Raw genomic sequence first — 57,671 nt, forward strand, 5'->3', positions numbered from 1 at the left:
ATAAAAACAGAATCTTTTTTAATTTCAAGATTAACTTGGGAAAGCATTAAAGAGCCATTATTATCTCATAAAATAAATCAATTTATACCGTTATATGAAAGGCTTCGTTTTGAATCAATTGATAAATTAATTAACTTAGTTAAATAGTAATAGATTTTTTTAAGATAAATATTTTTATATTTTTTGAAAAATTTGAATGTATTTTTAATAAATATTTTAATAAAATAAAAATGAATTATGAGAAGATAACTTTAAATCATTTTGCCATGATATTATCCAAGTATCTTTTTTATTGTCTTTTATATTAACAACGAAAACGCCTAAAGCACTAATAAAATCATTATTATAAAATAGTAGAGGAATTTGATTCCTTAACCAAGGAGGAATTTTTTTTTCTTGCCAAATTTTTTTTATTTTTCTTTTTTTGTTTCTTCCTAATATAAGAACATTCCCCTCATGTTGAAAGCGAATATTAATCAATTGATTGTTTCTAGGTGCTGGTAGAACCATACCTGCATGGTTTTGTATTAAACTCCCTAAATTATTGGGTAGTATTAGTTTCATGTTTTTTTTATGCCAGAATAAAATAGTATTTTTAAGATTAGGTTGGGTTTTTATGAAAAAAAGTGATTCCTTGTAGCGTCTTATTTCATGATCTTTTAAAGTTACTTTAGGATTCGCGTCTATTTTACTAGAAATCATTTGATGATAAATACAGTGAATGTTTTTATATGATGGCATTTTTATTTTTTTTAACGAAATCCAATATCTAATTAATGCTATACACATTTCTTTTTTAATATTTTTGAAATTTTTAATATTTAAAGAACCATCGAACTGTATAAAATCATGAATTTTTTCATAAAGAAAATTATTAATAAGTACTTTTTCTTTTTGACAAATATACGCAGTACGAAAACAGTTTTTTACGAAAGAAGGCCATCTTTTTTCGAAAATAGGAATAATTTCGTGTCTTATAAAATTACGATCATAATTAATATTTAAATTACTAAAATCTTCAATCCATTTTAAATTATTATGATATGCATATAATTCTAATTCTTTTTTTGTTTTTTTTAAAAAAGGACGAACTATTTTTTTATTACCAAATTTAGTTTCAAAAGACATACTGGACAGTCCATTAGGACCACTTCCTCTCTTTAAAGATAAAATAAGGGTTTCACATTGATCGTTCATATGATGCCCGGTAAGTAGTATTTCATCTACAAGCAAATGATTGTAAATAATATTATATCGTTTGATTCTTAATTTTTCTTCGATGTTATTTGTATTTTTATCAAGATGAATGTTTTCAATAATTAACGATATATTATATATATTACAAAATTTTTCACAATGCTCTGTCCATTTTTTTGAATCTAAAGCAAGATTATGATTAATATGAATGGCACGTATTTTGATATAAGGTATTTTTTTTTTTATTTTGAGGAGTTGATAAAGCAGTACTGTAGAATCTAATCCGCCGCTATAAGCTATTAAAAATGATTTATTTTTATATTGACTAATAGTTTTTTGTAGCAAATATAAATTACCTATTCTAAAAGTTATATGTTTTTTGATACGTCCGAGTGGACTTGAACCACCAACTTCTACCATGTCATGGTAGCGCTCTAACCAATTGAGCTACGAACGTAAATATAAAAAATATTATTTATCTTTATTCTTTATAATTTAAATTATATATTATTATTGAGGTAAGATACAAATATTTTTATTCTAAAAGACGATAAATTTATGTAAAATATTTTTAAATAAATACAATTATACTTTTTTTAAGGAAAAATTATGTTTACAGGTATTGTAAATGGAATTGCTACTGTTGTTTCTATAGAAAAGAAAAAAAAAATTAATAGTTATACGGTGAAACTCCCTTCTATTTTATCTAAAACTTTAACATTGGGTTCTTCAGTAGCACACAACGGGTGTTGTTTAACTGTAAAAATGATTGAAAAGTCTTATATAACATGTGATGTTGTAGAAGAAACTTTAAAAAATACTAATTTAAGTATATTGAAAGTTGGAGATAACATCAACGTTGAACGATCAGCAAAATATGGAGATGAAATTGGTGGTCATATAATATCTGGTCATGTTATGAATACAGTAGAGATTTCTCGAATATTACAATCAGATAATAATTATACTATCTGGTTAAAAGTGAGGAATTCATTTTTAATGAAATATATTTTTTATAAAGGTTTTATTTGTCTTGATGGAATTAGTCTTACTATCGGAGATATCATTAATAATGAATTTTGTGTACATTTGATACCCCAAACTTTATTAACTACTACAATAAGAAATAAAAAAAAAGGTAGTATAATAAATATGGAAATTGATTTTTGTACTCAAACCATTGTAGATACAACAGAACGATTAATTAACAAAAATTGTTAAATATATTTAGTTTTTGGAACTATTAATGAAACATTATATTTTATTTTTTATTTTTAATATATTAATCGAAAATTTCATTTTAGTACAATTTCTTGGTCTGTGTCCCTTTTTAGGAGCATCTAGTAAAATAGAAAATGCTATTGGAATGAGTTTTGCAACTACTTTTGTTATTCTTACATCATCAGTATTATTATGGTGTATTAATTTTTTTATTTTATTACCTCTTGACTTGGTATACTTAAGAGTCATAGTGTATATGTTAATTATTTCAGTGAGTGTTCAATTTTTAGAAACAATATTACGTAATACTAGTCCTGTTTTATATCGTTTACTTGGAATTTTTCTTCCTTTAATTACAACTAATTGTGCAGTATTGGCAATTCCATTGTTTAGTTTATATTTTAATCATACATTTATAGAGTGTATATTATATGCGATAAGTTCATCATTTGGATTTACTTTAGTCATGATTGTTTTTTCTTGTATTCGTGAGCGTATATTGTTATCTGATATTCCCGTACCATTTCAAGGTGCACCAATTGTTTTAATTACTGTAAGTTTAATGTCTATTATATTTATGGGTTTTAAAGGTTTAATAAAAATTTAATTATGTTAATAATTTTTATTTTTGGTTTTTTATCTTTTTTATTGGGAATAATACTAGGTTTTGCAACTTATAAAGTTCAATCAAAAAAAGATCCAGTTATAGAAATCATAAATGAATTGTTACCTCAAAGTCAGTGTGCTCAATGTGGATATCCCGGATGTTATCCTTATGCAGAGGCAATAGTTCAAAGTGCTGAGAAATTTGATAAATGTATTCCTGGAGGTATCGATCTTATACTAGAAATTTCTAATGTATTAAGCGTGGATGTTTCTGAGGAAAATTTAATAATTAAAAATAAAAAAAAGAAACACACTACTGTGTTAATTGATGAAAAAAACTGTGTTGGATGTGCGAAATGTGCTATTTTTTGTCCAGTAGATGCAATAATTGGTGCTCCTAATTTTATACATACAGTTTTGCAGGAATTTTGTACTGGTTGTGATATTTGTATTGCTCATTGTCCAACTAATTGTATTAAAGTAAAAAAAGAGACTTATAAATAAAATGAAAAAATTTTTTAAAGAGTTTTTTTCTATAAAATCTTTAATATATACTATATTAAATATTTTTAATATAAAAAAAAATACGATTTTAAGGGCGGTTTAAAATGTTTTACTACAAAAAATAAATCTAGTGATTTACTATTAAAATCTTCACCTCTTCCTAAAAAATTTTTTATTTTTATAACTAGTGATATTTATAAAAAAAAATTACGTGTAAAAATACACGATAAAGTATTACGCGGACAGCCTTTAATTTTTGGTAGTGATATTAATATTCCCGTTCACGCACCTACTTCTGGTTGGATAGAAGACATTTCTTTTGATTTACATCCGATCAATAAACACAAAACAAACATAAAAATTATAATTTCACCTGATTATTTAGATCAATGGATCAAATTAAAACCAATTCAAAATTACAAAGATTATTCTTCTGAAAAACTTATTAAAATAATTCATCAAGCAGGTATTGTCGGACTAGGAGGGGGTGAATTTTCATCAGCAAAAAAATTAATATTAAGTATTCATAAAATCAATACTTTAATTGTAAATGCAGTAGAAAGTGAACCCGATATAACATCAGATGATTGTTTAATAAATAATTATATGCATGAAATTTTGACGGGATGTAAAATCATTTCTTGGATATCTAAAATTAACATAGTTTTAATCGCTATTCAGGAAGATAGAATACAAACTATTTCAAAAATTTATAGTTTAATTAAAAATAATTCATTATTCAAAATTTGTATTCTTAAAAAAAAATATCCTGGAGGTAGTAGTAAAGTACTTATTAAATCTTTGACAGGAAAAGAAATTCCTTATGGTAAACATTCTATAGATATAGGATATCTCGTTTTTAATGTTGCTACAATATATGCTATTAAAAGAGCAATTATCAATGGAGAACCACTCACTCAGCGTATTGTTAGTTGTTTGGGTGATAAGAATTTATTATCTGGTAATTTTTGGATTAGGATTGGGACTCCAATAAAATATTTTGTAAGCGATAAAACGCCAGAGAAATTTTCTAATATATCTATACGTTTAGGAGGTTTATTTATGGGAAAAAAAATTTATAATTTAAATTATTCTGTATTAAAAAAAACTAATTGCATTTCAATCAAATCTAAAAAAGAAAAAGATCAAAATATTATTGAATATACTTGTATTCGATGTAGTTTTTGTTCTCATGTTTGTCCAATTGATTTATTACCTCAACAACTTTATTGGTACAGTAAAAATCATAATCACACACAAACAAAAAAACATCATATGCTAGACTGTATTGAATGTAAGGCATGTGAAAAAGTATGTCCAAGCAATATACCATTAGTAAGATATTTTAAAAAAGAAAAACAGATTTTAAAGAATATAAATTTAGAAAATGATCGTAAAAAATTATTTTTTATGCGCTTTCAAATAAAACAAAAAAGATTATTAAATGAAAAAAATGCAATTAATAACTATGATATTAATAACAAAAAGTTGTCTATAGTAAGTGGTAAAGATTTAAATATTTTTCAAAAAAAAGACATATTAATAAATAATACAGAAAAAAATATAAGAAAAAAAATTCTTCAAGAAGCAATAAACCGCATAAAAGCTAAAAAATAAATTATTTTAACAAAATATTTCACATTGACGAAAAAAGTAATAAAAAATGAATATTCCTCTGATGTATCATAATTATAGTGTTAGAAAAATAATGTTTTTAGTTATTATTGCTTGTATTCCAGGAATTTTTACTAAATGTTATTTTTTTGGTAGTGGTACCTTAATACAAATTTTATTATTTATAATAATATCTTTAATATTAGAAACTATTATTTTAAAAATTAGACGTAAAAAAATTAAAATTAATTTGCAAGACAATTCATCAGTACTAACTTCAGTTTTATTGGGAGTTAGTGTACCTTCATCATTGCCGTGGTGGATAATAATTATTGCCGTTTTTTTTTCTATTATTGTTGCCAAACATTTATACGGTGGAATTGGTCAAAATATATTTAATCCGGCGATGGTTGGCTATGCAGTATTGCTTGTATCTTTTCCAATTCAGATGAATTATTGGCATGAAAGAGATTTTTCTTTGTCTTTTTTAAATGATGTTAAAAAATCTATACATATTATTTTTTCTAAAAATTATATGTATAAGAATGATTTAAATTCTTGTCCCGATGCTTTTACAGAAGCGACTCCATTAAATAATTTTAAGATTAAATCGCATTTTAAGAATAATGATATAGTATCAAGAGATAATGTCTTTACAAACAAAGAAATTAACCTTCAATCTAGTTGGATATATATAAATATAAGTTTTTTTTTAGGTGGTTTGTTGTTATTTTTGAAAAAAATAATTTGTTGGCGTATTCCAATAAGTTTTTTAATTTCTTTAGGATTTTTTTCAACTATAACTTATTTTTATTCACAAGAATTATTCATGTCTCCATTAATTCATTTGTTTTCTGGAGGAACTATGATATGTGCTTTCTTTATTGCTACAGATCCGGTAACTACTTCTTGTACTAATATAGGTAAAATAATTTTTGGTATTATAATCGGTTTTTTAGTTTGGATTATTCGTAATTATACTGATTATCCTGATTCTATTGCTTTTTCTGTTTTATTTGCAAATATGACTGTTCCATTAATAGATTATTATATAAAAACATCTGGATATGGTCATAATAATACATGAAAAAATATCACGAAATCTTTAAAAATGCTTTTTTAATCAGTTTTTTTTATACTATATCTATAACAAGCATAGTATATATAAATAATATAACAAAAAATCAAATTGTTTTTCAAAAAGAAAAAGAAAAAAAAATTTTATTAGAACAAGTGATTCCTTCTAAAATATATAATACTTTTAAAAAAGAGTTATATATTATAAAAAATAAATATTTAGGAGATTATAAAACGCATAATTTATGGGTATTATTTAAAAATAAAAAAGCCAAAGCGGCAATTGTTGAAACTATAGCTCCTGATGGCTATTCTGGATCTATTAATATGTTAGTAGCAGCATATTTTAATGGAAAAATTATTGGAGTAAGAGTTTTATCTCATAAAGAAACTCCAGGAATTGGAGATAAAATTGAATTATCTGTCTCTAATTGGATTACTAAATTTTCTAATATGAGTGTATCTTCTCTAGAAGATAAACATTTTGCACTAAAAAAATATGGAGGGGAAATTGAACAGTTTACTGGGGCGACAATAACACCACAATCAGTAACAAATGCTATTAAAAAAACAGTAGTTTTTATTAAAACTATACCTTCAATTTTAAATCTACTAAATAAGGATGTTTGTGAATATTAAAGATTTTTTAAAGATTAGATTATGGAAAAAGAATTCTTCTTTAGTACAATTGCTAGGATTATGTCCAGTTTTAGCAATGACAACGAATGCAATTAATGCAATAGGTTTAGGAATTACAACTACTTTAGTATTAACTATTACAAATACTATTATTTCTATTTTAAAAAAATTTATACCTAAATATGTTAGAATCCCAATTTACATGATAATAATTTCTTCTATTGTTACATCGATAGAAATATTAATGCATGCTTATCAATTTCATTTATATCAATCATTGGGTATTTTTATTCCATTAATAGTAACTAATTGTATTATTTTAGGACGTGCAGATCTTATTGCTTATAAGAGTTCTATAAAAGTCTCTTTTTTTGATGGTATTTTTATAGGTTTAGGTTCAACTTTTTCTATGTTTATCATAGGTTCTATAAGAGAAATATTAGGCAATGGAACTCTTTTTTTTGGTGCAAATAAAATTATATCTTCTATAGATAGTTCTTTTTTTATTCAGCTATTAGACAAAGATTCTACTATAATTCTAGCCATTCTTCCGCCAGGTGGTTTTTTTGTATTAGGCTGTATAATTGCGGTTAAAAACTTTATAGATTTATATTATAATAAGAAAATTCTTTTAAAAAATACAAAATGTTCTTGCCTTAATACAATAAAAAAATAATTCTCATATGAATAAAGAAAAACGTTACAAAATTTTATCACTTTTTGATAGTAAAAATCCTAATCCTAATACAGAATTAGTTTTTTCTTCTAATTTTGAATTTCTATTATGTGTTATACTTTCAGCTAAATCTACTGATGTAATCGTTAATAAAACTACTAAAATATTATTTAAAATAGCAAATACTCCAGAAAGTATTTTATTATTAGGATTAGAACGTCTTAAAAATTATATTAAACATATTGGTTTATATAATACTAAAGCATTGAATATTATTCGTACATCTTTTTTGATACTAAATAAGTATCAAGGAAATATTCCAAATAATCGTTTTGAATTAGAGTCTTTGCCGGGTGTGGGAAGAAAAACATCTAATGTTATTCTGAATGTATTATTTAAAAAAAAAACTATTGCTGTAGACACGCATGTGTTTAGGGTTTCTAACCGTACTAATTTCGCCAAAGGAATAAATACAGAAGAAGTTGAAAAAAAACTAATTAAAGTAGTTCCAAATATTTTTAAATTGAAAATTCATTCTTGGTTTGTTTTGCATGGTCGATATGTTTGTACTGCGCGTACATTGAAATGCAATATATGTTTCATATATTCATTATGTGAATTCGATAAAAAAGTTTTTTAATATATTTTATATGGACATATAAGTGATTATTGTAAAAGTAATTTTACCTTTACCTATTAGGAAATATTTTAAATATTTTATGTCTGATCTAATGTATCCAATTGTTGGAGGACGAATAGTAGTTCCTTTTCATTCGAAAGACATAATAGGTATAGTTGTTTCATTTTATAAAGCAACTAATGTAAGTCAATTAAATTTTAAATATGTTAAATCATTAATTGATACTAAATCAATTTACACTGATGTTGTTTTAGAGCTTTTAATGTGGATTGGTAAAAATTACCAATATCCCATTGGAAATTTGTTTTTTTCTGTTTTACCTAAGCTATTATGTAATGGTTATGTTATAAAAAATAAAGATGTTTATCGATGGAGTATAACTAAAAAAGGTCAAGAATTAGATTCTGACCAGTTAAAAAAAAGAAAAAAACAATTATATACATTATTACTTTTAAAAAAAAATAGTGTGTTAAGTACTGAACTAAAAAAATATAATTTATCTAAATGTATTTTAAAAAAATTGGAAATACAGAAATTATGTACAATAGATGTTAATTGTCAATCTTTTATGAAAAATAAATATATTAGTAATACTAAAAAAAATTTTTTTTTAAATAAAAAAATATTAATTAATATTAATAATATTTTAATCAAAAAATCTTTTTCATCTTGGTTGTTAACTAAAATCAATTTATATATAAAAGTTAAATTTTATTTAGGTTTAATTAAAGAAATTTTATATAAAGATGTACAAATTTTAATTCTAGTTCCTCATGTTAAATATATCAATATGATTTTGATTTTTTTAGAAAAAAATTTCAATATTTCTATTGATATAATGCATTCACAATTAACTAATACTAAATATTTAAAGAATTGGATTAGAACAAAAAATGGTGAAAATTCTATTGTAATTGGAACAAAAAATAGTATTTTTTTGCCTTTTTTAAAACTAGGAATGATTATTCTTCTGGAAGAACACAACTTAAATTATAAAAATATCAATCAATACAGATATAATGCTAGAGATATAGCCATACTGAGAGCATATAAAGAAAACATACCTATAATTTTAGACTCAGAAACTCCTTCGCTAAAAACATTGCATAATATTTTATCTAAAAAATGTTTATATATCAAACTAAATAAAGATAATTATATTGATAAATTAAATAGTAGTATTATTGATTTAAAAAAAGAAAAAATAAGATATGGTTTATCTTTGACTTTAATAAATGAAATTTATAACAATTTTAAAAAAAAGCAAGTATTATTGATTTTTAATACATTTAGTTTGTTTTTTTTTGTATTAAGTTGTCACTCATGTGGTTGGATATTTAAATGTACTAATTGTCATGATTATTTTGAATTCAATGAATATTATCATGTGTTATTATGTAAGTTTTGTTTAATAAAAATAAAAAAACCAAAATTTTGCTATCGTTGTGGTTGTGTGTCTTTGATTGTATGTAATATTGGTATAGAGAATATTAAAAATAATATACAAAATATTTTTCCAAAAATACCAGTATTTTTTTTATTACATAAAAAAAATTTTGGAAAAAACTTATTTAATAAAAAATTTTTTGAATTTTCTACTTCAGATTCTTGTATTATTATTACTACAGAAAAAATTGTTCAAAACTATTTTTTTCCACACGTAAAATTAATTAGTTTAATTTGCGTCGATAATCATTTTCTTTCTTTTCAATTTCGTAATATAGAATATTTCGCACAATTTTATATTAATTTAGCTCAATTAACTAATAATGGAAAAAAATTAGTAAAAATATTAATACAAACTTCGTTTTCTCATAATTCTCATTTAAAAGAATTATGCGAAAATGGATATCTTTCTTTAGCGAATAAAATACTAGAAATCCGAAAAAATTTTTTATTACCTCCTTGGAGTTTTCAAAGTATGATTTATGCGGAAAGTTTACATAGTGAAAATAATGTTATTTTCTTGAATTTAATGCGTAAATTATTGAAAATTAAATCTAAGAAACATAATTGTTTTTTATGGTTAGTAGGTCCTAATCGCGTTTTTTCATTACGATATAAGAAAAAATGTTTTCATAAATTATTAATTCAGTGTTCTTCACGTATAGTCTTAAATAATGTATTAAATGAATCTATTCATATAATAAACTTATTTTCTATTTCAAAAAAAATAAAATGGTTTGTAGATATTGATCCCAATTAAAATTCAAAAAAAATACATAGTTGAAAGAATTAAATATTTTGATATTTTACTCGTTGAAGTTCTACTGAAATTAGCATAAAATAATTTTAAATAAAATTTAAAAATTAGAAAAATATTTTTTTTTATTTAAAAAATTAATATTTAAAATGAGGCCATTAATGAGTGAATTTAATTTAATTCAAACATTGCGCAATAGAGGTTTGATATCTTATATTACAAACGAAGATAATTTAAATAAACTTATTGAAAGCAACTCAATTTCTCTTTATTGTGGATTTGATCCTACAGATGAAAGTTTACATATAGGTCATCTTTTACCTTTGATAATCTTAAAAAGATTTCAAATGGCAGGTCATAAACCTATAATTTTAATAGGAGGAGCTACGAGTTTGATTGGAGATCCTAGTTTTAAAAAAGAAGAACGTTTTTTAAATACCATTGATAATATTAATCAATGGACAGAAAAAATTAGCAAACAAATTTCCCATTTTTTGGATTTTACTTGTATTAAGAATAGTGCATTATTATTAAATAATAATATATGGTTTGATAAAATCAATATTTTATCATTCCTAAGAGATGTTGGAAAATATTTTTCAATTAACAAAATGATTAATCGAGCAGCAATTAAAAAACGTATTATTAGACCAGATCGAGGGATTTCATTTACAGAATTTTCCTATAATTTATTACAAGCATATGATTTTTTTATTTTAAATCAAGAGTATCAAGTCAATCTTCAAATTGGAGGGGCGGATCAATGGGGTAATATTGCTTCGGGAATGCATTTGATAAATAAAAAATCTAAAAAAGAAGTATATGGTTTAACAGTACCCCTTCTTATTCAGTCAAATGGAATGAAATTTGGTAAAACTGAATCGGGAACTATTTGGTTAGATGCGAATAAAACTAGTCCTTATAAATTCTATCAGTTTTGGATGAATATAGAAGATTCCAATGTTTATGATTTTTTAAAAATGTTTACTTTTATAAAAGTATCAGAAATTAACATAAGAGAACAAAAGAAATTTACTAACAATCAAATTGTACACGATAAAAGTGTTCTTGCAAAACATATTACTCTTTTGGTGCACGGAAAGAAACAATTATTAGCAGCGGAAAGAATTACAGAATTTCTTTTTTCTAAAAAGATTATTGATATTCAAGAATCTGATTTACAACAATTAAGACAAGATGGTATACCTTCCATTCAAGTAAATAATATAAAAGATTTACAAGAAGCATTAGTACTATCTTCATTAGCAAAATCTCGAACTCAAGCTAAAAATATGATAATGTCAAATTCTATATCTATTAATACTCAAAGAATAAGCAAAAATCATATTTTTAATAATCACGATAAATTATTTGGAAAATTTACTCTATTATCTAGAGGGAAAAAACACCATTTTTTATTATGTTGGTAATTTAATTTGAATTAATTGAAAAACTTTCGCCACAACCGCAAAAATTTTCTAATTTAGAATTGTAAAATTTAAAAACTTGATTAATATTATCTTTTACAAAATCTATTCTTACTCCTTCTAAAAACGGTATTTCTTTAGAAGAAATATATATAAGAATATTTTTATAAAAAAATACTATTTCCTTTTCATCGTTTGCTTGTGTTAATTCTGAAGTTTTTACTAACTTCATAGTATAACGAAAACCTGCACATCCTGATTTTTTTATTCCTAATCTTATTCCTTTATTATCAGAATTTAAATTAATTAAAAAAGAAATTTGTTTTAGAGCATCTTGACTTATTAAAACACCTTTCCATTGATTTTTTTTAGGGGCATAAGTATTGATTTTATCTGTATTCATAGTATTCTCTTGGTTTTAATGTTTTATAGAAATAAAAAGTAATTTTATTTAAAATATAGTGTTATTTTAATGAATTATTTATGTTTTTAATAATATTATTTTTTATTAATTATTTTATAAATTTTAATGTTATAATTAATTTATATTTCTAAAAGAAATAAAATTTTTTATAAAACTAGATTAATTCTTTACAAGAAATTATTTACAATATAAAAATATTGAGGTGAAACAATCATATGCAAAATCCAAAGGAAGAAATGGATTTATCGCAGTTTATTTTATCACTGATATTTATTATTTCTATGGGTGTGATGAGTTTTTTAATCATCCATCCATTTATATTAGGATTTTCTTGGGCTAGTATGATTGTTATTGCTACTTGGCCCCTTATGTTGAAGATACAAAAATTTTTAGGGGGTAAGCGTTCTCTTGCAGTAATAATAATGATAATAATTTTGTTATTGTTATTTATTATCCCAGTATTTTTTTTAGTAAACAGTTTGATAGCAACAAGTATACCTCTTATTCATTGGTTTAGCTCTAATACTCTAGAATTTCCAGAATTAGCATGGCTTCAAGATATTCCTCTTATTGGAAAAAAAATATTTATTAGCTATCAAGAGCTACTAGAAGGCGATGGAGGAGAATTAATTCGCGAAGTAAGACCCTACATGGGACGTACGACTGAATTTTTTATCATTCAAACTAAAAATTGTGGACTTTTTTTTATTCATTTAATACTAATGTTACTATTTAGTACTTTACTTTATTGGAACGGTGAGAAGATTAGTAGTTCTATTCGTTACTTTGCTTTTCGACTTAGTAAAAAAAATGGAGAAGCCATTGTTTTGTTGGCAGTTCAAGCTATTAGAGCTGTCGCTTTAGGCGTAGCTGTAACAGCATTAATTCAAGCTGCTTTGTCTGGTATAGGATTGTTAATTTCTGGTGTTCCTTATTGGGCATTATTAATGATAATAATTTTTTTTTCTTGCCTAATACAATTAGGACCATTACCTATTTTAATTCCATCAATTATATGGCTTTATTGGAATAATAATGCTACTTGGGGTACAATATTATTAATATGGAGTACTCTTGTCTTTATACTTGATCATATACTGAGACCATTTTTTATACGTATAGGAGCAGATTTACCTATTTTGTTGATTTTATCTGGAGTTATTGGTGGTTTATTAGTTTTTGGAATAATTGGTTTGTTTGTTGGTCCAGTGGTATTAATAATATTTTATCGTTTAATAATATCATGGATGTACGGCATTTCTATTGGATCTTTTTTAAAAAATACGCCATTAAAATAACAGTTTAATTATTACTAATATAATAGATAAAATAAATAGTTTTAATAAAATATAATTTAAAATTATGATAATATATAAAAAATTAGTTATATCAAAAAAAGACTAAACAATTATTGTATTATATAAAAATATTTTTTAAAACTTGAACTTCATCTTATTTCCTGTGTGAAACTTCTGTTATATTATTTAACGTATACTAATAAAAATTATTCTCCCTAATATTACATTTTTTTATAAAGTATTTTAAAAAACTATTAGAGATAAGATTATGACTGGCTAGTTTTTCGTGATTGTTATCACATCTTGCTATTCTTTCCAGAATAAAAATTCATTTAGAGAACAAAATGAAAAAAACAGATGAACTACGTACAATACGAATTGATCCATTAATAACTCCATCTGAATTGGCACAGAAATATGCTATTACTTCAGATATTATGGACACTGTTATTACAACAAGACAAAATATTGCTCGTATTATGACCGGAGAAGATTTGCGATTACTTGTCGTAATAGGTCCATGTTCAGTTCATGATCCTATTGCTGCAGTAGAATATGCACAGAGATTGTATGAATTAAGAGTAAAGTATAAAGATCGTCTTGAAATTATCATGCGTACATATTTTGAAAAACCAAGAACAGTAGTAGGATGGAAAGGATTAATTTCAGATCCAGATTTAGATGGTAGTTTTCGAGTGAATCATGGATTAGCTCTAGCTCGCAAATTATTATTAGATATAAATGCATTGGGAATGCCTGCTGCAACAGAATTTCTAGATATAGTTATAGGGCAATTTATTGCAGATTTAATTAGTTGGGGTGCTATTGGAGCCAGAACAACTGAAAGTCAAATTCACAGAGAAATGGCTTCTGCTCTTTCTTGTCCAGTAGGTTTTAAAAATGGTACTGATGGAAATATAAGAATCGCCATTGATGCCATTCGTGCTGCAAAAGTACGACATTTGTTTTTCGCTCCTAATAAAAATGGACAAATGACAATTAACCATACTAGCGGTAATCCATATGGTCATATAATTATGAGAGGTGGTCGTGCTCCTAATTATCATGCTGATGATATTAATTTAGCGGTCAAATATTTACGTGAATTTAATTTATTAGAATATTTAATGATAGATTTTAGTCATGGTAATTGTTTAAAAGAACATCTTCGTCAAAAAAATGTTTCTAAATCAGTTTCAAATCAAATTGCTAATGGTTCTAAAGCTATTTTTGGTGTTATGATTGAAAGCTTTTTAGAAGAAGGTTTCCAGAAAGTAGTGAACAATCAATCATTAATATATGGAAAATCAATTACTGATGCGTGTTTAAATTGGAAAGATAGTACTTTAATTATAAAACAATTAGCAGATGCCGTAGATAGTCGTTTTTAACTTATATGCTAGTCAAAAAATTTTGACTAGCATCTTTTGAGATTTAAAAAATATTTGTTCATATAAGAATATATACTACATGAACTATTAATATTTTCAATTAAGGATTTAAGAATGCCTGTAATAAGATTTTGTGATGGAAGTCAGCAGGTGTACGAACGTTCTGTTTCATTAATAGAAGTTATTAAAAATAAAAAACCTAGTATAATAAAATCTATTCTTGCGATTTCTGTTAATAGTCGTTTTTCAAATTTTAATACTTTAATCACAGAAGATTCTTTTATAAAGTTTATCCAAAGACAAGATCATGAAGCGTTAAATATTATTCGATATTCTTGTGCTCAACTTTTAAGTTACGCTGTACAAAATATATGGCCTATGGCACAAATTGCTGAAAGTAACATTACAAATAATGGTTTTTACTGCGATATAGATTTAAAAAATAAAATTTCAGAGGCAGATCTTTTTTTATTAGAAAAAAATATGAAAATTCTTATAAAAAAAGAATATGATATATTACATAAGTTAGTTTCTTATTCTCAAGCGATTGAGATATTTCAAAAACGTTTTGCAAAATATAAAATATTCTTACTTAATAAAAATATTAATTATACAAAGACAATTCCTTTGTATTATCATGAAAGTTATGTAGATATTGATATAGGTATGCAAGTATATAACATAAAGTTTTGTAAATATTTTAAAATACAAAAAATTGGAGGTGCTTATTGGGAAGGAAATAATAAAAATAAGATGTTACAGCGGATTTATGGTACTGCATGGTCTAATCAAAATGAATTAAATAAACATATAAATTATTTACATGAAATAGAAAAAAGAGATCATAGAAAACTTGGAACTTTTCTTGATCTATATCATGTGCAAGAAGAATCTCCAGGGATGATTTTTTGGCATAATAAAGGTTGGATTATTTTTCATGAATTAGAAAATTTTGTTAGAGAAAAATTAAAAGAATATAGATATAAAGAAGTTAAAACACCATTATTAATAGATAAATTAATATGGGAAAAAAGTGGACATTGGGATAATTATAAAAATGCAATTTTTACTACATTATCAGAACATCGAGAATACTGCATTAAACCTATGAATTGCCCTGGACATGTTCAAATTTTTAATAGCAAATTGAAATCTTATCGAGATTTACCTATTCGAATGGCAGAATTTGGTAGTTGTCATCGTAATGAACCTTCAGGTTCATTACATGGTCTTATGAGAGTACGTAATTTCACTCAAGATGATGCTCATATTTTTTGTACGAAAGAACAAGTGCGCACTGAAATTAACAATTGTATTAAAATGATATATGATTTATATAGTATATTTAATTTTAAAAAAATCTTAGTCAAACTTTCTACTCGTCCAGAAAAAAGAATTGGTACTGATTCTTTGTGGGATCAATCAGAAAAAGATTTATCTGATATGTTAATAGAAAATCATTTATCATTTGAATATCAATTGGGAGAAGGTGCTTTTTATGGACCTAAAATTGAATTTATTTTACAGGATTCTTTAGACCGGAACTGGCAATGTGGAACAATTCAACTGGATTTTTACTTACCTTTACGTTTAAATTCATTTTATATTAATGAAAATAATGAACGTAAAGTGCCTGTGATTATTCACCGAGCTATATTAGGTTCAATTGAGCGTTTTATTGGTATATTAATTGAAGAATGTTCAGGAAATTTGCCAACATGGTTATCTCCAGTACAAGTAGTAATACTTAGTATTAATAATATTGGTTTGGATTATATTAAAAAATTAGTTAAAAATTTTTCTGATCTAAATATCCGTATAGAATCTGATCTCAGAAATGAAAAAATCGGTTTTAAAATTCGCGAACATATACTTCATAAAATTCCTTATATATTAATTTGTGGAGAAAAAGAAATTAGTGCTAACAAGATATCTGTTCGAGACAGAAATGGTAATCATTTTACAATGATCGATATTGATATTTTTATTAAAAAGTTACAAAAAGAAATTATTACTCGTAACTTTTATCAAATGGAGGAATAAAGTATTAAAGGTGGAAAAAGAATTCAACTAACACGTCCTAATCGAATAAATAGTGAAATACGTGCTATTAAAGTTCGCCTTACAGGTGTCGAAGGTAATCAAATGGGTATAGTTCATTTGCGTGAAGCCTTAGAAAAATCTGAGGAATTAGGATTAGATTTAGTAGAAATTAGTCCAAATGCTGAGCCTCCTGTTTGTCGAATCATGGATTATGGGAAGTTTCTTTACGAAAAAAGCAAATCTTCTAAGGAACAGAAAAAAAAACAAAAAGTTGTTCAGATAAAAGAAATTAAATTTCGTCCAGGAACAGATGAAGGCGATTATCGAGTTAAATTGCGTAATTTGATGCGTTTTTTAGAAGATGGAGATAAAGTTAAGATTACTTTGCGATTTAGAGGTCGTGAAATGGCACATCAAAAGATTGGTGTTGATGTTTTAAATAGAGTTAAAAACGATTTAATTGAGTTAGCAACAGTTGAATCATTTCCATCTAAAATTGAAGGTCGTCAAATGATAATGATTTTAGCACCAAAGAAAAAATAGTCATTTTTAAATATATATCTTTAGAAATCAATGTATAATTTTTTAGAATAATTTCTTATATTTTTATAATTTAAAAAGAAATATTTCATGCCAAAAATTAAAACTTTAAAAAGTGCAGCTAAACGTTTTAAAAAAACTGCATCTGGTAAATTTAAACGCAAACAAGCAAATTTACGTCATATTTTAACAAAAAAAACAACAACTAAAAAACGTCATCTTCGTCCTAAGATTTTAGTATCTAAAGGAGATATAGATAGAGTTAAATCTTTTTTACCATATGCGTAAATTCATTTATCTTATTAAGATTTTACGAATAGGAGAGCATACATGGCTCGTGTAAAACGTGGTGTAATCGCTCACGCCCGTCATAAAAAAATCTTAAAACAAGCCAAAGGTTATTACGGAGCTCGTTCTCGTATTTATAGAGTTGCGTATCAAGCAGTAATTAAAGCCGGTCAATATGCTTATCGTGATCGAAGACAGCGAAAAAGACAATTTCGTCAATTGTGGATTTCCCGTATTAATGCTGCTGTGCGTCAAAGTCAAATGTCTTATAGTAATTTTATTTTTGGTTTAAAAAAAGCATCAATTAATATTGATCGAAAAGTATTGTCTGATATTGCTGTATTTGATATGTTTTCATTTAATGCATTAGTTAAAAAAGCAAAAGAAGCTTTATTATAAAGAATATATTACAATACATAAGAGGGGAAAGTTAATCTCCCCTCCAATATACTAAACTAGTAATATTAAGTATAATATTTATTATATTTCATATTTAAAATTATTGGCTTAAAAATAAGCTTCCTTTATGGAAGCTTTTTAGTATTTTAACATTATATTTGAAAGTACATAAATTAAAAAAGAACATAAAATGTTAACTTTAAATGAATTATTTAAAAGTATCAAAAAAGATATAAAAAATTCAAAAAAAATAGAAGAATTAAATGAAATTCGTATTAAATATTTAGGAAAAAAAGGTATTTTTACTTCTTATATCAGGAATTTAAAAAATTTTTCTTTTGAAGAAAAAAAAAAATATAGTATGATTATTAATCAAATAAAACAAGAAATTATCAGTAAAATTAATCATAAAAATCAAGAATTAACTGCTTTTATTTTAGAAAAACGCATTAAAAAAGAACATATTGATATATCTCTTCCTGGACGTCGTACTGAAAATGGTTTTTTGCATCCTATAACATATACTATTAATTATATAAAAAACTTTTTTTATAAATTAGGTTTTCAATCAATCAATAGTCCCGAAATAGAAGATGAATATCATAATTTTGATGCTTTAAATATTCCTAAAAATCATCCAGCTAGAGATAGTCAAGATACTTTTTGGTTAGATGATAATCGATTATTGCGAACTCAGACTTCAAGTATGCAAATTCGAATTATGAAAGAAGAAAAACCTCCTATTCGATTAATTTTTCCTGGTAAAGTATATCGGAACGATTATGATACTACACATACACCTATGTTTCATCAGATAGAGGGTTTGATAGTTGATAAAAATATTAATTTTTCCAATTTAAAATGGATTATATATAATTTTTTATATGATTTTTTTGGTAAAGATGTTTCTATTAAATTTCGTCCATCTTATTTTCCTTTTACTGTACCTTCTGCAGAAGTAGATATTATCAATAATCATGGAAAATCTTTAGAAATATTAGGATGTGGGATGGTTCATCCTAATGTTTTAAAGAATGTTAATATTGATTCCGGTATTTATTCAGCTTGTGCTTTTGGTATAGGAATTGAACGAATTACAATGTTGCGTTACGGAATTTCTGATCTTCGATCTTTTTTTGAAAACGATATAAGATTTTTAAAACAATTTAAATATAATTAGTGAGAAAAAATGAAATTCAGTGAAAAATGGCTGCGTGAATGGATAAATCCAAAAGTTAATAGTAGCATCTTACATGAACAAATTTCTAATTCTGGTATTGAAGTCGAATATGTAAAGAAATTTGAGCCCATTATTCGTGGTGTTTTTGTTGGTAAAATCGTTCAATGTACTTTACATAATCAATCAAATAAGTTGAAAGTAGTTAAAGTAGATATAGGTAGAAAACAATTATTAAACATCGTATGTGGAGCGATGAATTGTCGTCATGGTATTAAAGTTTTAGTGGCTACTATTGGTGCTGTTTTGCCTAATAATGTAAAAATTGAAATGGTATTGTTGAAAGGACAATTTTCTGAAGGAATGCTTTGTTCCTATTTTGATTTAGGTATGTTTTATAGTAATAAAATTATCGAATGCTCTCTAGAAACACCCATAGGTACCAATATTAATAATTATTTATCATTAAAAGATAATATTATTGAGGTGTCTGTTACATCTAATCGTCCAGATGGTTTAAGTATTTTAGGATTATCACGTAATATAGCAGCTGTTAATGATTTAAAAATATCACCTTTCATAAGTAAAAGTGTTCCTGTAGTAATTGAAAAAAAAATTAATATTGATATTACAGCTAAAAAAGAATGTCTAAATTATTTTGGAAGAATTATAGAAAATGTCGATATTAATGTTGACACTCCTATTTGGATGAAAAAAAAATTATTTTTCTCTGATATGCTATCGGAAAATGTTATTACAGATATTATTAATTATGTATTAATTGAACTTGGACAACCATTAAATGTATTAAACTCAGATTGTATCAATAATACTATTATAGTACGAATGGCAAAAAATGATGAAAAGATAGTTTTAAAAAATAAGATTCAAATAATTTTAAATCAAGAAATATTAGTCTTTTCTGATATAAACAAAATATTGTGTATCCCTGGAAATATTAATTCTAATGATGTTGATATAGATAAAAATACTAAAAATATATTTTTAAGTGCATGTTTGATTAAAAAACAAGCCATTGCTTATATTAAAAAAAAAATATTTTCTAATAAAATATTAGAATATTATAATTATGGAATTGATCCGTTTATTCAAAATCAAGCGATTGAATATGCTACTGATTTAATTGTAAAAATATGTGGTGGCATGCCCGGTCCAATTAGTAATAAAAAAAATAATTCTTCCCTAAATGCCAAGAAAACAATAAGATTACATCACAAATTATTAAATAATATAACGGGTAGTTTTATTCATGAAAATATTGTTTCAAATATTTTATATAATCTTGATTATAAATCGCATTTTCACAAAACATTTTGGGATGTTGTTCCGCCTAATTGGCGGTTTGACATATTAATTGAAGAAGATGTTATCAGTGATATACTCCGGATATATGGGTATAACAATATTTGTTTAAATCCATTACAAGAAAATTTAAACTATAAAAAAAATAATGAATCAACAGATTTTTTGCTCAATAAATCTGCTATTATATTAATTAACAAAGGTTACTATGAAGCTATAAATTATGGTTTTATTGATCCAAAAATACAAAATATAATTTTCCCAAATAAAAAAAAAATATTGTTATCTAATCCTATTTCTCAAGATATGTCGTGTATGCGTTTATCTTTATGGCCTGGTTTACTTAAAAATATTTCTTATAACAAAAATCGACAACAACACAGTATTCGTTTTTTTGAAAGTGGATTTTGTTTTTCAGTAGATAAAGAAAAAGATTTAGGTGTTAGACAGGAAATGTTTTTAGCGGCAGTAATTAGTGGAAATCATCTTAAAGAAAACTGGTATGATAAATCAAGAAAATTAGACTTTTATGATTTAAAAGGTGATTTAGAATCTATATTAGAATCAATATGTGAATTAAATGATGTAGAATTTCGACATGAAATCATAATCGGATTGCATCCCGAACAAAGCGCAGCTATATATCTAAGCAATAATTTTATTGGTAATATCGGTACTATTGATCCAAGATTAATAAAAGAGCTAAATATTAGTAGTTCTACATTTTTATTTGAAATATCATTAAGTAGTTTTTCAGATATGAAACCATCACAAATTCAAGAAATTTCAAAGTTTCCTACTACTCGACGAGATATTGCAATATTAATATCAGAAAATATTCCGGTTTATAATGTAATCAAGACCTGTAGAAATTTTTTTATTGATAAAAAAGTAGAAATTAATCTATTTGACGTATATTCTTGTAAAGAATTTTCTAATCAACAAAAAAGTTTAGGTATTAGTTTTATTTTTCAGGACGAAAAAAAAACTTTACAAGATAATGAAATTAATTTAATGATGAATGATTGCATAGGAGTATTAAAGGAAAAATTTCAAGTTATCTTAAGGAAATAAACTTATGGTGCTTACAAAAGCTGAAATTTCAGAAAATTTATTTGAAAAATTACAATTAACTAAAAAAGAATCAAAAAAATTTGTAGATTTTTTTTTCGAAGAAGTTAGAAAATCTCTAGAAAAAGGAGAAGATGTTAAATTATCTGGATTTGGAAATTTTCAAATAAAAAACAAAAAAGCTCGTCCCGGTCGAAATCCTCGAACAGGGGAAAGTGTTATTATAACAGCACGACGAGTCGTCACTTTTAAAGCAGGTCAAAAGCTCAAAGGTACAATTGACTATTATTTAAAAAAAAATAAATAAATAATATTTAATTCTATCAGAATTTTTTATAATTTTTAAAAGAAGCAAAGTATGCAACTTTCTGATTTTTCTTTTAATTTACCAAAATCACTTATATCTTTTTACCCTTGTCTTATTCGAAGTAAATGTCGTTTGATGGTCGTTAATGGAAATACCGGAATAATGTCTCATAAATATTTTTTCAATATTATTGATGAAATTAATTCTGGCGATTTACTTATTTTAAATAATACTCAAGTTATTCCTGCTCGATGTTTTGGATGTAAATCAAGTGGAGGTAAAGTTGAAATTTTAGTAGAACGAATATTGGATTCTAATAAAATATTAGCAACAATCAAAAATTCTAAAAATATTCATATTGGGACCAATATTTTTTTTGGATATCAAAATCAAATTAAAAGTTCTGTAATTAGTCATAAAAGTTCTTTTTTTGAAATTATTTTTCACAGTAAAATTCATTCAGCTACTGATATTATTAATTATATTGGAGAAACCCCTTTACCTCCGTATATTAAAAGATTAGAAAATAAATTAGATAAAGATCTATATCAAACTGTTTATAAAAAAAAAATAGGTTCTATTGCAGCACCTACCGCTGGATTGCATTTTGATTTTCCTTTGTTAGATAATTTATATAATAAAGGTGTAGATATAGAATACATTACTCTTCATATAGGTTCTGGAACCTTTCAACCTATTAGAACAGTTAACATTAAAGAACATATTATGCATTCTGAATCAGTTGAAGTATCTTCTGGTTTAATAAAAAAAATTCAATCTTGCAAAAAAAAAGGAGGTCGTATTATTGCAGTTGGCACCAGTACACTTCGTGCTTTAGAAAGTGCATATAATTCAAATGCATGGAATAACAATAAAAATTTTATAAGCGATACTAATATTTTTATATATCCTGGTTATAAACATACTATTGTGGACGCATTAATTACTAATTTTCATTTCCCTCAATCAACATTAATTATGTTAGTAGCTTCTTTTATGGGTTATAAAAATACAATCAATGCTTATCATGAAGCAATAAAATATAAATATCGTTTTTTTAGTTATGGAGATGCAATGTATATCACTTATAATAAATTAGCTCCATCTGAAAAAGTTATTAATTAATATTTTTGAATAAAATTTTTGAAAGAATTTTATAAAGATTATGGAGAAGAAATGAATTTTCAAGTTTTACATCAAGATGGAAATGCTAGACATGGTGTATTTAATTTTAATCAAGAAACAATAGAAACGCCTATTTTTATGCCAGTAGGAACTTATGGTGCTGTAAGGAGCATTAGTACAGAAGAAATTAAAAATACAGGGAGTAAAATAATTTTAGCAAATTCATTTCATTTGTATTTACGACCTGGAGAAGAAATAATTAAATTGCATGGAAATTTACATAATTTTATGAATTGGTCAGGACCTATTCTCACTGATTCCGGGGGGTTTCAAGTTTTTAGTCTTTCAAATTTTTGTAACATTAAAGAAGAAGGAGTTCTTTTCAAGAATCATATTAATGGCGAAAATTTTTTTCTAACTCCCAAGATTTCTATAAAAATTCAATCAGTTTTAGGTTCTAATATTGTCATGATTTTTGATCAATGTATTGCATATACTAATAATTGGGAAGAAACAAAAAATGCTATGGAAAGATCAATTTATTGGGCAAAAAAAAGTCGTTTATATTTTGATTTATATAAAAATACAAATTTATTATTTGGTATTATTCATGGAGGAATATATCGATCTTTACGTGATATATCACTTAAAGAGTTAATAAAAATAGATTTTGATGGATATGCATTAGGTGGTTTAGCTGTTGGTGAATCAAAAAAAGACATGTATAGATTGTTAGAACATATTTGTCCTCAAATACCGAAAAATAAACCTCGATATTTAATGGGTGTAGGTAAACCAGAAGACTTAATAGAAGGAGTGATTAGAGGAATAGATATGTTTGATTGTGTTATTCCGACTCGCAATGCTAGAAATGGTTATTTATTTGTTACAAATGGTATAATTAAAATTAGAAATAAAAAATACAAAAAAGATTTATCTGTTTTAGATAATACTTGTACTTGTTATACTTGTCGGCATTATACTCGATCTTATTTACACCATCTGCATTCTTGTAATGAAATATTAGGTGCTCGTTTAAATACAATACATAATTTACATTATTATCAAACATTAATGTTTAATATAAGATTATCGATAAAAAATAAAACATTCGATCAATTTGTTTTAAATTTTTATCAGCAAAAAAATAAAATTAATTTTTAAAAAATTCTTTTAAGGAAAAATAAAAATGAGTTTTTTTATTCATTATGCTAATGCTGCAATTAATACATCTCCAGAAAGTAGTAATTCATATTCTTTAATATTTATGCTAATAATATTTTTGTTAGTTTTTTATTTTATGCTTTTCCGTCCCCAACAAAAAAAAGATAAAGAACATAAAAACCTTATAAATTCTCTTGTTCAAGGGGATGAAGTTATAACGACTAGTGGGTTATTAGGCCGAATTAAAAAAATTACAAAAAATGGATATATTGTACTTCAATTGAATGATACAACTGAAGTATTTATAAAGCAAGATTTTATAGCATCATCTTTGCCTAAAGGCACTTTAAAATCTTTATGATTTTTACGAGATTTATAAAAATTTTAAATGTATCTCATGTTTATGATTGTATTTTTAATACAAGTAAGAAAAATTTATTATTTTAAAAAAAATGTCTTTTAATTTTTGTAATAAAATTAAGCGATTTAAACGTATTTCATAATTAGAATGATATATTTTAACTTTATTAAAAAAATTATATATTGGTATGTCAAAATCTGTCATTTTAAGTAGAATTTCTTTATATTTCTTTTCTATGAATAAATCTTTTGTATCATTATGAAATTTTTTAAGTTGATTAAATAATATGATTTCTTCTGCTTCTTTTATTAGTTTAATATTGATACATCCATTTATTTTTTTGTTTTCTTTCTCTAAAATATTGGATATTCTTTTGATAGACAGTATTATTGATTTTGAGATTTCTGTTTTTTGAAAATAGGATATTGCTTGTATTTTTTCATTAATGTCTTTTAAATTTGTAGATTTGTATGATAATACTGATTTAATAATTTTTATACAATATCCTGTTTCTTGATACCAATTAAACACTCTAGCCATAAAAAATTTTATAATATCATCAGATATTATTGAATAATTAATATTTTTTTTATTATGTAGTTCAAGACTTTTATCAACTAAATCTTTTAAATCTAATGGTATATTTTTTATTATAATAATACGAATAATTCCTATAGCTAAACGTCTTAATGCAAATGGATCTTTATCTGCACTGGGAATGTTTCCAACATAAAACATTCCTGATAAAGTATCTATTTTATCAGAAATAGATAATGAACAACCTATAGGAGTACATGGAAGTTTATCACCCGAAAAAGATGGTAAGTATTGCTCTTTTAAAGCAATAGAAATATCTTTTTTTTCTTGATCTTCTAAAGCATAGTACATACCTATAATACCCTGTAATTCTGGAAATGCACATACTACATTAGTGACAAGGTCGCATTTTGATAGAAGTGCCGCTCTAATTGAATCTTCTACATTACTACAGCTGTATTTAGCAATCCATTTTATAAGTAATTTAAGGCGTAATGTTTTTTCATATAATGAACCAAGATTTTTTTGAAATAAAACTTTTTTTAAAGATAAAAGATTTTCTTTTAATTTTGTTTTTCTATCATCTTTAAAAAAGAATTCTGCATCTGAAAGTCGTGCATGCATTACTTTTTCATTTCCAATAATAATTTTCTTTGAACATTTTGAATTAATATTAGAAATAAATATAAAATATGGAAGTATATTTTTTTTTGAATTATATATGGGGAAGCATTTTTGTTGTTTTTCTATAGTATAGACTAATATTTTCTTTGGTATTGCGAGAAATTTTTTTTTAAAAGTAGCTAAAAATACTATAGGTGATTCTACTAAAGCAGTTACTTCTTCGATTAAAAATGTATTTATTTTTATAAAACCATTAATTTTTTTTGCTTTTTCTTTTATTTTTCTGATAATTATTTCTTTACGAACTTTATAATCGGCAATTATATTATTTTTTTCAAAAAGAATAGAAGGATATTCTTTAGCATTTTGAATTTTGATTGTTTTTTCTGTTGAAGAAATATGATTTTGAAGAAAATTATTAGAAGGAATATTAAATATTTTTCCTGAAATAATTTTTTCATCTAATAGAATAACGATATTACGAATAGGACGAGAAAATTTTTCATTATTTATATCCCATCGCATAGTTTTTTCTATAGAAATTTTTTTCAGTGCCGATTCAGTTATTTTTGGAATTAATAATTCAATATTTTCCTGTTTTTTTCTTATATGATAAAATAACCATGAACCTTTTTTTGTTTTTAGATGAGAAGCTTCGTGTACATTGATCCCACAATTTTTAGCCCAACGTATAGCGGCCTCGGTTGGTGTATTATTAATATTATAGGCATCAGCTATCGATGGACCTCTTTTTTTTACATCTATAAATCTATCTTTTGTGTCAAGATCTATAATTTTTAATGCAAGTCTTCTTGGAGTAGAAAAATATTCAATATTTTTATATTTTATATTAAAATAATTTAATTCTTTGATAAAATTATTATAAAAATGTAAAGATGTTCTAGAAAGTAATCTAGAAGGTAATTCTTCGGTACCTATTTCAATTAACAGCACTTTTTTTGTCATTTTTTTTTCTTTTTTCATGACACAATGGAAAACCTAATTTTTTTCTTAAATTAAGATATTCTTGTGCGATTTGAGTAGTTAATTTACGAATGCGCAAGATATAATTTTGACGCTCATTTGAAGATATAGCTTTTCTTGCATCTAATAAATTAAATATATGATTTGCTTGCAATATTTTTTCATATGATACTAATAATAATGGTTTTTTTAAATTTATTAATCTTTTTGCTTCTGATTCATATTGTTCAAAAGAATTAAATAAAAAAGTAGTATCAGAATATTGAAAGTTATATTTTGATTGTTCTATTTCGTTTTGTTGAAAAATATCACCATAAGTAATCGTATGATTTTTATTTTTATTCCAGATTAAGTCATACACTGTTGATTTATCCTGCATATACATGGCAATTCTTTCTAAACCATATGTTATTTCAATAGTTACAGGATTACATTCTAATCCTCCTACTTGTTGAAAATAAGTAAATTGAGTAATTTCCATTCCGTTCAACCAAACTTCCCATCCAATCCCCCAAGCTCCTAATGTAGGATTTTCCCAATTATCTTCTACAAAACGTATATCATTTGTTTTTTCATCGATATTTAGCAAATTAAGTGAATGTAAATAAATTTTTTGAATATCACGTGGAGGCGGTTTCATAATAACTTGAAATTGATAGTAATGTTGTAAACGATTAGGATTTTCTCCATATCTTCCGTCTGAAGGACGACGACAAGATTGTATATATGCGGCGTGAATTGGTTCTGGACCAATAGTGCCTAAAAAAGTTGTATTATGAAATGTACCCGCTCCTATGGGAAGATCTAATGGTTGAAAAATAGTGCACTCTTTTTCTAACCAGAATTTTTGTAAACTTGTAATTAAACTATAAAAAGTATTATGATAATTTTTCATGTTAGAACCAGAAAGGATAATAAAAGATATATTTTATATTTTTTTATAATTATGTGTAATAATAAGTTTATATATTTTTTGTATTAGTTTTTAAAACATAATTAATAATTTTTTATATATTATTTTAAACATTGAAAAAATAGATCGAAAAAACATATTTATTATAGAAAATAAGAAAAAATGATAATCAAATTCAGCAAAGAAGCTAATTTAGTACGCAATGCATTATTAGAGAAGAAATTAGAAAATCCTATTTTAAAAGAATACAATGATATAAATGAAAAAGAAAGAGAATTATTAATTGCTGAACATATATATAAAATTATGATTTTACTAAAATTAGATTTAACAGATAATAGTTTAAAAGATACACCAGTTCGTATATCAAAAATGTACATTAATGAAATTTTTTCAGGATTAAATTATAAAAATTTTCCGAAAATTACATTTATAGATAATACAATGAAAATTAATGAAATGATCATTGTAAGAAACATAGTATTAATCAGTACTTGCGAGCATCATTTTATAACTATTAATGGACAAGCAACTATTGCATATATTCCTAAAAATAAAATTATAGGATTATCTAAAATAAATAGAATTGTGCAGTTTTATGCTAAAAGACCCCAAGTACAAGAACGTTTAACTAAACAAATATTAACTGTATTACAAGTTTTATTAGAAACTAAAAATATTGCCATTATTATAAATATGGATCATTTCTGTGTTAAAGCACGCGGAGTGTGTGATGTGAATAGCAGCACTATCACTTCTTCTTTCTCTGGCTTATTTGAATCTGATAAAAATATTCGAGATGAATTTTTTATACAAAAAAATATTAAATAGTGAATTAAATATATTCAGTTTATTTTTATTGATTAAAAGATACTTTGTCAGTATTATACTATTTTTAGTGAAAAACTTTCCACTAATATTTAGTAATGAGTATTATATAATTTTTTTAATTTTTTGATTGATCTATTTAATCTATTTAAAATATTAAAATAGAAATTATTTTATAGGAAAAAAATAAAAAATGAATTATATTGGCGCTCATGTTAGTTCTTCTGGTGGTTTAGAAAAAACAGTTTTGCGTGCCATTGAAATCAATGCAACAGCCTTTTCTTTTTTTACTAAAAATCAGCTTCAATGGTTAGCTCCTCCATTGGTTCAAAAAACAATAGATGATTTTAAATCATCTTGTATTAAGCATAAATTTACACCTCAACAAATTTTACCTCATAGTAGTTATTTAATTAATTTGGGTCATCCGGTTAATAATTTATTAGAAAAATCTCGTTTTTCTTTTATTGATGAAATAACTCGTTGTAGCCAACTTGGTTTAAGTTTTTTAAATTTTCATCCAGGTAGTCATTTAAATAAAATAACTGAAATTTCTTGTTTATTAAGAATTTCTGAATCTATTAATATTGCTTTAGAAAAAACTAAAGATGTAATTGCTGTAATAGAAAATACTGCAGGACAAGGTACTAATGTGGGATATTGTTTTGAACATTTATCTCAAATTATTAAAAATATTCATGATAAATCTAGAGTCGGAGTATGTATTGATACTTGTCATTTATTTGCATCAGGTTATGATCTGCGTACTATAAAAGACTGCGAAAATACTTTTAAAAAATTTAATGATTTGATAGGATTAAAATATTTAAAAGGTATTCATTTAAATGATTCAAAAAAGAAAATTAATAGTCGTATTGATCGACATGAAAGCTTAGGACTAGGTGAAATAGGAAAAGTAGCTTTTCAATGGATTATAAGAAATAAAAATTTTCATTATATCCCGATCATTCTAGAAACAGTTAATCCAAGATTATGGAAAGATGAAATTTCATGGTTAAGATCACAAGTATTATAATTAAATCAATGTATTTTATTAAAAGAGGTTAATAATGTTAACAATTTATGCAATACAAAGAACGGAAAAAGGAAAAAGTTTTAATAGAAGATTGCGTATAAATAACCAGTGTCCAGGAGTGTTATACGGAATAAATAAATCTTCTATCTTACTTACATTAGATCATAATTCTCTTTTTAATTTACAAAAAAAAACAGAATTTTACAAAGAAAATTTATTTTTGCTGATCAATAATGATAAACATATAGTCAAAGTTCAATCTGTTCAAAGGCATTCATTTAAATTAAAATTATTACATATTGATTTTATATATATATAATTTTTTTATAAAATGATTATATTTTTTAAAAAAATATTCATTGAAAAAATAAATTAACATTTATTCTAAAATAATATAGTACAAAAAATTTTTCTAAAAATGAGCATTGTAGGATGAAATTGTATAGCAACTAGGCTTGCTAATCCGGAAAAAGTAGTTAATATCGCTAGCCATCCAATCCTCTTTTGAGTTAAGAAAGATGAAGAACGGATGTTATTTTTTTTTATTTTCCACCATTTTGATGTTAGCCATATTCCTAGCCATATTAAAATTGAAATGATTAATAATAGCCATTTAAAATAATCATTTTGAGCACTTTTTGGTATATTTATAGTAATACCTGTAACTATTCCTGGAAAAAAATATACTGGAGGCCATAATATACATCCAACAATACTGGGGAAAATAAATTTTTTAAAAGGTAATTTTAGCATTCCACAAACCATTGGGATTAAGGGTCTAGTTGGTCCTATGAATCGTCCGACAATAATAGTAATGATACTATGTTTATGTAATACAGATTTAACTTTATCAAGTAGTTTTTGATTTTTCTTTAAAAATCTAAAATTATGCAGCCAATTTTTAAAATACAAACCGACATAATATGAAACCCAATCGCCTAATAAACATCCAATTGTTCCAGATATCCAAGCAGGATAGAATAATAGTTTTCCATTACCTATAAACGTACCTAGTGTAGTCATTAAAATAATACCAGGAAGTAATAATCCAATAAATGCAAGGGATTCTAAAAAAGAAATAATACCAACTATTAATAGCGAATACGTTAAAGATTGTGTCATAAAAGATGTTAGCCAGGATTCCATAAATTCTCATTCTTAGTTAGGCATTTATATGTTGAAAAATTTTTTTTGCATAAATATTTTATACTTTATATTTTTTTTTAACCAACCTCAAGAAAAATATTATATATTTATTGGAGTATTTTAAAATATTCCGTAAAAAAGTTAGCAACTTTAATGTTTTTTTATTAAACACTTATTATAAAAGAAGAATTATAATGAAAGTATGTATTTTTGTGATTTTCTATATTTTTAGCAGTATTGTTTACGTTTCTGCTAAAGAAAACAAGATAGATAATATTACAGCTATTGTAAATGATCAAATTATATTAAATAGTGATGTAAATCAGATTCTGTTTTTGCTTCAAAAAGAAGGTAAAGATTTTAGGATACCTTGGAAAAATAATTTCTTAAAAGAAAAAATTATTCAAAAATTAATTATAAAATCTTTAATCTTACAAGAAGCTAATAGAATGAATATTACAGTTACTAAAGAACAAGTAAATACTGTAATTAAAAATATTTGTTTAAAAAAGAATATAAGTGTTGAAGATTTAAAAAAAAATATTTTATTACATAATCTGAATAATCATTTTACTTATGATAATTATATAAAAAATATTGAGAATTCATTGAAAATCAAAATGATGCAAGATTATGAAATGCATAAACGTATCAATATTTCAGAAGAAGAAGTTAATGTTATTTTTAAAGAACTTATTAGAAATAACAAGAAATTTCAAAAAATTAATTTAAGTTATGTTTTAATTCCCTCTTCACAGAAATATTCTGATAAAAAATTTAACAATCAGAAAATATTAGCAGAAAAAATCGTAACTAAACTTAAAAAAGGTTATGATTTTGAACATGTATATAAAAAATTCAAAAACAAAAAAGATTTTTTAGTAAAAAAAATGTTCTGGATGCATTTTCCAGATGTACAAAAAGTTTTTTCTAATAAATTAAATATTTCTGAAAAAGGACAAATTTTGGGACCTATTTTAGGGAATAAAGGATTTTATATACTAAAAGTGAACGATATTCATAATAAAGAAAATATTGTAACTGATTTTTATATACAACACTGTTTAGTTAAACCCTCTGCAGTGCTAACTAATTCAGAATCAAAGAAACATATTTTTAATATATATGAAAAAATTAAAAAAGGAGTTTATACTTTTGATTATGCGGTTCGGAACTTATCTCATGATTTTTATTCATCTAAAAAAAATGGTGATTTAGGATGGATTTCAAAAGAATTATTTGATGTTGATCTTAATAAAAAATTGTTATATTTAAATAAAAATGAGATAAGCAGACCTATTCACTCTAGATTTGGATGGCATATAATTAAGTTAATAAATAAACGTGAAGTAGATCAATTTTATAAATTTAAAAGAAAAGAAGCATATAATATATTATTAGAAAAAAAAATGATATTAGAAAAAAATAATTGGATAAAAGATCTTAAAAATATTTCTTACATAAACATTATAAGATAAAAATATATTTTATTATATATATTCAAATAATGCTTAAATATTAAATAATTAATTATAAATGTATGAGTATAAAAAAAAATTATAAACATTTTCCTCTAAAACAATATGGGCAAAATTTTCTTATAAATAAGAAAATAATAAAAGATATTATTAAAGCAATTGATCCAAAAATTAAACAAACATTAGTAGAAATTGGTCCAGGATTAGCAGCATTAACTAAACCCATGTCTCAATTATTAGAAGAATTAATTGTTATTGAAGTCGATCGTAATTTGTTAAATGCATTAAAAAAACATTCATTTTATTCAAAACTAACAGTTTTTTGTCAAGATGCTTTAAATTTTAATTATATAAATTTATTTTATCAAAAAAATCAACCGATTCGTATTTTTGGAAACTTGCCATATAATATTTCCACATCTTTAATTATTTTTTTATTTAAACAAATTAGAGTTATTCAAGACATGAATTTTATGTTACAAAAAGAAGTTGCTGAAAGATTAATTGCTTTTCCAGGAAATAAATCTTACGGTCGTTTAAGTATTATTTCTCAATATTATTGTAATATCAAAATAATATTACGTGTTTTACCTGAAGATTTTAGACCTATTCCTAAAGTTCATTCAGTTTTTATTAATCTTACGCCTCATGTTAATCCTGCTCCTTACTTTGTTTATGATATAAATATTTTAAGCCGTATTACTAAAATAGCATTTCAAAATAGAAGGAAAATATTACGTCATAGTTTAAAAACTTTATTTTCTGAAAAAAAATTAATTGAATTAGACATTAATCCTAAATCAAGAGCTGAAAATATTTCTGTTTTGCAGTATTGTCGATTGTCTAATTATTTGTATGAACAATACAAAAACTATTAAAAATCTCAATTCTTATGAAGAATTTTAATACTTTAATTAAAAAAGGAAACTCACTATATGAGTACTTACTTTATAAGTGATATTCATGGTTGTTATAAAGAATTAAGACTTCTTTTAGAAAAATCATTTTTTAATTATAAACAAGATTACCTATGGATTGCGGGAGATTTAGTATCAAGAGGTCCTGATTCGTTAAAAGTTTTAAGATATCTTTATTCTTTTAAAAATAGATTAAAAATAGTACTAGGCAATCATGATATTAATTTAATTGCAGTATATTCTGGTATAAGAAAAAATAAAAAAGAAAATTATTTTGATAAATTTCTTTCTGCACCAGATAGTTATAAATTAATAAAATGGTTACGCTATCAGTCTCTTTTAATAATTGATGAAAAACATAAAATTATTATGTCACATGCTGGAATTAGTCCACAATGGACTTGTGATACAGCAAAAACATGCGCATTCGAGATTGAAGAATTTTTACGTCATCAAAATTACGCTTTATTTTTAGAGGCAATGTATAGTAATAATATAAATTTATGGCAATCAAATTTAAATCGATTAGACCGATTGCGATATTCTATAAATACTTTTACGAGAATGAGATATTGTTATCCTGATAGTCGATTAGATATGTTTTGTAAAAAATCTCCAGATTTTGTTAAATATCCTTTAAAACCATGGTTTGTCATGCCTCGTAAAATTTCAAAAGAGTATTTTATTTTTTTTGGACATTGGTCTTCTCTGAAAGGTACTCATGTACCAGAACCCTTCTTTGCATTAGATGCTGGTTGTTGTTGGGGGGAAGAATTAGTTATGTTGAGATGGGAAGATAAAACATGGTTTCATCAGTCTTATTTGTCAAAATAGTTTAAAGCAAGTTTTTATTTTAATAAAAATTAATTTATCTTGATAAAATTTCAAAAACATAGTTATAAGGATTTGTTTTATTTTTAGAGACTTTTTTTCTAAATAATACTTTCCAAGATGGATATAATTGATATGGGGGAAAATAAGAGTCGCCAATAATATTAATATCTATGTGAGTTAAATATAACTTATTAGCATAAAATAACATTTTTTTATATATTTTACCACCTCCAATTACCATAATTTCTTTATTATAGTTTGCTGAAATAATTGCATTGGGTATTGAATTTGCCCAGATAATATCTTTTTTTTTTATTTTTTTACTACTAATAACTATATTATTACGCATGGATAAAGGTTTTTGCCCGATAGATTCCCAAGTTAAACGACCCATAATTATGTCTTTTGTTATTGTATTTTTTTTAAACCATTTTAAATCTTCTGGAAGATACCAAGGTATTTTATTTTTATATCCAATAACTAAATTATTAGATACAGCAGCAATTAAACTTATGTTCATGTGAAGGTAAAATCTTCTTATGTATTATAAATATGTTTTACAACATATTTATAAATGCTATTTTTAAGTTAATGAAATGTTATTTTTTACAAACTAATTTTATTTTGTCATGCATTTCTTGAAGAGATGTGACATTTTTTATTGGATTTTCATTTAAAGCCATAACTGTTGCAAAAGCACCATTTACAGTTGTATCATAGTGTACTTTGTATTGAAGAGCACTACGACATATTAGTTTTGAATCTTTTATGCCTTGATGAGAAGATGTGGTATTAACAATATAAGAGTATTCGCCATTTTTTAAACGATCTTGTATATGAGGACGTCCTTCGTGCACTTTATTTACTAATCTAGATGAAATTCCAGATCTTTTTAGTGCTATGGATGTGCCTCTCGTGGCATCTATCTTAAAGCCTAGTTTTTTTAATTTAACAGCTAAATTGATAATATTATTTTTATCGTCGTCTCGTACTGAAAGAAGAATTCGACCGGATTTCTTCATGTTTGTATGAGCTCCTAACATAGCTTTAGAAAATGCTTCTGAAAAGTTTTTCCCAATACCCATAACTTCTCCTGTAGAGCGCATTTCTGGACCTAGTATAGGATCAACACCTTGAAATTTATCAAAAGGAAGTACGGCTTCTTTTACTGAAAAATATGGTGGAATAATTTCTTTTGTAAAACCTTGTTGTAACAGTGTTTTTCCATACATCACTCTAACAGATATTTTTGCCAATGCAAGACCAGTTGCTTTTGAAACAAATGGCACTGTTCGTGCTGCTCTTGGATTTACTTCAATAATATAAATTTTATTTTTTTTGATAGCAAATTGTACATTCATTAATCCTTGTACAGATAGCTCAAAAGCTAATTTTTTGACTTGTTTTCTAATTTCATTTTGAATTGTACCAGTTAAAGTATATGCTGGTAAAGAACATGCAGAATCGCCAGAATGAACTCCAGCCTGTTCGATATGTTCCATAATACCCCCAATTAATACTCTTTCTCCATCGCAAACTGCATCAACATCTACTTCAGTGGCATAATCTAAATATTGATCTAGTAAAATAGGTATAGTATTATTTTCTTTTAACATTCTTTTAAAATAACGTTTTAAACCATGTGATTCATAAACGATTTCCATAGCTCTACCACCCAAGACATAAGATGGTCTTACCATTATTGGATATCCTATTATTTTTGCTTGTTTATATGCTTCCTCTAAGGTAAATACAGTTGCATTCAAAGGTTGTTTTAATTTTAACATAGTAACAGTTTTTTGAAAACGATATCGATCTTCAGCTTTATCAATAGAATCTGGACTAGTTCCGATGATGGGAATTCCTTCTTTTTCGAACTCGCGTGCTAATTTCAATGGTGTTTGACCTCCATATTGAATAATAACTCCTTTAGGTTTTTCTATTCTAACTATTTCTAAAACGTTTTCTAATGTAATAGGTTCAAAATACAGTCTATCTGAAATATCATAATCAGTAGATACTGTTTCTGGATTACAGTTAATCATTATTGCTTCAAAACCATCTTCTCTTAAAGCTTGAGCAGCATGAACGCAACAATAGTCAAATTCGATACCTTGTCCTATTCTATTAGGACCACCACCTAGTATAATAATTTTTTTATTATTTTCTTTGTTGGGATGTGATTCACACTCATCTTCCCAAGTTGAATACATATATGCTGTTTCAGTTGAAAATTCTGCTGAACATGTATCGATTCTTTTATATACGGGATGTAAATTTAATTTATAACGTAGTTTTCGTATTGTTTTTTCTTTTTTACTAGTTAGTATTGCAATACGTTTATCAGAAAAACCTTTTCTTTTAATAAAATAAAAGAAATCATATTTCAATCCATTGAATCCATTTCTTTTAATTTTATTCTCTAAAAGAATAATTTCTTCAATTTGAACAAGAAACCATGGATCAATCGATGTTAATTCAAACACATCATCTACAGACATTCCAGATCTAAATGCATCACCTATATACCAAAGACGTTCACAACCAGCATCTTTTAACTCATGTCTAATTTTAATTAAATATTCTGGATCAGAATTAGATATTTTAGGATCAAATCCACTAGATCCTACTTCTAAACCGCGAATAGCTTTTTGTATAGATTCTTGAAAAGTACGACCTATTGCCATGACTTCCCCTACAGATTTCATCTGTGTAGTTAATCGGTCGTCACATCCTGGAAATTTTTCAAAATTAAATCTAGGAATTTTAGTTACTATATAATCTATTGATGGTTCAAATGATGCAGTAGTATTAGTTCCTGTTATATCGTTTGCCAGTTCATCAAGTGTATATCCAATAGCTAATTTAGCTGCTATTTTTGCAATTGGAAATCCTGTTGCTTTAGAAGCTAATGCAGAAGAACGAGATACTCTGGGATTCATTTCAATGACAATCATTCGACCATTTTTTGGATTAACAGCAAATTGTACGTTAGAACCACCAGTTTCTACGCCTATTTCTCGTAAAATTGACATAGAAGCATTTCTCATTGCTTGATATTCTTTATCAGTCAGAGTTTGCGCTGGTGCTACAGTAATTGAATCTCCTGTATGAATACCCATAGGATCTAAATTTTCAATTGAACAAACAATAATACAATTATCGTTTTTATCTCGTACGACTTCCATTTCATATTCTTTCCAACCTATAAGAGATTCGTCAATGAGAAGTTCTGTACTAGGAGATAATTTTAGTCCCCTTTCACAAATTTTTTCAAATTCTTCATTATTATAGGCAATGCCTCCTCCGTGCCCACCCATAGTAAAAGAGGGACGAATAATACATGGAAAACCTACATCGTTTAAAACTGAAAATGCTTCTTGAATATTATGTGCAATCCCACATTTAGCAGTTTCTAATTTTAACTTTTGCATTGAACGTTCAAATAGTTTTCTATTTTCAGCTTTTTTAATTGCATCAACTGTAGCACCTATTATTTTAACATTAAATGCATCTAAAATACCTTTACGGTCTAATTCTAGAGCGCAGTTTAAAGCTGTTTGACCTCCCATAGTTGGAAGTAATGCATCTGGTTTTTCTTTTTGAATAATTTTTTTTACTATTCTCCAATGAATAGGCTCAATGTATGTGGCATCAGCCATACAAGGATCTGTCATAATAGTTGCGGGATTAGAATTAACAAGAATAATTCTGTAACCTTCTTCTCGTAAAGCTTTACAAGCTTGAGCACCTGAATAGTCAAATTCACATGCTTGTCCAATTACTATTGGACCTGCTCCAAGAATTAAAATTGATTTAATATCAGTAGATTTAGGCATTTTTTTTCCCTAATTAATTACTGAGTTTTGATTCGTTTATGAGCGATTAATTGAATAAATTTATCAAATAAAGATGAAGCATCATGTGGTCCAGGACTAGCTTCTGGATGACCTTGAAAACTAAAGGCTGTCGCATTAGTTAAAGATAGTCCTTGTAATGTTCCATCAAAAAGCGAGCTATGTGTAATTTCTATATTATTTGGCATGTTTTTTATATCTACAGTAAAACTATGATTTTGAGATGTAATAATAACACGGTTAGTTTTTATTTCTTTAACTGGATGATTAGCCCCGTGATGTCCAAATTTCATTTTAATAATTTCAGCTCCGCTAGCTAAAGCAAGTAGCTGATGTCCTAAGCATATCCCAAAAATAGGTATGTTAGTTTTCAAAAAATATTGAATAGCATGAATTGCATACTGACAAGGTCTAGGATCTCCTGGTCCATTAGATAAAAAGATGCCATCTGGAAATAAATTTAATACTTTTTGTGGATCAGTCTCAGCAGGAACTACAGTTAAATAACATCCTCTATCTACTAGCATACGAAGTATGTTTCTTTTAACACCAAAGTCATATACAACTACGTGAAACAAAGCTTGTTCTTTTTTAAGAGAATAAAATTTTTTTTTCTTAAAAATAAAACTTCCTTCGTTCCAATTGTAAATGAATTTAGTAGAAACTTCTTTTGCTAAATCTAATCCTTGTAGATTTAAAAAATTTTTAGCGTGTTGATATGCTATTGAATAATTTTCTTTTTTATCTTCTATAATACATCCATTTTGCGAACCTTTTATACGTAAGATTCGTGTTAATTTTCTTGTATCAATATCAGATATTGCAACAATTTTGTTATCTTTTAGATAAGAAGAAAAACTTTTTTTGTTTCGGTGGTTGCTTGCAATCGGTGACAAATCACGAATAATAAGTCCTTTTGCATGAATTTTAGATGATTCTTCATCGTTAGAATTAGTTCCAACATTTCCGACATGGGGATGAGTTAACGTTACAATTTGATGTGAATAAGAGGGATCAGTAATTATTTCTTGATAACCAGTTATTGATGTATTAAAAACAACTTCACCTACAGTCATTCCTTCAGATCCAATAGCTCGTCCATGAAATTTAGTTCCGTCTTCTAAAACCAGTATTGCTGATTGGCTCAAAACATCCTCCATTAAAAAACTTTTTATTTTAATTTTTATTCTAAGTAAGAATTAGTATTATAATACTTACATTTTATTTTAACGAAAATTAATATTTTTGTCTATTATGATAGTTAACATTTATATACTTTAAAACAATTATATATTGTACTTATAATGAGAGATAATATAATTATTTTTTTAAAATACATAGAATAAATTATATTAATATATCATGAAAAAGATAGTACATCTTGCATATCAAATAAACCTGTGTTTTTTTTATGAATCCATAAAGCAGATTGTATTGCACCTTTAGCAAAAGATGTTCTATTTGATGCAGTATGAGTAATTTTAATTTCTTCACCGGAATTCGAAAACATCACAGTATGTTTACCAACAATATCACCTGCACGTACAATAGAAAAACCAATTTTTTTTGTTTCTCTGATTCCGGTGATTCCTTTTTGATAATATATTGAATGTTTATTTAAATCCCAATTCATTACTTTTGATATTATTTCTCCTATTGCTAAAGCTGTTCCTGAAGGAGCATCTATTTTATTACGATGATGATATTCAATAATATTAATATCAGAATTTTTTCCTATTATTTCAGTGGTTTTTTTAATTAGTTGAAATAATAAATTAATTCCTATGCTAAAATTTGATGAAAGTATTATGCCAATTTTTTTAGAATGTGATTGTATAATGTTCATTTCTTCTGTTGAAAAACCAGTAGTACCAATAACGATATTTTTCTTGAACTGACTGCAATATTTTAAATACTTTAATGTACTATTAGGTTGAGTAAAATCAATTAAAACGTCAAAATTATTCTTTTTTATATCTAATTGATCACTTATAAAAACGCCTATTTTCTTTATTCCAAGTACTTCTCCAATATCTTCATTAATTAATTTATGATTTTTTTGAACTAATGCAGCTGTTAAACATGTTTGTTTATTTTTTTGTATTTCTTTAATAAGATTTTGACCCATACGACCTAGAGGTCCAGTAATTGCAATACGAGTTTTTTTATTCATTATTTAGTCCGTATGATCTACATTTTTTTAATATATAAAAATTTCCTAGGAATTTTAAAAATTGTTTTTTCTTTTATACCTAACATTTCTATTGGTTTATTAGCACCCAGTTTTTGTAAATATTGAATTACTTCTGTTACTAATATTTCTGGTGCAGAAGCACCAGCTGTAATACCAATATAATGTACGTTTTTTAACCATATTTTTTTTATATCAGAAAAAGAGCTAATAAGTTTTGTGAATGTACCAGTTTCGTTTCCTAACTCTGCTAAACGATTAGAATTAGAAGAATTTTTTGAACCAACTACTAGTATCATATCAGTTATTTGAGTTAATTTTTTAACCGCTATTTGACGATTTGTTGTTGCATAACATATATCTTCTTTTATAGGACCAGAAATTTTTGGAAATTTATTTTGTAAAGAAGAAATAATATCTTTTGTATTTGTAATAGATAGAGTCGTTTGCGTTACAAAATTTAATTTCTCGCTATTTTTGACAGATAAATTATCAACATCTTTTACTGATTCAACAAGGTATATTTTACCATTTTTATTATCATACTGCCCCATAGTACCTTCAACTTCTGGATGTCCTTTATGACCAATAACAATTGTTTCTATTCCTTTTTTACTAGCATTTGAAACTTCTATATGTACTTTTGTAACTAGTGGACAAGTGGCATTTAAGATAATTAGTTTTTTCTTTATAGATTCTTGAATAACTTTTTTTGACACTCCATGTGCTGAAAAAACGACTATTGAATAATCTGGAATTTCTGAGATTTCTTGAACGAACACAACTCCCTTTTGACGTAATGTATTCACTACATATTCATTATGTACTAGTTCATGTCTGACATAGATTGTTTTTTTATATATTTTTAATGCATTTTCTACTATTAAAATTGCTCTTTTAACCCCAGCACAAAAGCCTCTTGGATTAGTTAATATAATATTCATTATACTTAATATCTCCAATATATGCATATTAATAGAAATTAAATATTATATAAATTATTTGATTTTTTAAAAAATAGAATATTTTTTTAATTTAATAATTCATTTGTGTGAATAGAATAATGCCAATAAAAATACTACAATCGGCTATGTTAAACGTAGCAAAGTGCCAATCATTAAGATGTACATCAATAAAATCTATTACAAATCCATAAGAGATGCGATCTATTAAATTACCCATTGCACCCGCAATTATTAAGCAATAAGCAGTTATTTTTTTTGTTTCTTTTTTGTTAGAATTTATAATCATTCTAATTATTACTAGTATAGTAGAAATGCTGACAATTGACAAAAACCATCTTTGCCATCCTGTTTGATCAGATAATATACTAAAAGCTGCTCCATAATTATGTATATGAAAAAAATTTAATATCAAACATATTTCTCTTATTTCATTTGGTTTTATATTTTTTACGATCCAATCTTTGCTAAAGATGTCTATAATAACGATAAAAATTATTATGGATATATAAATCCATTTATTATTTTTTTTAAAATATTGATTTTTCATTATATAAATATACGTTTTTCACCATTTCCTATTGTATTTAAAATACATCGATTACAAATATTGTTATCGTGCACATGACTTTGAGTTAAAATAAAATAATGCCAACATCTAAGACATTTTTTGCCTTTAATTTTTTTTAAAGAAATTTTCAAATATGGTATTGTTTTACTTTTTTTACTATTTAAGGGAGCTGCATCATATAATTTTATTTTAGCATCAGATGTTAAAAATATAAATTTTATCTCTTTTCCTAAAATTTCCAGTTTACTTAATAATTTAGAAGAAACATATAGAGTTATACAAGTTTCAAGTGAATTGTTAATATTTTTATTTTTTATTTCTTCTTCTAAAAATTTATTAACTTCATTTTTAATTTTAATTATTTCGTCCCAAAATTGATAATTAAGTAGATCATCTTGATCTAAATAAAATAATTTATCAAACCATTCTTCCATAAATACATACTTAGAATTCTTTTCTGGTAAATAATTCCATATTTCATCAGCAGTAAAAGATAATATTGGTGCTATCCACCGTACGAGTGAATTAATTATATAGTATATAGCTGTTTGACAACTGTGTCTTTCTCGACTATTTTTTTTTAAAGTATATTGTCTATCTTTTATAATATCGAGATAGAAAGAGCCCATTTCTATAGAACAAAAATACATTAAACGCTGTACTACTCCGTGAAAATTATAATGTTTGTAATATTCAATAATTTCTTCTTGAACTATTTTAGTTTGTCCTATGGCCCATTTATCTAAAAAAACCATATTATTTTTAGGTATTATATTTGTTGTAGGATCAAAATCACTAATGTTAGCCAACATAAAACGTGCTGTATTTCTAATCCTTCTATATATATCTGATGAACTTTTTAATATTTCATTAGAAATAGAAATATCATTAGAATAATTAGAAGATGCAACCCATAATCTTAAAACATCAGCTCCCAGTGTATTTACTATATTATTGGGGCTAATAGTATTTCCTATAGATTTAGACATTTTTTGTCCTTTTCCATCGACTACAAATCCATGAGTTAATACTTCAGAATATGGTGCTTTTTCATTTATCAATGTTGATATTATTAGCGAAGACATAAACCAACCTCTATGTTGATCTGAACCTTCTAAATACATATCCGCATTATTTTTAGTATATTTTTTATTTTTATATTTTATTGAAGTATGCGTATTTCCCGATTCAAACCATACATCTAATATATCTAAAACTTTTTCATACAATTTATATTCTTTATCTAATATTTCTTTTAAATCTATATTCCACCATGCTTGTATTCCTTCTTTTTCTACTTTTTTTGCTATTTTTTCCATTAAAAAAAAAGTTTCTGGGTGTATTTTTCCTGTTTTTTTATGTATCAAAATAGACATTGGAACACCCCATTTTCTTTGTCTTGAGATACACCAATCAGGTCGTTTTTTCATCATTTCTTTTATTCTTGATTCGCCCCATCGAGGTATCCAAGATACTTTTTTTATTTCTTCTAAAGATTTATCACGTAATTTTTCTTGATCTATACTGATAAACCATTGTGCAGTTGCTTTATATATAATTGGACACTTATGTCTCCAACAGTGTGGATAACTATGTACTAAAGATTCATGATGGAATAATACATTATTTTTAGTTAATAGACTCATAATGGTTGGATTAGATTTTAAAACATTCATCCCATCTAATTGTGGATGTATATTAGAAATATAGTTTCCTTTAACATCTACCAAGTTACTTGTTTTAATATTATATTTTTGACATATGATGTAATCATCAGATCCATGATCTGGTGCTGTATGTACGGCTCCAGTACCTGATTCAAGGTTTACATGCTTCCCTAGTATTACCGGTAAATTAATATTTTTTAAAAATGGATGTGAAAATTTTATATATTCTAAATTTTTTCCCTTTATAGAATATATTACCGTCCATTTTTTTATATTTAGTATGCTGAGTACTTTTTTAACTAATTTTTTTGCTATAATAAAATTATATTTTTCTGTTTCTATTAATTCATATTCAAAATCTGGATGTATAGAAATGGCTTGACTTGACGGAAGAGTCCAAGGTGTTGTTGTCCAAACAAGTAAATATGTTTCTTTTTTATGCGATTTTTTAAAATTAAATAATTTTTCTATAAAAGATTTTTTTATACATTTCAAACCAAATATAATTGAGTCTGAAGTTTTTTCGGAATATTCAATTTCTGCTTCAGATAGTGAAGAAGAGCATTTAAGACACCAATGTATAGGTTTGAAATCTTGGTATAAATATTTTTTTTTAATAATTTTAGATAATGTTCTAATAATATTGGCTTCGTTTTTAAAATCCATAGTAAGATGAGCATTTTCCCAATCACCTATTATGCCTAATCTTATAAAATCTTTTTTTTGTTTTTTAACTTGATCTTCTGCATACATTCTGCATTTTTTTTGAAATTCCGAAGTTGATATTTTTTCATGATTAAAGTTAATTACTTCTTCAACTTTTTGTTCAATTGGGAGGCCATGACAGTCCCAAGAGGGAATGTACGGCGCATCAAAACCCGATATGTTTTTGGATTTTATTATAATATCTTTTAAAATCTTATTTACCGCGTGTCCAATGTGAATATTTCCATTAGCGTACGGCGGACCATCATGAAGAAAAAATATTTTTTTTTCTTCTTTTTTTTTCCTGATTAATTTATATAGATTATCTTTATGCCAGTTTTTTAATATTATTGGTTCTTTTTCTGATAGATTTCCTCTCATGGAAAATTTTGTTTTAGGTAAATTTAAAGTCTTTTTATAATCATCCATTCTTTTCTCTTTTTTGTGTTAATTTTTATCATTCTTAAAATATTTTTTAACTATTTCAATATCTTTAGAAATTTGATTTTTGAGTTCGTTTTTTGAAGAAAAAAATCGTTCATTACGAATTTTTTTATATATAAAAATTTCTATATTTTCTCTGTATAAATTTATTTTTATATCTAGTAAGTAAGTTTCAAGAAATCTATTTTTTTGAGTGTTTATAAAACTAGGTTTAACACCAATATTAGATATTCCGATAAAGTCTCTATTTGAAAAACAACGAACTCGGACGGCATATACTCCGTTAGACAGTAAGAAATTTTTATTTAAAAGTATATTAGCTGTAGGATAACCGATTGTTCTTCCTATTGCACTTCCATGAACCACTTTACCATAAATACTAAATAAACGACCAAGCAAAAGAGAAGCGTGTTTTATATCGTTTTGAAAAAGAAATTTCCTAATATTAGTACTGCTGACTTTTATGTTATTTATGTATAAAGGTTTAATTTGTACAATCTGAAATTGATGTTTTTTTCCTAGTGTTTTTAAAAGATCGATATTACCATGTCTTTGGCAACCAAATCTAAAATCATTTCCTACTACTATAAATTTTATGCGTAGTTTATTTATTAGTATATTTATGATAAAATCTTTTGGATCTAGAGATGAAAAAGATTTATTAAATTTTATACATAAAATTTTATCAAAATTATACGACAAAATTCTTTTGATTTTTTCACGAAATGTTGTGATCCGAACTGGAGCTTCTTGTTTTTTTAAAAATTCTAATGGTTGAGGTTCAAATAAAATTATTATAGTTTTTATTTGGTATTTTTTCCCTATTTCGTATGTATTAGAAAAAAGTTTTTGATGACCTAAATGTATTCCATCAAAATTACCAATGGTAACCACTGAACTAGAATTTATTCTCTTAAGATTGTGAATACCTCGTATAATCTTCATTACTAAGTTGACCTTATCTTATAAAATGAAGCATCTATATTAAAAAACTTGATTAAAAAACTTGGAATATAAAATTTTTTAGCATTTTCTTATTAAATATCGTGATAATATCAAATGAATAATTAGTATTATGATATTAATATATTTCAGTATATTCATTAATATTATTTTTTCAAATAAATGTTTAATTTTTTAAAATATAGAGGTCAAAATTGGCTAATATTAAAGCTTCTAAAAAAGATGCATTGGCATCCGAAAAACGTCGCAAACAAAATTCTAGTCGGCGTTCCATGATTCGTACTTTTATAAAAAAAGTACGAAAGGCTATTATATCTGGTGATGAAAAAATAGCACAAGATGCATTCGAAAAAATGCAACCTATTATTGATAGTCATGCGAGTAAAGGTTTAATACATAAAAATAAAGCTGCACGTTATAAATCTAATTTATCTTTAAAAATTAAAAAGATATGTAAAAATTAGTTTTTCTAATAGTATTGCCTCTAAATTTTATTCAGAAGCAATACTGCATAAGAGATTATTTTGTTAATTCGTCAAAAAATCTTTTAACCCCATCAAAAAATCGTTTTGAACGAGGACTATTTTTTTCACCTTTAAAACCATTAAAACTATTTCCTAATTCATATAAAAGGTTTTTTTGTTGTTCATTAAGATTAACAGGTGTTTCTACCACGACACGACATAATAAATCACCTTGATGTCTATTTTGTACTGATTTTACTCCTCTACCACGAATACGAAAAAGTTTTCCTGATTGTGTTTCATATGGTATTTTTAATTTAACTCTTCCATCTAATGTAGGTACTTCAATTTCGCCCCCGAGAGCTGCCATTGTGAAATTTATTGGTACTTCACAGTATAAATTGTTTTCTTCTCGTTCAAAAATAGGATGTTTTTTAACAGTAATTTGAACATAAAGATCGCCGGATTGTGCTCCGTTAGCACCGGCTTCTCCTTCGTTGTTTAAACGAATACGATCATTATTATCTACACCTGGTGGAATCTTTATAGAAAGTGTTTTGTATGTTTCAATTCGTCCTTGTCCAGAGCATGTATGACATGGATCTTTTATTACCGTACCTTTCCCATGACATGTAGGACATGATTGTTGTACAGTAAAAAAACCTTTTCTAATGTGTATTTGACCTTTCCCATGGCATGTATTGCATGAACGAGGTTTAGTACCGGCATTTGCACCACTTCCATAACATGTTTTACATTTTTGAAGAGTAGGAATTCGAATTTCTTTTTTTGTACCCTTTACTGCTTCTTCTAATAAAATCTCCATATTATAGCATAAATCAGCCCCTTTTTTAGCTCTTTGAGTTCTATTTCCACCAAAAATATCACCAAAAACATCTCCAAAAATATCACCAAAATCTGAAGAACTAGTAAAAGTACTATATGTGTTGTTACCAGAATGACCATTTTCAAAAGCTGCATGCCCATATTGATCGTATGCACTTCTTTTTTCTTCATTAATTAAAATTTCATAAGCTTCTTTTATCTCTTTAAATTTTCCTTCGGAAGTTTTATCTCCTTGATTTCGATCTGGATGATACTTCATTGCTAGTCTTTTATAAGCCTTTTTAATTTCTCGTTCTTCAGCTGATTTTGGAATTCCCAAAATTTGATAGTAGTCTTTTTTAGCCATTCTTTATTACTCTTCCTAATGTTAAAATAATTGCACGGGCGTAGATGAAATTCTACGCCCGTGCTAGTTTGAAGTCCGTTATAATTATTTCCCGATAATTTGACTAAAATTTATTATTTTTTAGGATCTTTAATTTCTTCAAATTCTGCGTCGACAACATTTTCTTCTTTTTTATTTGACGGTTCATCTTCTTCTTTTTTGTTTTTTTCTGATTTTTTTTGATTTACTTCTGTCAGTTTAGATGATATTTTTAAAAGCACTTTTATATTTTTTTCAATTTCAGATTTATTTTCTCCTTTCAATGCTTTTTCTAATTCTTCTAATGCTAATTGCACATCTTTTTTAGTTTGTTCTTCAATTAAATCTTTATTATCATTTAGCTGTTTTTTTGTACTGTGAACTAATTGATCACCTTGGTTTCTTGTTTGAATTAATTCTTCAAATTTTTGATCGGCTTCAGAATTTGCTTCTGCATCGCTCACCATTTTTTTAATTTCTTCTTCATTGAGTCCAGAAGATGCTTTAATAGTAATTTTTTGTTCTTTTCCTGTTTTTTTATCTTTTGCAGATACGTGTAGTATTCCATCAGAATCGATATCAAATGTCACTTCAATTTGTGCTGTTCCTCTAGGTGCAGGTTCAATTCCATCTAAGTTGAATTGTCCTAAAGATTTATTATCTGACGATCTTTTACGCTCACCTTGTAATACATGTATAGTTACTGCTGATTGATTATCTTCTGCTGTTGAAAAGACTTGGCTGTGTTTAGTTGGAATAGTGGTATTTTTAGTTATTAGTGAAGTCATAATACCACCCATGGTTTCAATTCCTAGTGATAAAGGAGTTACATCAAGCAACAAAACATCTTTAACATCACCGGAAAGTACCCCCCCTTGTACTGCAGCACCAACAGCTACAGCTTCATCTGGATTGACATCTTTTCTAGGTTCTTTTCCAAAAAATTCTGTTACTTTAGCTTGAACCATAGGCATTCTTGTTTGACCGCCTACTAATATAACATCATTTATATCTGTTATTGATAATCCTGCATCTTTTAATGCAACTTTAAGCGGTTCAATAGATCGAACAATTAGATCTTCTACTAAAGATTCTAATTTTGCTCTAGTAACTTTGATATTTAAATGTTTCGGCCCGTGAGAATCTGCTGTAATATATGGAAGATTTACATCTGTTTGTTGTGCAGATGACAGTTCTATTTTTGCTTTTTCTGCTGATTCTTTTAAACGTTGCATAGATAATGGATCATTTCTTAAATCAATTCCTTGTTCTTTCTTGAATTCTTGTACTAAATAGTTAATTAATCTACTATCGAAATCTTCTCCTCCAAGATGAGTGTCCCCATTAGTAGCAAGAACTTCAAATGTTTTTTCTTTATCAACATCATCAATTTCAATAATCGATATATCAAAAGTTCCACCACCTAGATCATATACGGCTATTGTTCTATTTCCTTGTCCTTTGTCTAAACCATAAGCCAGTGCTGCCGCTGTAGGTTCGTTGATAATTCTTTTTACTTCTAATCCAGCAATTCTTCCGGCATCTTTTGTAGCTTGACGTTGAGCGTCATTAAAATATGCAGGAACTGTAATAACGGCTTCTTTTATTGATTCTCCTAGGAAATCTTCTGCAGTTTTTTTCATTTTTTTTAGTACTTCTGCAGAAATTTGAGGCGGTGCAATTTTTTGTTTTTTGATATCAATCCATGCATCCCCATTATCAGAATTTATGATTTTATAGGGCATAATTTTTATATCGCGTTGTACCTCATCATCTTTAAATTTTCTACCAATTAGACGTTTTATAGCAAAGAGTGTATTTTTTGGATTAGTTATAGCTTGACGTTTAGCTGGTTGTCCTACTAACACTTCTCCTTCTTGAGTATATGCAATAATTGAAGGAGTCGTACGATCACCTTCTGCATTTTCTAAAACACGAGGTTTGTTTCCATCCATAATGGCAACACAAGAGTTGGTTGTTCCTAAGTCAATACCAATAATTTTACCCATTGAAAACTCTCCTATTGAATATTTTGATAAATTGAGTTTTGTAACTTTTATTAAGCTATTTTTTTTGCTTTTAATTAGTTACATAGGATTGTATGTGATTTATTTAATGTTGAATGATTATTAGATGGGGTCGCTTTTTCGCTCATCAAGGGTTTAGAGTAAAAAAAATAAAGTTTTGATAAGGTGCAAGTTGCATTATAATTTATTATTTTATTAAAGATAAGATATTCATTAACACATATAATGTTATAGTAAATTTTATTTTTTCTATTTTATGATTAAGCTTATAATATATTTTTTTATTAGAATATTAATAAATTTTAATTATTAGGAATAAGACATGTTGAGACATATGCAAATAGATATTGAATGTTTATCTTTTTTTGCTTTTATAATTTTTGCTTTAGGATTTTGTTTTTTTATGCTTTTTTTAAGTTCGATCATGGGAGGTAGATCTTTTTCTAGGTACAAAAATACTCCTTTTGAATCTGGTATTATATCAACTGAAAACGCTTGTCTTAATTTTTCTGTTAAATTTTATTTAATCGCTATGTTTTTTGTTATTTTCGATGTTGAAGCACTTTATTTGTATGCTTGGTCTATTAGTATATGTGAATCAGGATGGATTGGATTTAGTGAGGCTTTTACTTTTATAATTTCTCTTTTATTGGGATTATTTTATTTAATTCGTATTCAAGCGCTAAATTGGGCATCTTAATATTATTAAACTCTTAAAAAAAAGATGTTGTTAAATGTTTTTATATATCAAATTTAATTTACGTTAATGAGACATAATATGAATTATACTTTAACTAAAATAGATACTAATCAAAATAATAAAAAATATCCAAAACAAACTATTCAATCTGTTTCAGATCCCATTGAAGAATATATAAGAAAAAATATCTTTATGGGAAAAATTACTCAAATATTACATAAACTAGTAAATTGGGGAAGAAAAAATTCTCTTTGGCCTTATAATTTTGGATTGTCTTGTTGTTATGTAGAAATGGTTTCTGCCTTTACTTCCGTGCATGATGTCGCACGTTTTGGTTCAGAAGTATTACGTGCATCTCCTAGACAAGCTGATGTTATGGTGATTGCTGGTACGCCATTTATAAAAATGGCTCCTGTTATTCAAAGATTATATGATCAAATGTTAGAACCAAAATGGGTTATTTCTATGGGTGCATGTGCTAATTCTGGAGGTATGTATGATATTTATTCTGTTGTTCAAGGAGTAGATAAATTTTTGCCGGTAGACATTTATATTCCTGGTTGTCCACCTCGTCCTGAAGCCTATATGCAAGCTTTAATATTATTGCAAAAATTAATTCATGAGGAAAGAAGACCATTGTCTTGGGTTGTTGGGGAACAAGGTATATATCAAAAAAAAATGTTATCTGAAAAAATTGAAAAAAGAGAGAAAAGAATAAAAATTATAAATCTTCCCAATGCATAAAGAATTTTATTACAAAAATATAAATTTCTTTAAAATTACTAATATTTTTTTAAATGATAGTATTATTATATTTTTTTAAACCAAGTATAATGAGAAATTTATGATAAATTCAACTCAACAAGAAAATAAATTTTTATTGAAGGATAATTCTGAAAAAAAATCAACAGATTCAATAATTACAACTTTATTTAATGTTTTTGGTAAAGAATTTTTTTTTCATCAAATTACTTTAACTGGTTTTCCTATTATATGGATTAATAGAGTTTTATTAATAAAAGTAGGAAAATTTTTATGTAATTTATCTCAACCTTATATCATGCTTTATGATTTACATGGTATAGATGAACGTCTCAGATTGCATCGTGAAAATTTACCTAAAGCAGATTTTTCAGTTTTTTATCATTTAATATCTATTGAACGAAATTCTGATATTATGCTTAAAGTACCACTATTAGAAAATGATTTAATTTTACCAACATTTACTAATTTGTTTCCTAATGCTAATTGGTATGAACGTGAAACTTGGGATATGTTTGGTATTTTTTTTGATAAACATCCTAATTTAACTCGTATTCTTATGCCTAGTACATGGGAAGGACATCCATTAAGAAAAAATTATTCTGCAAGAGCCACTGAGTACAAACCTTTTTTTTTAAATGAACAAAAAGAAGATTTTGAAATGGAAGGGTTAAAATTTAAACCTGAATTATGGGGTATGAAGCGTCAAAATGATAATGTAGAATTTATGTTTTTAAATTTAGGACCAAATCATCCTTCAGCTCATGGTGCTTTTAGAATCGTTTTACAATTAGATGGTGAAAATATTGTAGATTGTGTACCAGATATTGGATATCATCATCGTGGGGCTGAAAAAATGGCAGAACGTCAGTCATGGCATAGTTATATTCCATATACTGACCGGATTGAATATCTTGGTGGTTGTGTTAATGAAATGCCTTATATTTTGGCAGTTGAAAAATTAGCTAAAATTTCAATTCCAGAAAAAGCAGAAGTAATTAGAGTAATGATGTCAGAATTATTTAGAATAAACAGTCACTTGTTATATATTTCTACTTTTATTCAAGATGTAGGTTGTATGAGTCCCGTGTTTTTTGCTTTTACTGATCGTCAAAAAATATATGATTTAATTGAAGCAATTACTGGTGCACGCATGCATCCCGCTTGGTTTCGCATTGGAGGAGTAGCTAATGATCTTCCGAAAGGATGGAATATTTTATTAAAAGAATTTCTTGATTGGATGCCAAAAAGACTAAAATATTATGTAACAAGCGCTTTAAAGAATAGTATTTTAATTAAGCGTTCTAAAGGAGTTGCTCAATATAATAAACAAGAAGCGTTAAAATGGGGTATTACAGGAGCAGGTTTACGTGCTACGGGATTAAATTTTGATGTAAGAAAATGGAGGCCTTATTCTGGATATGAAAACTATACTTTTGAAGTTCCTATAGGAACAGGAAAAAGTGATTGCTATTCAAGAGTAATGATAAAAGTCGAAGAAATTTATCAAAGTCTTATTATTTTAAAACAGTGTTTAAATAATATGCCAGAAGGTTCTTTTAAATCCGAGCATCCATTAGCCACCCCTCCTTCTAAAGAATGTGTTTTGCAAAATATTGAAACTATGATTACTCATTTTTTACAAGTATCTTGGGGTCCAGTAATTCCAGAAAATGAAAGTTTTCAAATGATTGAAGCAACAAAAGGAATTAATAGTTATTACTTAATTAGTGACGGTGGTACGATGAGTTATCGTACAAGAATACGTACACCCAGTTTTCCACATTTACAACAAATACCTTCAGTAATTCGTGGAAGTTTAATATCAGATTTAATTGTATACTTGGGTAGTATAGATTTTGTTATGTCTGACGTGGATAGATAATTATGCATAAAAAAAAAGTAAATTTCGAGAAATTTCTATAAAATTTCAATTAACTAATGAAGAAATAAATGAAATAGAAAAACACAAAAAAGACTATGAAAATTTTCGAGCTATTTCTATAGAAGCATTGAAAATTGTTCAAAAGAAACGGGGATGGATTTCTGATCAAGCGATTTATGCTATTGCCGAAATACTAAAAATTAATCCAAGTGAAGTTGAAGGAGTTGCTACTTTTTATAGTCAAATTTTTCGTCAACCTGTTGGTCGTAATATTATTCGTTATTGTGATAGTGTCGTGTGTTTTTTGACTGGTTATAAAGCAATAAAAATTGCTTTAGAAGATTTTTTAAAAATAAAAATAGGAGAAACCACTCAAGATAATCGATTTACTTTATTACCGGTGTGCTGTTTAGGAAATTGCGATAAAGCTCCAACAATTATGATTAATGAAGATACATATTCTTTTTTAACTCCAGAATCTATACCCTGTTTACTGGAATCATATAAATGAACAAATTTTTGCGTATTGCAGAAACACATCCACTTACTTGGCGCTTAAGAGATGACGAACAAACTATTTGGATTAAGGAATATTGTAATAAAGATGGTTATAAAGCTTTAAAAAAAGCATTAAAAGAAATGCTTCCAGAAGATATCATTAACACAATAAAAGAATCGGGTTTAAAAGGAAGAGGGGGGGCAGGATTTCCTACTGGTTTAAAATGGAGTTTAATGTCTCAAAATAAACTTTCTATAAATCGTCGTTATTTAGTATGTAATGCTGACGAAATGGAACCAGGCACATATAAAGATAGATTATTAATTGAAAAGATTCCTCATCAATTAATTGAAGGGATGGTGCTGGCAGCATATGCATTAAATGTTTCTCGTGGATATATTTTTTTAAGAGGTGAGTATATTCAAGCAGAAAATATTTTAAAAAAATCTATACAAGAAGCAATTAATTTTGGTTACGTTGGATCAAATATTTTAGGAAGTAATTTTAATTTTACAATAATTTTACATACTGGAGCTGGTCGTTATATTTGTGGGGAAGAAACAGCATTAATTAACTCATTAGAAGGTCGCAGACCTAATCCTAGATCTAAGCCACCATTTCCAGCAGTATTTGGTTTGTGGGGAAAACCGACCTGTGTAAACAATGTTGAAACATTATCTAATATACCTTATATCTTATTACACGGTATCAATTGGTATAAAAATTTATCTAAAAGCGTTGATGCTGGTACTAAATTGATGGGGTTTTCGGGAAAAGTAAAAAACCCTGGTGTTTGGGAATTACCCTTTGGTACAACTGCTCGTGAAATATTAGAAGATTATGCTTGTGGAATGAAATCTGGATTTTTTTTAAAAGCCTGGCAACCAGGTGGTGCAGGAACGGATTTCCTTACTCCAGCAGATTTAGATATTCCTATGGATTTTAATAATATTAGCAAAGCAGGAAGTCGTTTAGGAACTGCTCTTGCCATGGCTGTTGATAATAAAACTAATATAGTATCTCTTGTGCATAATATAGAAAAATTTTTTGCTCGAGAGTCATGTGGTTTATGTACTCCATGTAGAGATGGATTACCATGGATCGTAAAAATATTGAAAAGTTTAGAAAAAAGACAAGGACATAAAGATGATGTATACACGTTGGAGCGATTATGTATCCATTTAAGTCCAGGGAAAACTTTTTGTGCTCATGCACCTGGAGCAATAGAACCCTTACAAAGTGCGATAAAATATTTTCGTTCTGAATTTGAAGCTGGAATTAGCAAAAAAAACATAGATATAAATAAGAAAATTATTGGGATTCAATCGAATTAGATTTGATTGCAGCATTGAAATATTTATTTTAAATAATTTTTATAAAAATTTATCTAAATAGAAGTTTTTGGAATTATTCTCTTATGACTAAAATTTATATAGATAGTAAAACATACGATGTTAATCAATCAGATAATTTATTACAAGCTTGTTTATCAGTGGGTATTAATATTCCTTATTTTTGTTGGCATCCTTTATTAGGAAGCGTAGGTGCATGTCGTCAATGTGCTGTTATGCAATACAGTAATTTTGAAGATCGGAAAGGACGATTAATCATGTCTTGTATGACTCCTGTAACAGAAGGAGCGATAATATCTATAAAAAATACTGAATCAGAAATTTTTAGAAGTACTATTATAGAACTATTGTTAACAAATCATCCGCATGATTGTCCTGTATGTGAAGAAGGTGGGCACTGTCATTTACAAGATATGACTGTAATGACTAAACACAACATGCGCAATTACAGATTTAAAAAAAGAACACATAAAAATCAATATTTAGGATCTTTTATTAAACATGAAATGAATCGCTGTATTACTTGCTATAGGTGTGTTAGGTATTATAATGATTATTCAGATGGGACTGATTTTGGCGTTTATGGTGCCAATAATAACATTTATTTTGGTCGTGTAGAGGATGGTGTTTTAGAAAGCGAACATTCTGGTAATTTAATAGAATTATGTCCTACTGGAGTATTTACTGATAAAATTCATTCTCAAAGATATAGTCGTAAGTGGGATATGCAATATGCTCCAAGCATATGTCAAAATTGTAGTGTGGGTTGTAATATTAGTATTGGAGAACGTTATGGTGAAATACGCCGAATAGAGAATAGATATCATGAAAATATTAATCATTATTTAATTTGTGATCTAGGACGTTTTGGATATTTACATAATAATTTAAAAAATCGTCCGCAACAACCTACTTATTTGAATATTAATAATAACATTACTATATTAAATTTTGATGAAGCCATAAAACTAGGAGTAGATTTTTTTCAAAGATACAAACGTATTATTGGAGTTGGTTCCACTAGATCAAGCATAGAAAATAATTTTTCATTACAGGAATTAGTAGGAAAAGAAAACTTTTCTAATGGAATGTCTAATAAAGAACAGATATGTATCAGATTGATTTTAGACGTCTTGAAAAATAACTATATATATACTCCATCTTTAAAAGAAATTGAAAGTTATGATGTTATATTAGTAATAGGAGAAGATTTAACTAAAACATCTCCTCGAGTTGCTTTAGCAGTACGTCAAGCAATTAAAAAAAAGGCAGAAGATATAGCAAATTTACGTGGAATACCAAGATGGAATTCTTCTTCTATAGTTCATATTTCAGAAAATATTAAAAATTTCCTTTATATCATACATACACACGAGAGTAAATTAGACGACGTTTCTGAGTGGTGTTATTATGCTTCTATCGACGAACAAGTAAATTTCGCTCGTGCTATTGCATATGAATTAGATAATAGTTTACCAATAGTTTCAAACTTAAATATTTTATTAAAAAAACAAGCTTTGTTAATCGCTCATCGATTAAAAAAATCCAAAAAAGCATTAATTATCTCAGGTTCTAATTCTTTTAGTGGTTCCATTATAAAATCTGCTATAAATATAGCTAAAGCTATTAAAATTAACAGCATTAATCATCATGTTGGTATTACTCTTCTAACATCTTCTTCTAATTCTTTAGGTGTTGGATTAATTGGAGGGATGTCTATAGAATCTGCATTAGAAGCATTTAAACAAGAACAAGCAAATGCCATAATTTTTATGGAATACGATTTATATCGTTTTGCATCTCAATATGATTGTGATTTGTTTTTAAAAAACAAAGAAAAAATTATTACTGTAGACCATCAGTATACAAAAACCTATAAAAAATCTGGATTAACTTTATCTTCTACTAATTTTGCTGAAAGTTCTGGAACTGTAATAAATTTTGAAGGTAGGGCACAACGTTTTTTCCAAGTTTATGATCCTACTTTTTATTATAAGAATAATTGTCTTATCGAAAGCTGGAAATGGTTTCATTTTCTTAAATCTAAAATTTATAATACAGAAATTTCTTGGTTTAATTTAGATGACGTAATTAATGCATATACGAAAACATATCCTATTTTAGAAAATATTAAAATAGAAGAATTAAATGCTAATTTTCGCATTCATGGGCAAAAAATTGCTCGATCTCCTATTAGATCTAGTGGAAGAACATCTTTACGTGCTGATATTGACGTTCATGAACCTTGTCAACCTGAAGATAATAATACTATGTTTGCATTTTCTATGGAAGGATATAGTCAACCCAATAAGTCCGTATCTCATATTCCTTTTGCTTGGTTTCCTGGATGGAATTCACCTCAAGCATGGAATAAATTTCAGAAAGAAATAGGTAGAAAGTTAATTTCAGGTGATTCGGGAACACATGTTTTTAAAACAAATAAAAATAAAATAGATATTTATTTTGATTTTGCTTCTAAAGATGATACAAAAGAAAAATATTGGTCTATTATTCCTTATTATGATCTTTTTGGTAATGAAGAATTAACTCAGTATTCATCTGTTATACAAGAAAATATTCCTGTAGAATATGCTTTAATTGGTTTATTAGACGGTAGTAAATTGGGATTGCGAAAAGACTCTATATTAGTATTTAATTGTTTAAATAAAGATTATCGTTTAGCAATACGATTTTCTAAATATCTTAATCAAAAACAGATAGGTTTGCCTATAGGAAGAAAAGGTTTTCCTATTGATCTGATTGGTAAAAAAATTAAATATTTACAGGAATTTACTAAATGATTTTATCAGAAATCAAGATAATTGAAATATTTTTTTCTTTTTTAAAAGTCGTTTTTCTTTTGTTATTTGTTATTTTTTCTGGTGCTTTTTTGAGTGTTCTTGAAAGAAGATTGTTAGCTTTGTTTCAGAATAGATATGGACCCAACCGAGTTGGTTGGATGGGTAGTTTGCAATTATTCTCTGATATGATTAAAATTTTATTTAAAGAAGATTGGATTCCTCCATTTAGTAGAAAATTTATTTTTGTTTTATCACCAATAATAGCTTTTATTTCTTTATTATGTGTAATTCCTATTATTCCATTTGGTCCTAATTTTGTTATTATTGATTTAAATATAGGCATATTATTTTTTTTAATGATGGCAAGTTTATCTGTTTATGCTGTATTATTTGCGGGTTGGTCTAGTAACAATAAGTATGCGTTATTAGGAGCTATGCGTGCCTGTGTTCAAACTTTAAGCTACGAAGTATTTTTAGGATTGTCTCTCATGGGCGTTGTCGCTCAAGCAGGATCTTTTAAAATATCAGATATTGTAATTGCTCAAAAAGATATTTGGAATATTTTCCCTCAGTTTTTTGGTTTTTTAACTTTTTTTATA

At 26.1% G+C, this 57,671-nt stretch carries 51 protein-coding genes, 1 tRNA gene and 1 pseudogene (2 of these 53 running past the window's edge); 37 read left to right on the forward strand and 16 right to left on the reverse strand.

What is annotated here, in order from left to right; translation table 11 throughout:
- A protein-coding gene (gene metG / locus D9V68_RS00545) for a methionine--tRNA ligase (RefSeq protein ID WP_158357317.1) crosses the window boundary here: on the forward strand, window positions 1-147 show its final stretch. 1,500 nt of this gene lie to the left of the window's left edge; 147 of the gene's 1,647 nt are visible here — the last part of the coding sequence; its start codon lies beyond the left edge, outside the window; it ends in the stop codon at window positions 145-147.
- 69 nt (window positions 148-216) lie between these two features.
- Here the strand turns inward: metG and tilS are convergent, their stop codons facing one another.
- Window positions 217-1,542: a tRNA lysidine(34) synthetase TilS gene (tilS, locus tag D9V68_RS00550; protein ID WP_158357319.1), complete on the reverse strand. Its 1,326-nt coding sequence runs from the start codon at window positions 1,540-1,542 to the stop codon at window positions 217-219.
- Between the two features lie 38 nt (window positions 1,543-1,580).
- Window positions 1,581-1,654, reverse strand: a tRNA-Val gene (locus D9V68_RS00555).
- Between the two features lie 152 nt (window positions 1,655-1,806).
- Here D9V68_RS00555 and D9V68_RS00560 point away from each other — a divergent pair.
- From D9V68_RS00560 to tyrS, 10 genes and pseudogenes are all read left to right on the forward strand, one after another.
- Window positions 1,807-2,418: a riboflavin synthase subunit alpha gene (locus tag D9V68_RS00560; protein ID WP_158357321.1), complete on the forward strand. Its 612-nt coding sequence runs from the start codon at window positions 1,807-1,809 to the stop codon at window positions 2,416-2,418.
- Window positions 2,419-2,443: 25 nt separating this feature from the next.
- Entirely contained in the window at window positions 2,444-3,025 is a 582-nt protein-coding gene (rsxA, locus tag D9V68_RS00565; RefSeq protein ID WP_158357323.1) for an electron transport complex subunit RsxA, read from the forward strand.
- 2 nt (window positions 3,026-3,027) lie between these two features.
- Complete coding sequence (locus tag D9V68_RS00570; RefSeq protein ID WP_158357326.1) at window positions 3,028-3,528, forward strand: RnfABCDGE type electron transport complex subunit B; 501 nt, start codon at window positions 3,028-3,030, stop codon at window positions 3,526-3,528.
- 90 nt (window positions 3,529-3,618) lie between these two features.
- Window positions 3,619-5,145 (forward strand): annotated as a pseudogene (gene rsxC / locus D9V68_RS00575) (electron transport complex subunit RsxC); the annotation flags it as partial.
- A 46-nt stretch (window positions 5,146-5,191) separates the two neighbouring features.
- Window positions 5,192-6,229, forward strand: a complete 1,038-nt coding sequence (locus D9V68_RS00580) for an RnfABCDGE type electron transport complex subunit D (RefSeq protein WP_158357328.1) — start codon at window positions 5,192-5,194, stop codon at window positions 6,227-6,229.
- The gene (rsxG, locus tag D9V68_RS00585) at window positions 6,226-6,858 is read left to right on the forward strand and encodes an electron transport complex subunit RsxG (protein ID WP_158357330.1); all 633 of its coding nucleotides are present in this window, start codon (window positions 6,226-6,228) and stop codon (window positions 6,856-6,858) included. Before D9V68_RS00580 ends, rsxG begins: the two co-directional genes overlap by 4 nt.
- The gene (locus tag D9V68_RS00590) at window positions 6,848-7,534 is read left to right on the forward strand and encodes an electron transport complex subunit E (RefSeq protein ID WP_158357332.1); all 687 of its coding nucleotides are present in this window, start codon (window positions 6,848-6,850) and stop codon (window positions 7,532-7,534) included. The genes rsxG and D9V68_RS00590 overlap by 11 nt, the downstream gene beginning before the upstream one ends.
- A gap of 7 nt (window positions 7,535-7,541) precedes the next feature.
- Window positions 7,542-8,174, forward strand: coding sequence for an endonuclease III (nth, locus tag D9V68_RS00595; RefSeq protein WP_158357334.1), 633 nt, complete (start codon window positions 7,542-7,544; stop codon window positions 8,172-8,174).
- 22 nt (window positions 8,175-8,196) lie between these two features.
- Window positions 8,197-10,380, forward strand: a complete 2,184-nt coding sequence (gene priA, locus D9V68_RS00600) for a primosomal protein N' (protein WP_158357336.1) — start codon at window positions 8,197-8,199, stop codon at window positions 10,378-10,380.
- Window positions 10,381-10,538: 158 nt separating this feature from the next.
- Window positions 10,539-11,807, forward strand: coding sequence for a tyrosine--tRNA ligase (gene tyrS / locus D9V68_RS00605; protein ID WP_158357338.1), 1,269 nt, complete (start codon window positions 10,539-10,541; stop codon window positions 11,805-11,807).
- A 1-nt stretch (window position 11,808) separates the two neighbouring features.
- On the opposite strand, the gene D9V68_RS00610 is transcribed toward tyrS, so the two are convergent.
- Complete coding sequence (locus D9V68_RS00610; protein ID WP_158357340.1) at window positions 11,809-12,207, reverse strand: iron-sulfur cluster assembly accessory protein; 399 nt, start codon at window positions 12,205-12,207, stop codon at window positions 11,809-11,811.
- A gap of 236 nt (window positions 12,208-12,443) precedes the next feature.
- Between D9V68_RS00610 and ydiK the strand changes: the two genes are divergently transcribed.
- The 12 genes from ydiK to yajC all read left to right on the forward strand — a co-directional run bounded on the left by ydiK (window position 12,444) and on the right by yajC (window position 24,715).
- Window positions 12,444-13,526 (forward strand): AI-2E family transporter YdiK, encoded by a 1,083-nt coding sequence (gene ydiK, locus D9V68_RS00615; RefSeq protein ID WP_158357342.1) that lies wholly within the window; start codon window positions 12,444-12,446, stop codon window positions 13,524-13,526.
- Window positions 13,527-13,870: 344 nt separating this feature from the next.
- On the forward strand, window positions 13,871-14,917 hold the full coding sequence (locus D9V68_RS00620; protein ID WP_158357344.1) for a 3-deoxy-7-phosphoheptulonate synthase: 1,047 nt from the start codon (window positions 13,871-13,873) through the stop codon (window positions 14,915-14,917).
- 114 nt (window positions 14,918-15,031) lie between these two features.
- Window positions 15,032-16,960: a threonine--tRNA ligase gene (thrS, locus tag D9V68_RS00625; protein WP_158357346.1), complete on the forward strand. Its 1,929-nt coding sequence runs from the start codon at window positions 15,032-15,034 to the stop codon at window positions 16,958-16,960.
- Between the two features lie 3 nt (window positions 16,961-16,963).
- Window positions 16,964-17,503 (forward strand): translation initiation factor IF-3, encoded by a 540-nt coding sequence (infC, locus tag D9V68_RS00630; RefSeq protein WP_158357348.1) that lies wholly within the window; start codon window positions 16,964-16,966, stop codon window positions 17,501-17,503.
- Window positions 17,504-17,590: 87 nt separating this feature from the next.
- Window positions 17,591-17,788, forward strand: a complete 198-nt coding sequence (rpmI, locus tag D9V68_RS00635) for a 50S ribosomal protein L35 (protein ID WP_014499288.1) — start codon at window positions 17,591-17,593, stop codon at window positions 17,786-17,788.
- 42 nt (window positions 17,789-17,830) lie between these two features.
- A complete protein-coding gene (rplT, locus tag D9V68_RS00640) occupies window positions 17,831-18,187 on the forward strand; it encodes a 50S ribosomal protein L20 (RefSeq protein ID WP_158357350.1) in 357 nt (118 codons plus the stop codon).
- A gap of 190 nt (window positions 18,188-18,377) precedes the next feature.
- Window positions 18,378-19,367, forward strand: a complete 990-nt coding sequence (gene pheS, locus D9V68_RS00645; protein WP_158357352.1) for a phenylalanine--tRNA ligase subunit alpha — start codon at window positions 18,378-18,380, stop codon at window positions 19,365-19,367.
- 9 nt (window positions 19,368-19,376) lie between these two features.
- Window positions 19,377-21,761, forward strand: a complete 2,385-nt coding sequence (gene pheT / locus D9V68_RS00650) for a phenylalanine--tRNA ligase subunit beta (RefSeq protein ID WP_158357354.1) — start codon at window positions 19,377-19,379, stop codon at window positions 21,759-21,761.
- 4 nt (window positions 21,762-21,765) lie between these two features.
- Window positions 21,766-22,065: an integration host factor subunit alpha gene (locus D9V68_RS00655; RefSeq protein ID WP_158357356.1), complete on the forward strand. Its 300-nt coding sequence runs from the start codon at window positions 21,766-21,768 to the stop codon at window positions 22,063-22,065.
- Between the two features lie 51 nt (window positions 22,066-22,116).
- Complete coding sequence (gene queA, locus D9V68_RS00660) at window positions 22,117-23,190, forward strand: tRNA preQ1(34) S-adenosylmethionine ribosyltransferase-isomerase QueA (RefSeq protein WP_158357358.1); 1,074 nt, start codon at window positions 22,117-22,119, stop codon at window positions 23,188-23,190.
- 51 nt (window positions 23,191-23,241) lie between these two features.
- Window positions 23,242-24,354 carry a tRNA guanosine(34) transglycosylase Tgt gene (tgt, locus tag D9V68_RS00665; protein WP_158357360.1) on the forward strand — a complete coding sequence of 371 codons (1,113 nt, stop codon included), beginning with the start codon at window positions 23,242-23,244 and terminating at the stop codon, window positions 24,352-24,354.
- Window positions 24,355-24,379: 25 nt separating this feature from the next.
- Window positions 24,380-24,715, forward strand: a complete 336-nt coding sequence (gene yajC / locus D9V68_RS00670) for a preprotein translocase subunit YajC (RefSeq protein WP_158357363.1) — start codon at window positions 24,380-24,382, stop codon at window positions 24,713-24,715.
- Window positions 24,716-24,769: 54 nt separating this feature from the next.
- Here the strand turns inward: yajC and glyS are convergent, their stop codons facing one another.
- The gene (gene glyS / locus D9V68_RS00675; protein WP_158358236.1) at window positions 24,770-26,842 is read right to left on the reverse strand and encodes a glycine--tRNA ligase subunit beta; all 2,073 of its coding nucleotides are present in this window, start codon (window positions 26,840-26,842) and stop codon (window positions 24,770-24,772) included.
- Window positions 26,817-27,755 (reverse strand): glycine--tRNA ligase subunit alpha, encoded by a 939-nt coding sequence (glyQ, locus tag D9V68_RS00680; RefSeq protein WP_158357365.1) that lies wholly within the window; start codon window positions 27,753-27,755, stop codon window positions 26,817-26,819. The genes glyS and glyQ overlap by 26 nt, the downstream gene beginning before the upstream one ends.
- 183 nt (window positions 27,756-27,938) lie before the next feature.
- Between glyQ and folE the strand changes: the two genes are divergently transcribed.
- The 3 genes from folE to rplY all read left to right on the forward strand — a co-directional run bounded on the left by folE (window position 27,939) and on the right by rplY (window position 29,956).
- The gene (gene folE, locus D9V68_RS00685) at window positions 27,939-28,604 is read left to right on the forward strand and encodes a GTP cyclohydrolase I FolE (protein WP_158358238.1); all 666 of its coding nucleotides are present in this window, start codon (window positions 27,939-27,941) and stop codon (window positions 28,602-28,604) included.
- Window positions 28,605-28,794: 190 nt separating this feature from the next.
- Window positions 28,795-29,637 carry a deoxyribonuclease IV gene (gene nfo / locus D9V68_RS00690; protein ID WP_158357367.1) on the forward strand — a complete coding sequence of 281 codons (843 nt, stop codon included), beginning with the start codon at window positions 28,795-28,797 and terminating at the stop codon, window positions 29,635-29,637.
- Between the two features lie 34 nt (window positions 29,638-29,671).
- The gene (gene rplY, locus D9V68_RS00695; RefSeq protein ID WP_158357369.1) at window positions 29,672-29,956 is read left to right on the forward strand and encodes a 50S ribosomal protein L25; all 285 of its coding nucleotides are present in this window, start codon (window positions 29,672-29,674) and stop codon (window positions 29,954-29,956) included.
- Between the two features lie 65 nt (window positions 29,957-30,021).
- Here rplY and D9V68_RS00700 read toward each other — a convergent pair whose 3' ends face one another.
- The gene (locus D9V68_RS00700; protein WP_158357371.1) at window positions 30,022-30,783 is read right to left on the reverse strand and encodes a DedA family protein; all 762 of its coding nucleotides are present in this window, start codon (window positions 30,781-30,783) and stop codon (window positions 30,022-30,024) included.
- 191 nt (window positions 30,784-30,974) lie between these two features.
- On the opposite strand from D9V68_RS00700, the gene D9V68_RS00705 reads away from it, so the two are divergent.
- From D9V68_RS00705 to apaH, 3 genes are all read left to right on the forward strand, one after another.
- Window positions 30,975-32,261, forward strand: a complete 1,287-nt coding sequence (locus tag D9V68_RS00705) for a peptidylprolyl isomerase (protein ID WP_261979601.1) — start codon at window positions 30,975-30,977, stop codon at window positions 32,259-32,261.
- 62 nt (window positions 32,262-32,323) lie between these two features.
- Window positions 32,324-33,139, forward strand: coding sequence for a 16S rRNA (adenine(1518)-N(6)/adenine(1519)-N(6))-dimethyltransferase RsmA (rsmA, locus tag D9V68_RS00710; protein ID WP_187308325.1), 816 nt, complete (start codon window positions 32,324-32,326; stop codon window positions 33,137-33,139).
- A gap of 57 nt (window positions 33,140-33,196) precedes the next feature.
- Window positions 33,197-34,012: a bis(5'-nucleosyl)-tetraphosphatase (symmetrical) ApaH gene (gene apaH, locus D9V68_RS00715; protein ID WP_158357375.1), complete on the forward strand. Its 816-nt coding sequence runs from the start codon at window positions 33,197-33,199 to the stop codon at window positions 34,010-34,012.
- Window positions 34,013-34,046: 34 nt separating this feature from the next.
- On the opposite strand, the gene folA is transcribed toward apaH, so the two are convergent.
- The 8 genes from folA to ribF all read right to left on the reverse strand — a co-directional run bounded on the left by folA (window position 34,047) and on the right by ribF (window position 45,354).
- A complete protein-coding gene (folA, locus tag D9V68_RS00720; RefSeq protein ID WP_158357377.1) occupies window positions 34,047-34,532 on the reverse strand; it encodes a type 3 dihydrofolate reductase in 486 nt (161 codons plus the stop codon).
- Between the two features lie 79 nt (window positions 34,533-34,611).
- A complete protein-coding gene (gene carB, locus D9V68_RS00725) occupies window positions 34,612-37,851 on the reverse strand; it encodes a carbamoyl-phosphate synthase large subunit (RefSeq protein ID WP_158357379.1) in 3,240 nt (1,079 codons plus the stop codon).
- Between the two features lie 17 nt (window positions 37,852-37,868).
- Window positions 37,869-39,017, reverse strand: coding sequence for a glutamine-hydrolyzing carbamoyl-phosphate synthase small subunit (gene carA, locus D9V68_RS00730; RefSeq protein ID WP_187308326.1), 1,149 nt, complete (start codon window positions 39,015-39,017; stop codon window positions 37,869-37,871).
- A gap of 212 nt (window positions 39,018-39,229) precedes the next feature.
- Entirely contained in the window at window positions 39,230-40,042 is an 813-nt protein-coding gene (dapB, locus tag D9V68_RS00735; RefSeq protein ID WP_158357383.1) for a 4-hydroxy-tetrahydrodipicolinate reductase, read from the reverse strand.
- Between the two features lie 17 nt (window positions 40,043-40,059).
- Window positions 40,060-41,004 (reverse strand): 4-hydroxy-3-methylbut-2-enyl diphosphate reductase, encoded by a 945-nt coding sequence (gene ispH / locus D9V68_RS00740; protein WP_158357385.1) that lies wholly within the window; start codon window positions 41,002-41,004, stop codon window positions 40,060-40,062.
- A gap of 91 nt (window positions 41,005-41,095) precedes the next feature.
- Window positions 41,096-41,572, reverse strand: a complete 477-nt coding sequence (gene lspA / locus D9V68_RS00745) for a signal peptidase II (RefSeq protein ID WP_158357387.1) — start codon at window positions 41,570-41,572, stop codon at window positions 41,096-41,098.
- Entirely contained in the window at window positions 41,572-44,394 is a 2,823-nt protein-coding gene (ileS, locus tag D9V68_RS00750; protein WP_158357389.1) for an isoleucine--tRNA ligase, read from the reverse strand. Before ileS ends, lspA begins: the two co-directional genes overlap by 1 nt.
- Window positions 44,395-44,412: 18 nt before the next feature.
- Window positions 44,413-45,354: a bifunctional riboflavin kinase/FAD synthetase gene (ribF, locus tag D9V68_RS00755; RefSeq protein ID WP_158357391.1), complete on the reverse strand. Its 942-nt coding sequence runs from the start codon at window positions 45,352-45,354 to the stop codon at window positions 44,413-44,415.
- Window positions 45,355-45,566: 212 nt separating this feature from the next.
- Here ribF and rpsT point away from each other — a divergent pair, with 212 nt between their 5' ends.
- Window positions 45,567-45,836 (forward strand): 30S ribosomal protein S20, encoded by a 270-nt coding sequence (rpsT, locus tag D9V68_RS00760; RefSeq protein WP_158357393.1) that lies wholly within the window; start codon window positions 45,567-45,569, stop codon window positions 45,834-45,836.
- Window positions 45,837-45,891: 55 nt separating this feature from the next.
- Here rpsT and dnaJ read toward each other — a convergent pair whose 3' ends face one another.
- Both dnaJ and dnaK read right to left on the reverse strand, forming a co-directional pair.
- A complete protein-coding gene (dnaJ, locus tag D9V68_RS00765; protein ID WP_158357395.1) occupies window positions 45,892-47,028 on the reverse strand; it encodes a molecular chaperone DnaJ in 1,137 nt (378 codons plus the stop codon).
- A 113-nt stretch (window positions 47,029-47,141) separates the two neighbouring features.
- Entirely contained in the window at window positions 47,142-49,055 is a 1,914-nt protein-coding gene (gene dnaK / locus D9V68_RS00770; RefSeq protein ID WP_158357397.1) for a molecular chaperone DnaK, read from the reverse strand.
- Window positions 49,056-49,395: 340 nt separating this feature from the next.
- Here dnaK and ndhC point away from each other — a divergent pair, with 340 nt between their 5' ends.
- The 7 genes from ndhC to nuoH form a co-directional block, all read left to right on the forward strand.
- Window positions 49,396-49,773, forward strand: coding sequence for an NADH-quinone oxidoreductase subunit A (ndhC, locus tag D9V68_RS00775; protein ID WP_158357399.1), 378 nt, complete (start codon window positions 49,396-49,398; stop codon window positions 49,771-49,773).
- 78 nt (window positions 49,774-49,851) lie between these two features.
- Window positions 49,852-50,517 carry a NuoB/complex I 20 kDa subunit family protein gene (locus tag D9V68_RS00780; protein ID WP_158357401.1) on the forward strand — a complete coding sequence of 222 codons (666 nt, stop codon included), beginning with the start codon at window positions 49,852-49,854 and terminating at the stop codon, window positions 50,515-50,517.
- Between the two features lie 100 nt (window positions 50,518-50,617).
- Window positions 50,618-52,420: an NADH-quinone oxidoreductase subunit C/D gene (gene nuoC, locus D9V68_RS00785; protein ID WP_158357403.1), complete on the forward strand. Its 1,803-nt coding sequence runs from the start codon at window positions 50,618-50,620 to the stop codon at window positions 52,418-52,420.
- Window positions 52,421-52,451: 31 nt separating this feature from the next.
- Window positions 52,452-52,931 carry an NADH-quinone oxidoreductase subunit NuoE gene (gene nuoE, locus D9V68_RS00790; protein ID WP_158357405.1) on the forward strand — a complete coding sequence of 160 codons (480 nt, stop codon included), beginning with the start codon at window positions 52,452-52,454 and terminating at the stop codon, window positions 52,929-52,931.
- Window positions 52,928-54,253 (forward strand): NADH-quinone oxidoreductase subunit NuoF, encoded by a 1,326-nt coding sequence (nuoF, locus tag D9V68_RS00795; RefSeq protein ID WP_158357407.1) that lies wholly within the window; start codon window positions 52,928-52,930, stop codon window positions 54,251-54,253. Before nuoE ends, nuoF begins: the two co-directional genes overlap by 4 nt.
- An 83-nt stretch (window positions 54,254-54,336) precedes the next feature.
- On the forward strand, window positions 54,337-57,072 hold the full coding sequence (gene nuoG, locus D9V68_RS00800; protein ID WP_158357409.1) for an NADH-quinone oxidoreductase subunit NuoG: 2,736 nt from the start codon (window positions 54,337-54,339) through the stop codon (window positions 57,070-57,072).
- A protein-coding gene (gene nuoH / locus D9V68_RS00805; RefSeq protein WP_158357411.1) for an NADH-quinone oxidoreductase subunit NuoH crosses the window boundary here: on the forward strand, window positions 57,069-57,671 show its 5' portion. 366 nt of this gene lie beyond the right edge of the window; the window shows 603 of its 969 coding nt (coding positions 1-603); the start codon lies at window positions 57,069-57,071; the stop codon falls past the right edge of the window. Before nuoG ends, nuoH begins: the two co-directional genes overlap by 4 nt.

It is taken from the genome of Buchnera aphidicola (Hyperomyzus lactucae) (genome assembly GCF_005081705.1).
GTDB classification, from domain to species: Bacteria; Pseudomonadota; Gammaproteobacteria; order Enterobacterales; family Enterobacteriaceae; genus Buchnera; species Buchnera aphidicola_Y.

Coding starts and splice junctions, on each gene's coding strand:
- yajC (WP_158357363.1), top strand. CDS start 24,380: ATGAGTTTTTTTATTCATTATGCTAATGCTGCAATTAATACATCTCCA.
- glyS (WP_158358236.1), bottom strand. CDS start 26,842: ATGACAAAAAAAGTGCTGTTAATTGAAATAGGTACCGAAGAATTACCT.
- nuoC (WP_158357403.1), top strand. CDS start 50,618: ATGATAAATTCAACTCAACAAGAAAATAAATTTTTATTGAAGGATAAT.
- D9V68_RS00700 (WP_158357371.1), bottom strand. CDS start 30,783: ATGGAATCCTGGCTAACATCTTTTATGACACAATCTTTAACGTATTCG.
- rplT (WP_158357350.1), top strand. CDS start 17,831: ATGGCTCGTGTAAAACGTGGTGTAATCGCTCACGCCCGTCATAAAAAA.
- dnaJ (WP_158357395.1), bottom strand. CDS start 47,028: ATGGCTAAAAAAGACTACTATCAAATTTTGGGAATTCCAAAATCAGCT.
- rsxA (WP_158357323.1), top strand. CDS start 2,444: ATGAAACATTATATTTTATTTTTTATTTTTAATATATTAATCGAAAAT.
- dnaK (WP_158357397.1), bottom strand. CDS start 49,055: ATGGGTAAAATTATTGGTATTGACTTAGGAACAACCAACTCTTGTGTT.
- lspA (WP_158357387.1), bottom strand. CDS start 41,572: ATGAAAAATCAATATTTTAAAAAAAATAATAAATGGATTTATATATCC.
- ileS (WP_158357389.1), bottom strand. CDS start 44,394: ATGGATGATTATAAAAAGACTTTAAATTTACCTAAAACAAAATTTTCC.
- ispH (WP_158357385.1), bottom strand. CDS start 41,004: ATGAATATTATATTAACTAATCCAAGAGGCTTTTGTGCTGGGGTTAAA.
- D9V68_RS00580 (WP_158357328.1), top strand. CDS start 5,192: ATGAATATTCCTCTGATGTATCATAATTATAGTGTTAGAAAAATAATG.
- queA (WP_158357358.1), top strand. CDS start 22,117: ATGCAACTTTCTGATTTTTCTTTTAATTTACCAAAATCACTTATATCT.
- rplY (WP_158357369.1), top strand. CDS start 29,672: ATGTTAACAATTTATGCAATACAAAGAACGGAAAAAGGAAAAAGTTTT.
- nfo (WP_158357367.1), top strand. CDS start 28,795: ATGAATTATATTGGCGCTCATGTTAGTTCTTCTGGTGGTTTAGAAAAA.
- nth (WP_158357334.1), top strand. CDS start 7,542: ATGAATAAAGAAAAACGTTACAAAATTTTATCACTTTTTGATAGTAAA.
- nuoG (WP_158357409.1), top strand. CDS start 54,337: ATGACTAAAATTTATATAGATAGTAAAACATACGATGTTAATCAATCA.
- pheS (WP_158357352.1), top strand. CDS start 18,378: ATGTTAACTTTAAATGAATTATTTAAAAGTATCAAAAAAGATATAAAA.
- ribF (WP_158357391.1), bottom strand. CDS start 45,354: ATGAAGATTATACGAGGTATTCACAATCTTAAGAGAATAAATTCTAGT.
- pheT (WP_158357354.1), top strand. CDS start 19,377: ATGAAATTCAGTGAAAAATGGCTGCGTGAATGGATAAATCCAAAAGTT.
- D9V68_RS00655 (WP_158357356.1), top strand. CDS start 21,766: ATGGTGCTTACAAAAGCTGAAATTTCAGAAAATTTATTTGAAAAATTA.
- rsmA (WP_187308325.1), top strand. CDS start 32,324: ATGAGTATAAAAAAAAATTATAAACATTTTCCTCTAAAACAATATGGG.
- glyQ (WP_158357365.1), bottom strand. CDS start 27,755: ATGAAAAATTATCATAATACTTTTTATAGTTTAATTACAAGTTTACAA.
- dapB (WP_158357383.1), bottom strand. CDS start 40,042: ATGAATAAAAAAACTCGTATTGCAATTACTGGACCTCTAGGTCGTATG.
- rpmI (WP_014499288.1), top strand. CDS start 17,591: ATGCCAAAAATTAAAACTTTAAAAAGTGCAGCTAAACGTTTTAAAAAA.
- tgt (WP_158357360.1), top strand. CDS start 23,242: ATGAATTTTCAAGTTTTACATCAAGATGGAAATGCTAGACATGGTGTA.
- nuoF (WP_158357407.1), top strand. CDS start 52,928: ATGAACAAATTTTTGCGTATTGCAGAAACACATCCACTTACTTGGCGC.
- thrS (WP_158357346.1), top strand. CDS start 15,032: ATGCCTGTAATAAGATTTTGTGATGGAAGTCAGCAGGTGTACGAACGT.
- carB (WP_158357379.1), bottom strand. CDS start 37,851: ATGCCTAAATCTACTGATATTAAATCAATTTTAATTCTTGGAGCAGGT.
- apaH (WP_158357375.1), top strand. CDS start 33,197: ATGAGTACTTACTTTATAAGTGATATTCATGGTTGTTATAAAGAATTA.
- D9V68_RS00570 (WP_158357326.1), top strand. CDS start 3,028: ATGTTAATAATTTTTATTTTTGGTTTTTTATCTTTTTTATTGGGAATA.
- ndhC (WP_158357399.1), top strand. CDS start 49,396: ATGTTGAGACATATGCAAATAGATATTGAATGTTTATCTTTTTTTGCT.
- ydiK (WP_158357342.1), top strand. CDS start 12,444: ATGCAAAATCCAAAGGAAGAAATGGATTTATCGCAGTTTATTTTATCA.
- folA (WP_158357377.1), bottom strand. CDS start 34,532: ATGAACATAAGTTTAATTGCTGCTGTATCTAATAATTTAGTTATTGGA.
- D9V68_RS00560 (WP_158357321.1), top strand. CDS start 1,807: ATGTTTACAGGTATTGTAAATGGAATTGCTACTGTTGTTTCTATAGAA.
- tyrS (WP_158357338.1), top strand. CDS start 10,539: ATGAGTGAATTTAATTTAATTCAAACATTGCGCAATAGAGGTTTGATA.
- rsxG (WP_158357330.1), top strand. CDS start 6,226: ATGAAAAAATATCACGAAATCTTTAAAAATGCTTTTTTAATCAGTTTT.
- D9V68_RS00780 (WP_158357401.1), top strand. CDS start 49,852: ATGAATTATACTTTAACTAAAATAGATACTAATCAAAATAATAAAAAA.
- D9V68_RS00610 (WP_158357340.1), bottom strand. CDS start 12,207: ATGAATACAGATAAAATCAATACTTATGCCCCTAAAAAAAATCAATGG.
- D9V68_RS00620 (WP_158357344.1), top strand. CDS start 13,871: ATGAAAAAAACAGATGAACTACGTACAATACGAATTGATCCATTAATA.